The sequence below is a fragment of the Shewanella sp. 30m-14 genome (assembly GCF_052977125.1).
Genome location: NZ_JBRILW010000020.1, coordinates 1 through 57,671 on the forward strand (window position 1 = coordinate 1; position 57,671 = coordinate 57,671).

The 57,671-nt window shown below is 43.6% G+C and carries 44 protein-coding genes and 1 pseudogene (1 of these 45 running past the window's edge); 30 read left to right on the forward strand and 15 right to left on the reverse strand.

Features of this window, described 5'->3' with window-relative positions; all coding sequences use genetic code 11:
• The 3 genes and pseudogenes from ACVBIU_RS14590 to ACVBIU_RS14600 form a co-directional block, all read right to left on the reverse strand.
• Window positions 1-365 (reverse strand): annotated as a pseudogene (locus ACVBIU_RS14590) (hypothetical protein); the annotation flags it as partial.
• 113 nt (window positions 366-478) lie between these two features.
• Window positions 479-4,762: an EAL domain-containing protein gene (locus ACVBIU_RS14595; protein WP_447164155.1), complete on the reverse strand. Its 4,284-nt coding sequence runs from the start codon at window positions 4,760-4,762 to the stop codon at window positions 479-481.
• A gap of 297 nt (window positions 4,763-5,059) precedes the next feature.
• Complete coding sequence (locus tag ACVBIU_RS14600; protein ID WP_447164121.1) at window positions 5,060-7,849, reverse strand: insulinase family protein; 2,790 nt, start codon at window positions 7,847-7,849, stop codon at window positions 5,060-5,062.
• Between the two features lie 370 nt (window positions 7,850-8,219).
• On the opposite strand from ACVBIU_RS14600, the gene sixA reads away from it, so the two are divergent.
• Window positions 8,220-8,690, forward strand: a complete 471-nt coding sequence (sixA, locus tag ACVBIU_RS14605) for a phosphohistidine phosphatase SixA (RefSeq protein ID WP_447162024.1) — start codon at window positions 8,220-8,222, stop codon at window positions 8,688-8,690.
• Between the two features lie 95 nt (window positions 8,691-8,785).
• Here sixA and smrB read toward each other — a convergent pair whose 3' ends face one another.
• Window positions 8,786-9,316 carry an endonuclease SmrB gene (gene smrB / locus ACVBIU_RS14610; protein WP_447162025.1) on the reverse strand — a complete coding sequence of 177 codons (531 nt, stop codon included), beginning with the start codon at window positions 9,314-9,316 and terminating at the stop codon, window positions 8,786-8,788.
• A gap of 79 nt (window positions 9,317-9,395) precedes the next feature.
• Here smrB and prmB point away from each other — a divergent pair, with 79 nt between their 5' ends.
• The 7 genes from prmB to ACVBIU_RS14645 all read left to right on the forward strand — a co-directional run bounded on the left by prmB (window position 9,396) and on the right by ACVBIU_RS14645 (window position 16,372).
• On the forward strand, window positions 9,396-10,340 hold the full coding sequence (gene prmB, locus ACVBIU_RS14615; RefSeq protein ID WP_447162026.1) for a 50S ribosomal protein L3 N(5)-glutamine methyltransferase: 945 nt from the start codon (window positions 9,396-9,398) through the stop codon (window positions 10,338-10,340).
• Window positions 10,341-10,479: 139 nt separating this feature from the next.
• Entirely contained in the window at window positions 10,480-11,574 is a 1,095-nt protein-coding gene (aroC, locus tag ACVBIU_RS14620) for a chorismate synthase (protein WP_447164122.1), read from the forward strand.
• Window positions 11,574-12,737 (forward strand): MFS transporter, encoded by a 1,164-nt coding sequence (locus ACVBIU_RS14625; RefSeq protein WP_447164123.1) that lies wholly within the window; start codon window positions 11,574-11,576, stop codon window positions 12,735-12,737. The genes aroC and ACVBIU_RS14625 overlap by 1 nt, the downstream gene beginning before the upstream one ends.
• Before the next feature lie 120 nt (window positions 12,738-12,857).
• Window positions 12,858-13,982, forward strand: a complete 1,125-nt coding sequence (locus tag ACVBIU_RS14630) for an ATP-NAD kinase family protein (protein ID WP_447162029.1) — start codon at window positions 12,858-12,860, stop codon at window positions 13,980-13,982.
• 149 nt (window positions 13,983-14,131) lie between these two features.
• Window positions 14,132-14,401, forward strand: a complete 270-nt coding sequence (locus ACVBIU_RS14635; protein ID WP_447162030.1) for a YfcL family protein — start codon at window positions 14,132-14,134, stop codon at window positions 14,399-14,401.
• Between the two features lie 57 nt (window positions 14,402-14,458).
• Entirely contained in the window at window positions 14,459-14,983 is a 525-nt protein-coding gene (locus tag ACVBIU_RS14640; RefSeq protein ID WP_447162031.1) for an RNA methyltransferase, read from the forward strand.
• A 666-nt stretch (window positions 14,984-15,649) separates the two neighbouring features.
• Window positions 15,650-16,372 carry a DUF3313 family protein gene (locus ACVBIU_RS14645; protein WP_447162032.1) on the forward strand — a complete coding sequence of 241 codons (723 nt, stop codon included), beginning with the start codon at window positions 15,650-15,652 and terminating at the stop codon, window positions 16,370-16,372.
• A gap of 229 nt (window positions 16,373-16,601) precedes the next feature.
• Here the strand turns inward: ACVBIU_RS14645 and mnmC are convergent, their stop codons facing one another.
• Window positions 16,602-18,512 carry an FAD-dependent 5-carboxymethylaminomethyl-2-thiouridine(34) oxidoreductase MnmC gene (mnmC, locus tag ACVBIU_RS14650; protein ID WP_447164124.1) on the reverse strand — a complete coding sequence of 637 codons (1,911 nt, stop codon included), beginning with the start codon at window positions 18,510-18,512 and terminating at the stop codon, window positions 16,602-16,604.
• Window positions 18,513-18,742: 230 nt separating this feature from the next.
• Between mnmC and fabB the strand changes: the two genes are divergently transcribed.
• Window positions 18,743-19,954: a beta-ketoacyl-ACP synthase I gene (fabB, locus tag ACVBIU_RS14655; protein WP_447162034.1), complete on the forward strand. Its 1,212-nt coding sequence runs from the start codon at window positions 18,743-18,745 to the stop codon at window positions 19,952-19,954.
• 176 nt (window positions 19,955-20,130) lie between these two features.
• Here fabB and ACVBIU_RS14660 read toward each other — a convergent pair whose 3' ends face one another.
• Window positions 20,131-21,093 carry a LysR substrate-binding domain-containing protein gene (locus ACVBIU_RS14660; RefSeq protein ID WP_447164125.1) on the reverse strand — a complete coding sequence of 321 codons (963 nt, stop codon included), beginning with the start codon at window positions 21,091-21,093 and terminating at the stop codon, window positions 20,131-20,133.
• Window positions 21,094-21,239: 146 nt separating this feature from the next.
• On the opposite strand from ACVBIU_RS14660, the gene ACVBIU_RS14665 reads away from it, so the two are divergent.
• Both ACVBIU_RS14665 and ACVBIU_RS14670 read left to right on the forward strand, forming a co-directional pair.
• Window positions 21,240-22,406, forward strand: coding sequence for a DSD1 family PLP-dependent enzyme (locus ACVBIU_RS14665; protein WP_447162036.1), 1,167 nt, complete (start codon window positions 21,240-21,242; stop codon window positions 22,404-22,406).
• Between the two features lies 1 nt (window position 22,407).
• A complete protein-coding gene (locus ACVBIU_RS14670; protein ID WP_447164126.1) occupies window positions 22,408-23,337 on the forward strand; it encodes an ornithine cyclodeaminase family protein in 930 nt (309 codons plus the stop codon).
• Window positions 23,338-23,848: 511 nt separating this feature from the next.
• Here ACVBIU_RS14670 and ACVBIU_RS14675 read toward each other — a convergent pair.
• A complete protein-coding gene (locus tag ACVBIU_RS14675) occupies window positions 23,849-24,019 on the reverse strand; it encodes a hypothetical protein (RefSeq protein WP_447164127.1) in 171 nt (56 codons plus the stop codon).
• 321 nt (window positions 24,020-24,340) lie between these two features.
• On the opposite strand from ACVBIU_RS14675, the gene ACVBIU_RS14680 reads away from it, so the two are divergent.
• The 12 genes from ACVBIU_RS14680 (at window position 24,341) to ACVBIU_RS14735 (ending at window position 42,922) form a co-directional block, all read left to right on the forward strand.
• Window positions 24,341-25,471, forward strand: a complete 1,131-nt coding sequence (locus ACVBIU_RS14680) for a 4-phosphoerythronate dehydrogenase (protein WP_447164156.1) — start codon at window positions 24,341-24,343, stop codon at window positions 25,469-25,471.
• A gap of 2 nt (window positions 25,472-25,473) precedes the next feature.
• Entirely contained in the window at window positions 25,474-26,490 is a 1,017-nt protein-coding gene (locus tag ACVBIU_RS14685) for an aspartate-semialdehyde dehydrogenase (protein ID WP_447162039.1), read from the forward strand.
• A gap of 179 nt (window positions 26,491-26,669) precedes the next feature.
• Window positions 26,670-29,858 carry a FimV/HubP family polar landmark protein gene (locus ACVBIU_RS14690; RefSeq protein WP_447164128.1) on the forward strand — a complete coding sequence of 1,063 codons (3,189 nt, stop codon included), beginning with the start codon at window positions 26,670-26,672 and terminating at the stop codon, window positions 29,856-29,858.
• 164 nt (window positions 29,859-30,022) lie between these two features.
• The gene (gene truA, locus ACVBIU_RS14695) at window positions 30,023-30,808 is read left to right on the forward strand and encodes a tRNA pseudouridine(38-40) synthase TruA (RefSeq protein WP_447162041.1); all 786 of its coding nucleotides are present in this window, start codon (window positions 30,023-30,025) and stop codon (window positions 30,806-30,808) included.
• Window positions 30,809-30,883: 75 nt separating this feature from the next.
• Window positions 30,884-32,176, forward strand: a complete 1,293-nt coding sequence (folC, locus tag ACVBIU_RS14700; protein ID WP_447164129.1) for a bifunctional tetrahydrofolate synthase/dihydrofolate synthase — start codon at window positions 30,884-30,886, stop codon at window positions 32,174-32,176.
• The gene (locus ACVBIU_RS14705; RefSeq protein WP_447164130.1) at window positions 32,169-32,762 is read left to right on the forward strand and encodes an SPOR domain-containing protein; all 594 of its coding nucleotides are present in this window, start codon (window positions 32,169-32,171) and stop codon (window positions 32,760-32,762) included. The genes folC and ACVBIU_RS14705 overlap by 8 nt, the downstream gene beginning before the upstream one ends.
• 115 nt (window positions 32,763-32,877) lie before the next feature.
• Window positions 32,878-33,366, forward strand: coding sequence for a CvpA family protein (locus ACVBIU_RS14710; RefSeq protein ID WP_447162044.1), 489 nt, complete (start codon window positions 32,878-32,880; stop codon window positions 33,364-33,366).
• A 98-nt stretch (window positions 33,367-33,464) separates the two neighbouring features.
• Window positions 33,465-34,979, forward strand: a complete 1,515-nt coding sequence (gene purF, locus ACVBIU_RS14715; RefSeq protein WP_447164131.1) for an amidophosphoribosyltransferase — start codon at window positions 33,465-33,467, stop codon at window positions 34,977-34,979.
• A 349-nt stretch (window positions 34,980-35,328) separates the two neighbouring features.
• Window positions 35,329-37,359, forward strand: coding sequence for a DNA topoisomerase III (locus ACVBIU_RS14720; RefSeq protein ID WP_447164132.1), 2,031 nt, complete (start codon window positions 35,329-35,331; stop codon window positions 37,357-37,359).
• A 250-nt stretch (window positions 37,360-37,609) separates the two neighbouring features.
• Window positions 37,610-38,488 (forward strand): helix-turn-helix domain-containing protein, encoded by an 879-nt coding sequence (locus tag ACVBIU_RS14725; protein WP_447164133.1) that lies wholly within the window; start codon window positions 37,610-37,612, stop codon window positions 38,486-38,488.
• 189 nt (window positions 38,489-38,677) lie between these two features.
• Entirely contained in the window at window positions 38,678-40,762 is a 2,085-nt protein-coding gene (locus ACVBIU_RS14730; RefSeq protein ID WP_447164134.1) for a hypothetical protein, read from the forward strand.
• Window positions 40,763-40,867: 105 nt separating this feature from the next.
• Window positions 40,868-42,922 carry a glycoside hydrolase family 97 protein gene (locus tag ACVBIU_RS14735; protein WP_447164135.1) on the forward strand — a complete coding sequence of 685 codons (2,055 nt, stop codon included), beginning with the start codon at window positions 40,868-40,870 and terminating at the stop codon, window positions 42,920-42,922.
• A 95-nt stretch (window positions 42,923-43,017) separates the two neighbouring features.
• Here ACVBIU_RS14735 and ACVBIU_RS14740 read toward each other — a convergent pair whose 3' ends face one another.
• The gene (locus ACVBIU_RS14740) at window positions 43,018-44,889 is read right to left on the reverse strand and encodes a methyl-accepting chemotaxis protein (RefSeq protein ID WP_447164136.1); all 1,872 of its coding nucleotides are present in this window, start codon (window positions 44,887-44,889) and stop codon (window positions 43,018-43,020) included.
• A gap of 287 nt (window positions 44,890-45,176) precedes the next feature.
• Window positions 45,177-46,070, reverse strand: coding sequence for a LysR family transcriptional regulator (locus tag ACVBIU_RS14745; protein WP_447162051.1), 894 nt, complete (start codon window positions 46,068-46,070; stop codon window positions 45,177-45,179).
• 604 nt (window positions 46,071-46,674) lie between these two features.
• Between ACVBIU_RS14745 and ACVBIU_RS14750 the strand changes: the two genes are divergently transcribed.
• Window positions 46,675-47,733 carry a UDP-glucose--hexose-1-phosphate uridylyltransferase gene (locus ACVBIU_RS14750; RefSeq protein WP_447164137.1) on the forward strand — a complete coding sequence of 353 codons (1,059 nt, stop codon included), beginning with the start codon at window positions 46,675-46,677 and terminating at the stop codon, window positions 47,731-47,733.
• A 74-nt stretch (window positions 47,734-47,807) separates the two neighbouring features.
• Here ACVBIU_RS14750 and ACVBIU_RS14755 read toward each other — a convergent pair whose 3' ends face one another.
• Window positions 47,808-48,002 (reverse strand): DUF4250 domain-containing protein, encoded by a 195-nt coding sequence (locus tag ACVBIU_RS14755; protein ID WP_447162053.1) that lies wholly within the window; start codon window positions 48,000-48,002, stop codon window positions 47,808-47,810.
• Window positions 48,003-48,221: 219 nt separating this feature from the next.
• Window positions 48,222-49,523, reverse strand: a complete 1,302-nt coding sequence (locus tag ACVBIU_RS14760; RefSeq protein ID WP_447164138.1) for an alpha/beta fold hydrolase — start codon at window positions 49,521-49,523, stop codon at window positions 48,222-48,224.
• Window positions 49,524-49,819: 296 nt separating this feature from the next.
• Between ACVBIU_RS14760 and ACVBIU_RS14765 the strand changes: the two genes are divergently transcribed.
• The 3 genes from ACVBIU_RS14765 (at window position 49,820) to ACVBIU_RS14775 (ending at window position 52,868) form a co-directional block, all read left to right on the forward strand.
• On the forward strand, window positions 49,820-50,464 hold the full coding sequence (locus ACVBIU_RS14765; protein WP_447162055.1) for an MBL fold metallo-hydrolase: 645 nt from the start codon (window positions 49,820-49,822) through the stop codon (window positions 50,462-50,464).
• A 352-nt stretch (window positions 50,465-50,816) separates the two neighbouring features.
• On the forward strand, window positions 50,817-51,305 hold the full coding sequence (locus ACVBIU_RS14770) for a DUF1097 domain-containing protein (RefSeq protein WP_447162056.1): 489 nt from the start codon (window positions 50,817-50,819) through the stop codon (window positions 51,303-51,305).
• A 108-nt stretch (window positions 51,306-51,413) separates the two neighbouring features.
• Complete coding sequence (locus ACVBIU_RS14775) at window positions 51,414-52,868, forward strand: methyl-accepting chemotaxis protein (RefSeq protein ID WP_447164139.1); 1,455 nt, start codon at window positions 51,414-51,416, stop codon at window positions 52,866-52,868.
• A 72-nt stretch (window positions 52,869-52,940) separates the two neighbouring features.
• Here ACVBIU_RS14775 and xthA read toward each other — a convergent pair whose 3' ends face one another.
• Genes xthA through ACVBIU_RS14790 form a run of 3 tightly spaced genes read right to left on the reverse strand, consistent with a single transcriptional unit; the run spans window position 52,941 to window position 54,609 of the window.
• Window positions 52,941-53,747, reverse strand: a complete 807-nt coding sequence (xthA, locus tag ACVBIU_RS14780; RefSeq protein ID WP_447164140.1) for an exodeoxyribonuclease III — start codon at window positions 53,745-53,747, stop codon at window positions 52,941-52,943.
• Window positions 53,748-53,764: 17 nt separating this feature from the next.
• Complete coding sequence (locus ACVBIU_RS14785; protein ID WP_447162059.1) at window positions 53,765-54,064, reverse strand: YciI family protein; 300 nt, start codon at window positions 54,062-54,064, stop codon at window positions 53,765-53,767.
• Complete coding sequence (locus tag ACVBIU_RS14790) at window positions 54,064-54,609, reverse strand: septation protein A (RefSeq protein WP_447162060.1); 546 nt, start codon at window positions 54,607-54,609, stop codon at window positions 54,064-54,066. The genes ACVBIU_RS14785 and ACVBIU_RS14790 overlap by 1 nt, the downstream gene beginning before the upstream one ends.
• Window positions 54,610-54,623: 14 nt before the next feature.
• Between ACVBIU_RS14790 and ACVBIU_RS14795 the strand changes: the two genes are divergently transcribed.
• Together ACVBIU_RS14795 and ACVBIU_RS14800 are read left to right on the forward strand one after the other, a co-directional pair.
• Window positions 54,624-54,776 carry a hypothetical protein gene (locus tag ACVBIU_RS14795; RefSeq protein ID WP_447164141.1) on the forward strand — a complete coding sequence of 51 codons (153 nt, stop codon included), beginning with the start codon at window positions 54,624-54,626 and terminating at the stop codon, window positions 54,774-54,776.
• A 177-nt stretch (window positions 54,777-54,953) separates the two neighbouring features.
• A complete protein-coding gene (locus ACVBIU_RS14800) occupies window positions 54,954-55,403 on the forward strand; it encodes an energy transducer TonB (protein WP_447164142.1) in 450 nt (149 codons plus the stop codon).
• Window positions 55,404-55,475: 72 nt separating this feature from the next.
• Here the strand turns inward: ACVBIU_RS14800 and ACVBIU_RS14805 are convergent, their stop codons facing one another.
• Window positions 55,476-56,879, reverse strand: a complete 1,404-nt coding sequence (locus tag ACVBIU_RS14805) for a multiheme c-type cytochrome (RefSeq protein WP_447164143.1) — start codon at window positions 56,877-56,879, stop codon at window positions 55,476-55,478.
• A 422-nt stretch (window positions 56,880-57,301) separates the two neighbouring features.
• Here ACVBIU_RS14805 and rnm point away from each other — a divergent pair, with 422 nt between their 5' ends.
• Window positions 57,302-57,671, forward strand: the 5' portion of a protein-coding gene (rnm, locus tag ACVBIU_RS14810) for an RNase RNM (protein ID WP_447164144.1). The gene runs 509 nt beyond the window's last position; 370 of the gene's 879 nt are visible here — the first part of the coding sequence; the start codon lies at window positions 57,302-57,304; the stop codon falls past the right edge of the window.

Below are 57,671 nucleotides of genomic sequence, written 5' to 3' on the forward strand. Positions count from 1 at the left end.
ACAGGCTTAAACTTGATGTTTGGGATACCAGCAGTTTGGACAGGCTTAAACTTGATGTTTGGGATACCAGCAGTTTGGACAGGCTTAAACTTGATGTTTGGGATACCAGCAGTTTGTACAGGCTTAAACTTGATGTTTGGGATACCAGCAGTTTGTATAGGCTTAAACTTGATGTTTGGGATACCAGCAGTTTGGACAGGCCTAAACTTGATGTTTGGAATACCTGAGAGCAGATTAGATTGGATAGCCTGAGTAATAGGATTATTTTGGTAATTTGGTATGTCTACGCTATTTTGAGATGCTACAGCTGAAATTGAACATGTTAATGCTAATGAAGTAACTAAACCTTTAATAATTGTTTTCATTGTGTACCTTCTCGTAGAGTTTTAAATATAAAGTAATATTTTTTGACTTATGAGAAGGTTGTTGCAGTTGTTGTGCCAATGTTTGTTTTGTGTGTGCGCTTTGACTTACCTTGTTAACCTCTCTTTGCGTTAAGTTGTGAGATGGGGTGCTCGGTGGTGTCGTTGAGCAGTAGCTGAGTAAATTCAGGTTCTGTAACCGCTTTGCTGAAAATATACCCCTGGATCTCTTCACACTTTAACGCGCGTAATATACTGAGCTGCGAAGCATCTTCGACTCCTTCGCCAACGACTGAAAGCCCCATGTTATGGGCGATAGTGATAATTGAATCAACCATTTTTAAATCACGGTCAGATTTATCAATATCATCCACAAAAGCCTTATCTATCTTTAGCGTGTGGATAGGGAATCGTTTTAAATAAGAGAGGGAAGAGTAACCCGTACCAAAGTCATCGAGGGCTAGACTGACCCCCATTTTAGATAATTGCTGCATAACTTTAATGGCTTTTTCAGGCTCTTTAATAACGGTGCCTTCTGTTATTTCCAGTTCAAGATTAGCGGCTGGTAATTGAGTTAGACGTAAAATTGACTCAATTCGCTGTTGTAAATCAGGTAATGCGAACTGTTTTGACGATAAATTGACGGCGACTCGACCGTTAAATAAACCTTGTGAACGCCATTTTTGCGCAGCAAAGCAAGCCTTTTTCAACACAAGATCACCAATTTCGACAATTAGGCCATTCTCTTCAGCAAGTGGAATAAACTTATTAGGTGGAATGAGGCCGTGTTCTGGGTGGTTTAAGCGAACTAATGCTTCCATGCCCGCCATATGGCCAGTTTTAAGGTCGACCTTTGGTTGATAGTAGACTTCAAATAGATCATCTTTGAGCCCCTCTCTAATGAGGTTCTCAACTTCAAGCTGTCTGATTGCATTCTTATTAAGCGACTCTGAGTAGAACTGATATCGGTTACCACCAGCAGATTTTGCATGATACATGGCAATGTCTGCTTTTCTTAACAATGCTTGTTCATTTTGATCATCTTCTGGGTACAGCACAATGCCGATACTTAAACCCACGACGACTTTTTCTTTACTTAAATCAAAAGGTGCTTCGAAAGCATGAATGACATTTTTAGCTATGATTGCGCTGGTACCAATATCGGGGTTTTTATCAACTAGGATGGCAAACTCATCTCCGCCAAGGCGATATATACTAGTATGGCTAGGGACGGCGACTTGAATTCGCTCTGACACTTGAATAAGTAATTCATCACCGACCTGGTGACCTAAAGAATCATTAATTTTCTTAAAATTATCTAAATCGAGTACCATTAACGTATGGTGAGAGTCTCTTTTTACTAAGTTACCTAGGGTTACCATTAAGTTGGAACGGTTAGGGAGATTAGTTAACAGGTCATTATTGGTGAGCTTTCTCAGCTCCTCTTCTTGCTGTTTTCGACGACTGACATCAGAAAATACCCCTACATAGTGAGACAGTTCACCTTGTTCATCATATATAGCATCGATAGAGAGCTCCATTAAAAAGCTAGTACCGTTGCCACGAGTTGATTCGACTTCGTTATTCCAGCGCCCCTGCTGTTTCAAAATGGTGCGGATCTGTTCCGAGTAACTGTCTGGGTAAAGATCGAAATTAAATAGACTACCAATAAAATCGTTTTTACTTTGCATCACCAAATCACAGCATGCTTCATTAACTTCTACAAATTTGAAGTCTCGATCCAGTATGAACATACCTTCGGAAATATTCTGAATTGCTCGCTCAAATAGCCTTAATTGTTCTTCAGCCTGCTTAAAGTTACTGATATTTTTAATTGTACCCGTCATTCGTAGGGCATTATCATCTTCATCACGCTCTACGATTTTTGCTCTGTCTAAAATCCAAACCCATTCATTATTCTTACCTTTAACACGATAGGCGGCTTCAAAATGATCTGTCTCGCCGTAAAAATGTTTGTTTAATGCTTCACGAACGCGCTCTTGATCCATTGGATGAATGTTACTCTCTTCTCCCTCACTGCCAGAGCGTTGACCATCTTGAGGGAATTCCAATGATCCCCAAATATTTGAGCGATAAATCTGGCCAGTTTCAATGTCCCAGTCCCACATTTCATCGCCACTACCCCATAAAGAAAGCTTTAAACGTTCTTCGCTCTTAGCTATTTGGATTTGAATTTCTCGGCGACGTAATATTGTTTTCACAATTAATATTGAAACGAATAAGCAGCATAGAAAATAGATAAACTTGGCTGTCGTCGAGAGCCACCAAGGGGGGGTAATCTCAATATCTAACTTACGAACCTCTCCATGTTTTCCGGTAACAGGGTCGATAGCATAGATTGAAAACTGATAATCGCCAGGAGATAAATTGGTGTAGGTAGCCGAATTAGTTCCTTTTGAGTGAATATAGGTACCAGAAAGGCCTTGCATTTGATAAACGTAATCAATGTTTTTAAATGGGCTACCTGGACTGCTAAAAGTGAAAGAAAATGGGTAATCAGAATATTTTAGCTTTATTTTATTTGTATGAGATATTTTTTTTTCAAGTATGGAACCGTTAGGTTTTTGAATTATATTGAAAATAGACAGTTCAGTTAAGTTGGTTGTTGGGGGAGTATTATTCTCTAAATATGAGTTTATTTTGTCTAGAGTAACTTTGCTAACCCCAGATATTCCGCCTATATATATGTCTGTTTCATTTTTTAAAATTGACTGGAGATTGTATTCTTCTTGAACCCCTAGTTCATTAGTTAGTATTGATGTAGTAGCGTTGGTTAAATTGTGTACGATGATCTCATTTATTGATGAAGCGTATAATTTCTCATTTTCGATAACTAGTGAGAATATTGGTTTGTTATTTGAGTATAAAGTACTAAAGCTGTTCTGTGAAAGGTTGTATTTGTTAATACTTGTATTTGTTCCGAAAAACAAAGAGTTTCCAGCAACCGTTAAACTTGTTACAAACTGGTCGTCATAAATTTTTTGAACAATGTCCCCATCAAGCTTAGATAAACCTCCTTGTGTACCTATGTAAATAGAATTGTTCAATTCCATAATATCAAAAATAGGGTTGCTTAAGTCAATTTCAGTAAGTTTAGACGTTTTATTTTTAGTGTTGTATTTTAAAAGAAAACCATTGGAAGAACCCGCTACAATAGTTTTATTGTCACTTAGCTTTTTTATTAAAAAGTAAGAGCCATTGTTAATTTTAGATAATTCGCCATTTTTTTTGTTGACGGAGTGAAGGCCTTCACTGCTAGCTATAAAAATAGTGTTTCCAACTGTTGTGGCGGTTTTATTTCCTAGTATGTTTGTTTCATACTGTTCTATTATTTTAAAGTTGGAATCATAGAGTAACAATTTACTGTCTTCGGTTGTTACTAATATATTTTCGCTTTCATCCTTTGATATCGACCATACGTTACCAAGGTTGTTGGTGACATTTTTAATTAGGTTGTAACTATCGTCTATAATGATAAACCCTTCATTCTGGTTGGCGATGAAGGTTTTGCTTATTCCTCTAAATATATTAACTCTAGAAAGGTTTAGCTCTTTGTATTCAAGATGAAGCTGACCTATCAAGAGTGGCTGTTCGAGTATTGATAGGTCGTAGATAGTATTTTTTTTCAATGCGTAGTTTTTATCGCCGTAAGAGATACCGAGGAAGTTAGAGTCGTTTACTTTAGTAATAGATGATTTGTTTATTTCGAAAACACCTTCTTTAGTAAGGCTGATTAATCTATTGTTTAATACCTTTAATGCCGTTGAATCAATGTTTTCGATAGTGTAGTTTTTTGTTATTGATTTAACTTCTCCTGAATAAGTCCTTATGTATAATTCATCTTTAAAGAATAGAGCTTGTTTAACACCGCTAAAGTTGTCGCTATAAGACTTGATTAATTCAAGCCCCGATTTTATTGAACTTTCTTGAGTGACATAAACAGAGTTCTCTGTTCCTATTAATATCAAGTTTTCACTATGTGAGATAGACCAAATAGCTTGATCGTGTATGAAACTATCTGACTTCAGAGAAGCAATTCGATCCTTATCTCGATCATAAACAGCGAGGCCTTTATCTGTACCTATATACATCACACCTTGCTCACTGATAAATAGGCTGCGAATAAATGCGCTAGGTAACTCGTTTTCAGGCGAGGGGAAATAATGGCGGAACTCTTTACCGTCATATCGGTTAAGGCCATTAACTGTTCCAATCCAGATGTAGCCATCAGCATCTTCAACAATGGATGTGACATTGCTTTGGGATAAACCGTCCGGGACACCTAAAGAAACGGAGTTAAGCGTTAACGCGACAGCGGAATTCGCCATAAAAATGGTAAAGAGGAGGAAAGTCGCTATTTTTAATAGAGTTTTAGGCATATTTTTTGTTTGATTATTAGCCAGTTTTGACAGGCAACTGTTTGTTATCCCCACTTTTTCAGAAAGTGACTGCATTGTCAAAACCTTGGGTGGTAAATGTAGCTGATAATCATTCTTACCTCTCATTTCCATATGTAAGTTAAACTTTATATCGTTGCCTTGGCAGAGCAATACCTTGCTTAGGTGTCACTTTTTAGATGAAAGGCCTGTGTTAAGTTGAATTTTATGGTGTTTAAGCTAAAAGGTGTGCTTGAACATAATTGCATGTTTATTAAATATTTTTATTAAGTAAATGTTCTAATAATCAAATTGCTGTGCACCTTGCTTAAATGCTCGCAGATCAGTGATCATTTTGTCTGATTCTAAAGGTGGCTGCTCTAAATGTGAGTCACCAGTACTAAACAAGACCAAGCGATCGCAGTGTTTTGTACGCATCTTCTGCATAATAAACTTGATCAAATCAGCACGAGTGAGCTGTTTTATTTGCTCTGAAACACACTCTCTTTGATTAAATTTGTAGTCTTTATTGCCGATACTCGACCAATAACGTTGACTACGAACTTTAAGGCTCGAGTCTTTTACTAGCACTTGATTGATGAGACCGAGTTTAGTTGATTCCCACTGCTCATTGGTTATTTGCAAAACGGCATAAGCAAAGTCGGCAATAAACTCATCTATTGCTTCTAGCAATAGCTTAGGTCCAGAGGTGGGAGATTGAATATAGAAAATAATACCGGGGTAGCGGTTTAAAGGGAGATAGCCTGTACCGACCATATAGCCTAGTTGACGCTGGGTTCGCAACTCATGAAAGAAGGTCGACGACATGGTGTGGTTTAGCAGGCTAAACAGTGCCATGGTTTCAGGCGTCGCAACATCGGACTGGTAGTACACAATAATGCTACTGTCTGGATGAGAAACAGGGATCTCACGTAACAGACTGCCTTTGTTTGACAGGTCGATAAGCTCACGAGATGACTCTTTACTCGGGGTTGTTACTAGCGACAAGATTCTTTCTAATCGCTCGCCTAACACTTTGGCTTCACTCTTTAGCCAATCACCATAAACGAGTCCCTCTAAATGAATTTTCTCGTAGAAGCTTTTAACATGATCATGTAGATCATCGAGGGTGATTTCTTCGAGGATCTCAGCCATTCTTGAAGGCTCAAAACTGCGCTTTTGTAGGGTTACCGTTAGGCTGGTAAAGAGCTGTGAGATTGGCTTGGCTTGAGACTGATTATACCAAGCACGTAAAATTTGACGTTTAATTAGATCAAAACGGCTTTGGGTGAAGTTACGTTCTCTGGCTTTTGCGATAACCAGCTCAAGCAGGGCTTCTTGTTTGCCTGTGAAACCAGTTAGATGCAGGGTGATCCCTCCTTGATGAGGATAGATATTATAACTGAGGCCCGCCACTTCTGCTTGATAGGTATATTCTGTTAAATAGTCGAGTAACATTTCAACGTATAGTCGGGTCAATGCGGCATGCCTTGGAGATGCAGCAGCTTGAGCCGAGTCAAGTGACAGATACAAATGACCCTTAGGTACATTGAATTCATCGTCTTTACGGTGCCATATACGATAACCCGCTTTTTGTGCAACTACTGTGGGTACTGCCGATTGACTCTTATCGGGTCGAGCAACACACTCTTTATTGATAAAAGGGTTTTTAGGCGGTAAACAAAGCTCGTCACGGATAACAGGCTTTGACCAACGGCTAATATCTTTGCTTGGAATTGCTTTTATCTGATAAGGGGAATGATACCAAGCGGCATTTTTATTGGTATCTAGCTCTGCAGCAATTAACTGTAGTCGCATGTTAGACGGTACCATAAGTGCCAAAAGCTGTTCAGTTTCCGCTATTCTGAGGCCGTCCATACGGTAATCACCGTAAATAATATCATCAACATCATAATGATGCATATTAATACTCAAGTGGCTGGCTAAATCGAGAGAGTCAACTTGTTCCTGATATTGAAATGCAACTCTTAGTAAGGCAGCCCTTTCATCGTAGCGCCATGCTTGTAAACCTTCAGTACGGATTAACTCGATATATTCAAATGTTGATTCAATAACAGTATGTAAATCTGCAAGACCGCGGTCTGTAAGCTGAATGCTGATATTGAAGTCTTTAAAGTTGTAACCGTTAACGCCGCCACCGGCGGACAGGTTATTGGCAAGTCCTCGTTCTTTTAAATAGGACAATAAGCTTCCTTTACCTTCATAGCCTAATAAATGGCTGATAAAAGTCAGCGGCTTGTGTTGGTAAAACGGTTCTAGAGCGGGGAGGGCAAAAGTAATTGCGACACGCTTTTGTTCTTTAAGAGGCAAAATGTTGATTTGAGCTTGCAGTTGCTCTGGTAGATAAATCGATACATCTGGGTAGTTTTCGACAGGAGCGTGATCACTAATCTCATTAAAGTATTGTATAGCGAGTGACTCAAGTTCATCCAATGATTTTGGCGCAACTAAACACAGGGTCATCACGCTGGCGCAGTATTTGGCTTGATAAAAATCAAGTAGTTCCTGCCTTAACAGACTCTCTTCTCCTGCTAGTGTCTTGAGGTTACCTACTGAAAACTTTGAAAAAGGGTGCGCTGGGTTCACCGTCTCTTTTTGTACTTGGTATACTCTGCGAATATCATCTTTTAGCTTCATACTAAATTCAGATTCAATGGCATGCCGTTCTCGATCCACTAAATCGATATTAAACAGTGGCGCGATAAAGAATTGGCTAAATCTATCGAGTGAATTTTCAAACTGGTCAGCGTGAATACTGTAAAAAAAGTTAGTGTGTTCTGTACCTGTCCAGGCGTTATTGGTTCCGCCGTGCTGATTGATAAATGCAGAATACTCCCCAGAATCAGGATATTTCTCGGTACCTAAAAACAGCATGTGCTCAAGAAAGTGTGCCATACCAGGACGTGCGATAGGATCGTCAAAGTGGCCAACCGCCACTGCCATCGATGCCGCTGCTTGAGTGGCTTTTTGATCTTCAACCAGTAGTACAGATAAACCATTTTTAAGTGTTAAATGGCGATAGTGTCTGTGATCATTTGGGCTGGTTGTTATCTGTTTAGCTTTGGGCAAGGTATGACTCCAGTATCTGGAAGAGGCAAGTGGGTGACTAAGCCGCTTCCGTGCCAACATTTAGGCAAAACCAATAAACGTAACGCTTTGAGTAGTAACTGTTTGAGTAAAATATTGTTAATTCAATTTATTGAGTTAACTTGCCATCATTTTGGCGTATCTTCAAACACAACGGCTGTAAACTTAAAAATAAACTGATTTTTGGCTAAAAATTGTCACTCTCGTTCAGCTAAAGCGCTTAGCCTTTTAAAAAACATTTTAGTTGCTAGATATCTATTCGACTAATTAATAACTAAATAACGGTATGTTGGCGCATGGATTCGGACTACAATTAAAGCATAACAATAAAGAATCGGGAGTAGCCAGCAGCATGCAGCTATTTTTAATGCGTCACGGAGAAGCGGGTTATAGCGCTCATTCTGATAGAGAACGCACACTCACTGATAACGGACGTCACCACACCCAACTGATGAGTAATTGGTTAGGACTCACTATCAAGCAATTTGATTTAGTGCTAGTGAGCCCTTATTTAAGGGCGCAGCAAAGCTGGCAAGAGGTCAGCAAACACTTTCCAGAGCCTTCTAAATGGATAACCTTAGACGAATTAGTGCCTTCGGGAGATCCTGAGCAAGTCGCTCATCTCGTACTTGCCTACGCTGAGCAATATAAGGCAGAAAATGTGTTAGTGTTAGCTCACATGCCGCTATTAGGTTATTTGGTGAGTGAATTGGTTCCAGGTATCGAGCCGCCGTTGTTTGCCACTTCGGGAGTTACCTTGATTGAAAGACAAAATAACCGAAATACCTTGGTTTGGCAGCACGCGCCGCACTCAATTAGCTAACGCGAACTGAACGGGGTTAGCACTATAAAAAAGTGAGTCATTCTAATATATAGAAGACTCACTTTTTTATTGGCTGATTTTTATCCACTTATGTATTAGCGGCGATAGGGTTGGTCACCAATGTCGATAAGAATCAACAAGGCCGCATCGCCGCCCCATTCTTTGGTCGCTTGATGAAAGGCTTTTACATGGGGATGTTGTGCAAGCCACATTGGGATATTTTGCTTCAAAATACCGGTGCCATGGCCATGCATAATGCAGCAGCAATGGCTCTGCTGTTTGATGCAGGCCTGGATTAATGCGGCAAGCTCTAGTTTGGCCTCGGTTTGGCGCATACCGTGCAGATCTAATAGTAGATCGGGCATGTAGTCACCACGGCGTAGGCGTTTGACCTCATAGCTGTCCACATCATCTCTGGCCCACTTCATCGGGCCGTTTACCGGCAAAAGGGGCTGATAGGTGTCAGAGAAATAGCTATCTGCATGTAGCTGCTGTTCTTTCTCTTCAATTATTTTTCGGTCTTTAGGAGCCGTAGTGAAATGGCGCTTATTTTGCTGAAAAGGTTTCATGCCTTTTGTAAGCTCAGCAAAAAGAGCCAAATCATCATTATCTTTGCTTTTATTCATCTCTCTATTTTATTGAATCCGATGCCATATGAATAGAGTTCAGTTACAATGAATCGGAATTAAAAAGTTGGAGTGAATTTTGGATAAGATTTTTGTTGATGAAGCGGTAACAGAATTACGCACTATTGGCGATATGCTACGTTGGGGTGTCAGTCGTTTTAATGATGCAAACATTTACTATGGGCATGGTACTGACAACGCGTGGGATGAAGCCATCGCGTTAGTATTCCATGCGTTGCATTTGCCGGAAGAAATTGGTCAGCAAGTATTTCACTCAAACTTAACTAGCAGTGAAAAGCATAAAATCGTTGAGCTTATCATTCGCCGCGTAAGAGAGCGTCTGCCCGTTCCATACTTAACTAATAAAGCAAAGTTTGCTGGGTTAGAGTTTTATGTGGATGAGCGTGTACTTGTTCCTCGCTCGCCGATTGCAGAGCTAATCGCAAATCGCTTTAGTCCTTGGTTATACAACAAGCCAGTTAACCGTGTACTTGACCTTTGTACCGGCAGTGGTTGTATTGCTATTGCTTGCGCTTATGAGTTTGAAGATGCTGAAGTCGACGCATTAGACATCAGTGTTGATGCGCTAGAAGTTGCGCAAATCAATATTGAGACGCTTGAGGTGATGGACAGAGTATTCCCAATGGAATCAGATCTATTCTCTGCTATTCCAAAAGGCCCTCACTACGATTTAATTGTGTCGAACCCGCCTTATGTTGATGCTGAAGATATCGGTGATATGCCTGATGAATATCATCATGAACCAGAAATTGGTTTGGCATCAGGTCGTGATGGCTTAGATCTGACTAAGCGTATTCTTGCCAATGCTGCTGACTATCTCACCGAAGATGGCCTGCTAGTGGTTGAAGTGGGTAACTCAATGGTGCATTTGAACGAGCAGTTCCCAGATGTGCCGTTCACTTGGGTTAACTTCGAAAATGGTGGCGACGGTGTGTTTATCTTAACGCGCGACCAGCTAGTTGAAAATGAATCACTTTTCGTTATCTACAAAGATAGTGAATAATAGACTCTAGCCGCAGGCTTGCCTGCGGCTTTAATACCAATTTGTACTCCTACACCTAGATTGGTATTGAATAGGAAATTTACCGACACAGCGCGGGTAAATGATAATTAGAATAACGAGATAGAGGGCGATAAAGCGAATGTCGGGAAACAGTATTGGTCAAAACTTCGTAGTAACAACATTCGGTGAAAGCCACGGTGTCGCTATTGGTTGCATTATCGACGGCTGCCCTCCAGGGGTTGAGCTGACAGAAGCGGATATGCAGCACGACTTAGATAGACGCCGCCCAGGCACATCACGCTATACCACCGCTCGTCGCGAGCCTGATGAAGTACGCATTCTTTCAGGCGTATTTGAGGGGCAAACAACAGGCACCTCAATTGGCTTGTTGATTGAAAACACCGACCAGCGCAGCAAAGATTACTCAAATATTAAAGACTTGTTCCGTCCAGGACATGCAGATTACACCTATCAACAAAAGTATGGTCAACGCGATTATCGTGGTGGTGGGCGTTCATCTGCCCGTGAAACCGCAATGCGCGTTGCAGCAGGTGCCGTAGCTAAAAAGTATTTGAAGCAAGTTCACGGCGTTGAAATTCATGCATATCTGTCACAGCTAGGTCCAATCTCCGCCGAGACTGTCGATTTTGCACAGATAGAGCAAAATGCTTTTTTCTTCCCTGATGCATCAAAGTTAGATTCATTAGATGAGTATATGCGCGATCTTAAAAAGAGTGGTGATTCGATTGGCGCTAAAGTGTCAGTGGTTGCCATGGGCGTACCTGTAGGACTTGGCGAGCCAGTTTTTGACCGACTTGATGCCGATATCGCTCATGCCCTAATGGGGATCAACGCGGTAAAAGGCGTTGAAATTGGCGATGGCTTTGAAGTGGTTAATCAAAAAGGCTCAGAGCACCGAGACTTAATGTCACCTGAAGGCTTTGCATCAAACCATGCTGGCGGTATTTTAGGCGGCATTTCATCAGGCCAGCCAATCGTTGCCCATATTGCGATGAAACCCACTTCAAGTATCAGCGTGCCTGGTGAAAGTATGACAGCTCAAGGTGAAACTGCTGAAGTAGTGACTAAAGGTCGTCACGACCCTTGTGTCGGTATTCGAGCGGTACCGATTGCAGAAGCCATGTTAGCAATCGTATTGATGGATCACCTCTTACGTCACCGCGCGCAAAATATGGATGTGAATAGCAGTACACCTATTATCGGAATGCGTTAATGTTTCAACCTAAGAGCACAGAGCAGCAATTACGCTGGCTCTGTGCATGTTATTTCTTTTTCTTTTCTATTCTTGGCATCATGGTGCCTTATCTTGGCGTTTTTTTTGATAGTCGAGGTTTTGACGCTCAAGAAATAGGCTTCTTACTCGCAATTTTAATGGGCACGCGGATCATCGCGCCGAACTTATGGGCCATTGTTGCCGATAAAACCGGGATGCGCTCCGAGCTAATTAAAATCGGTGCCGGCGCTGCAGCATTAAGTTATCTCACCTTTTTCTATGATGGCGGTTTAGCTTATTTAGCCATTAGCTTAGCCGTGTATACTTTTTTTTGGAACGCGATATTAGCGCAGCTTGAGGTTATCACTCTTGAAACGTTAGGTGATGACGCGAATCGATACGGTGCGATTAGAAGTTGGGGCAGTGTTGGCTATATCGTGCTGGTGGTCAGTGGTGGTTTTGCTATTGGACACTGGGGACCACAGATTTTACCCTATATTGGTATGACATTATTTATCGGCATGCTAATTAGTGCTCTGCCATTACCGTCTAATCGAGCCGTTGTAGAAAAAAATCAAATCCGTAGGCCTCTGGTGTTTGATAAAGCCTTAATCTGGTTCTTAGTTTCAGCCATGTTGCTACAGATGAGTGCAGGGCCATTTTATGGCTTTTTTGTGCTTTATCTGAAACAGGCGGGATATTCAGAATCTGCTGCAGGGATCTTCGTCGCCCTTGGGGTGATGGCTGAGATCGTCATGTTCATGTACGCCCCAAGGTTATTAGGCCGCTTTGGGGTTAAAACGCTGCTGGTGGTCAGTATTGGTCTGACGGCAGTGCGTTGGCTGTTGCTGGCGTACGGCGTTGAAAATATCCTATATCTTAGTATCAGTCAGCTATTGCATGCTTTCACCTTTGGCTTAACTCATGCCGCATCTATTCAGTTTGTGCATAAACATTTTGATATTAGCCGTCGAAGCCAAGGCCAAGCGCTATATGCCAGCTTAAGTTTTGGCGTGGGCGGTGCATTAGGTACGTGGCTATGTGGCATTATCTGGGGAGATGGCTCTGGGGCCGTGTCGGCTTGGGTCTTTGCGGCGGGCTGTGCATTTTTGTCTATGTTGGCGGTGTTGTTCATTCCTAAAACGCAGGGGAAAATAGCCTAGTAAGCTATTTTTGGCCGGTTTCTGCCTAGGTTTACAGTAAAAATTACCGTCGTGTTTACAGCCAACACAAGCTGTTCGTATTGGCCGTTTAGAGTCAGCATTAAAAATGGAGTATCAATAGTGAGGAAGTTTCGTCTCGGGTTAATTATTAATCCACTTGCAGGCCTTGGCGGCAGTGTTGCCCTAAAAGGGAGTGATGGTGTGGCTTCAGAGGCGATAGCTAAAGGCGCGGTACCTAAGGCTCACCTGAGAATGCAGCAAGCCCTAGCTGTTATCGAACCCTATAAAGCACGTATTGAGGTCATAACCGCTTCAGGCGATATGGGAGAGAAGCTTGCAAAAGAGATGGGTTTTACTACACGGGTGGTTTACCAAGCGCCGAGCGAGACACAGGCTCAAGATACACAAAGAGTAGTCAGTGAGTTGTTAGCTGAAAACTTAGACTTACTGCTCTTTGCCGGTGGTGATGGTACGGCGCGAGATGTGTACGCCATTGCCGACGACAACATTCCCGTTCTAGGTGTACCCGCAGGTGTTAAAATCCATTCAGGCGTATACGGCATAACTCCACATGCGTCAGGCATTGTCGTGAAAATGTTACTAGAGGGAGACTTAGTCAGCTTGATGAGCGCCGATGTTATGGATATCGATGAAGCCGCGTTTAGAACGGGCGTGGTGCGTGCGCGCCGATATGGCGAAATGCTAGTGCCGGCAGAACCTAGGTATGTGCAAGCGGTTAAAATGGGCGGCAAAGAGACCGATGAGCTGGTGCTTGCCGACATTGCAGCCGAAGCGATTGAGCAGATGGAAGATAATCTTTGCATCATGGGCTCGGGTAGCACAGTTGCCGCAGTAATGAGCGAGTTAGGGCTTGATAACACTCTGCTAGGGGTCGATGTTATTCAACAGCAGGACGTAGTTGCTAGCGATCAGTCTGCCTCAGAGCTTCTACTGCTCACTGAAAATAAAGCGATTAAACTCTTTATTACACTCATTGGTGGCCAAGGGCATATCTTGGGGCGGGGGAATCAGCAACTCAGCCCAGAGCTTATCCGGCGTGTAGGAAAAGACAATATTATTATCCTAGCGACAAAAACTAAGCTAAAAGCACTTGAAGGCAGGCCATTAATTGTGGATAGTGGCGACCCTGAATTAGATAAAGCGCTTACGGGGTATTATAAAGTGATTACTGGTTATCACGATTACGTGATGTATCAGGTCGCAAACCCTGATTTAGCTGAATAAACAATACCCATCAGTTTGGCCGTTATCGCATCGATTAAATGATATTTGGCAACTGATGTGCAGCGACTGCTGTAAATTTTAAATGAACGTTTTGACTAGATGCCGAAAGTGTCGACAGCTAGTCTACAATAAAAAATGTGGAGCCCTCGATGATCGAGAAGTACGAGCAAACATTACAAGACTGGATTGAAAGCATTGTTGCCGAAGGTGATGATGATGCGTTATTTGCAAGTGGCTATTTACAAGGTCATTTTGCTGTTGTGTTGTCTCAGCTAGAAGCAGAGAGTGAGCAGGGAATGGACGCACTTGAAGTGAAAATGTCTGACTGTCTGGCTCTGGCAAGAGAAGAGCTAGATGACAATGATTATGCATTAGTGAGCGATGCTTGGACTCAGCTGAGTGCAAAGTTGGCAGCATAACCCTTTAGCCTTGGGTTTTACACGGTGAATATTTAGAGTGATAGAGTTTACGCTTTTATGAGTAAGATTAGTTTCGTTGCAATTGGCCTTGTGAACCCCAAAAGCCCGACCAATGTCGGTGGCATTATGCGTGCGGTTGGGTGTTACAGTGCCGATGCGGTTTTTTATACTGGTAAGCGCTATGAGCTAGCAGCCAGTAATGGTAGTGCTCAATACAATACCGACACTAAGCGTGCAAGCAGCTCAATTCCACTGAGCAAAGTTGAATCCTTACTGGATGCAATTGAATCCGATGTAAAAGTGGTGTGTGTCGATCTGGTCGAAGGTGCTATTCCATTACCTGAGTTTGAGCATCCAGAGAAAGCGATTTACATTTTTGGCCCTGAAGATGGCACCATTAGTCAGCAAGTCATCAACAACGCTGATGCTGTGGTTTACGTACCGACGGTAGGTTGCATGAATTTAGCGGCATCAGTAAACGTTCTGCTTTATGACCGCTTGTCAAAGTCTTCATCAATTGCCAGTGATGAGCTGATCAGAAGTAGCCGCGATACTAACAATCGAGTTAGGGTAAAACGTTAACTTTTGTTGCTCTTTTATACTTTGAAGCCACTTTTATAGTGGCTTTATTGTTTTTAGCCTCTGGCAACTTATACCAATCAGTATAAGACGTTGATCTACTCAGAACGTTTTTGGCAAACTAATTCAAGGCGAATAACTGAAAGAATGGTTGCTCCCTTGTGAAGTTGTTGAACGCAGAAGTAGGCAGCCAAAAACGCACCAGAATGGTGAGTTTTAGCGGCTCTGATACTGTGACTCTTATGGAACAAGAGGGAGCTTAAACGTAGAATGACTATGCGCTTCACTCGTTGCAAACCACATGGTCTTGTATGTTCCCGACATACATAAGACATTTCCTCCATCCCTGAAGGTCAGATGTGGTGAATGTCATTAATGCACGACTATATGGATATAGGAGTTAGAGTAACGCAGGAGCAGTTATCGAGGAGCATTTAATGACCTTATCTCAGTGCCGCTATACTCTCGCTGAGCGACCAAATCTTTATACTGATTGGTATTACATGCAATGCCTTTTTCATTGGGACGAAATAGGTAAATGTCTTGCTTGATTTATTGACTCCTTTAAGGTTTTTAACCATGTTCTATTGAGCGAGCAAATCGCTTTTATACTGATAGGCACAATAGCTGCTTAATCAAATGGGGATAACATTAAGGAATGAATGTAAAATGGCTACAAAGAAAATACTAACCAAGCGAAACCTAATTTTAAACGCGACTCTTTTTGTGTGTTTGCTCGGGGGAGTAGCCTGTAGCTCAGGGCCCGCAACGCTTCAACAGGGCCCAGATGCAGAAAGGACTAAAGAGGGACTTGTAAGAGTCGATCATTCAAGGTTGGCTCTCTCTTATGTTCGACCAGATGTTAACTGGGGTAAATATACCAAACTTTATTTTGAACCCGTTCAAGTCACCAATGATCATCCTGCTGATTACAAGCCACCAAGAATTGATAAAAGAGCCGAGGGCTTAAATGCGACCTATGAGCTGCCGTTAGAGGCGCTCGATAAAATGTCAGAGCAATTTCAGATCACGGTTAAAGAAGTCTTTAATAATGAGCAACCATTTGAGCTGGTAAATATTAAAGGTCCAAACACCTTAGTGATCCAAGCCGCTGTAACCGATATTCGTTTGAGTGCACCCATAGAGTCAAGTCGCCGAAGCTTTAATTCAATGGGAAGAACCTATACTGAAAACTCAGGCTCTATGATGTTATTGGCAGTGATTAAAGATGGTGAAACCGGTGAGGTGCTTGCTAAGGCTGCTGATAGAGGCGAGGGGTTTAATCAGTGGAGTCAAAATACGAAAGTGTTTAACTGGGGGGATGTCAAAACCGTTTACCGCCGTTGGGTGAATGATTTTAAGAATGCCTTATTAGAAGCGGGTGCTGAATAATCCGACTTTTCGGCATAGTGGAAGCATCTAAGCCATTACCTTTAGGTAGCCGCTTAGATGCTTTATTTGTAGGCCGGCATTTATGCCGTCAACTTTTAGTTACCAGCTCTAGTTATCTGCTTTAGTTACCAGCTTTAGGTTGATACTTTGATGATCACATCTGACGAAATCAAGCATTGTGAAATCACTATGGACTATGGGTCAAACTACTGATCTTAGTGGCTTAGTGTTAACTATCACCGCCGATGTCTAATGCTTTACCCTTAAGTAGTTTTCTCATCCACATGCGATTTGGATTTAACAGTGACACAAAATCCAAACTAAGCGGCATCGGCTCATTACAAATTTGTGCCGCTAGTGCCTCGGCAGCTAAGGGGCCTGAACTTAACCCGCGTGAGCCTAGGCCACCGAGAACATATAGGTTTTTATGAATTGGCGCTGGATGAGTTTGCCAAAACTTGCGGCTTTCTGGCGAAAGTTGATGCTGTTGATATAGCGCTAAGATAGCATCTAAATCTGGAACAGGTCCCATCATAGGGGCATGATCTCGAGTCACCATACGGACACCAACACGGGCGCTATGGGCTGATATATCTATATCATCAACCCAATCTTGGCCGATATAGCTATGCTGGATTTTTTGTAAGTTTTCAAGCTGTTCAGTCGGACAATAACTTAAATGCTGCGCATTTTTAACGTAACTGGCGCCTAAGCAATGCAAAGAATTGTTACTTGGTGTCATATAGCCGTGGGCGCAAAGTACTGCGCTGAGCTTTGACAGCTTAGTGCGAGAGGGCGCGTGGCTCACCTGTCCCCTAAAGCCAGTTGCCTGTAAATGTTGGGTTTGAGGAAACTGTGTCAGCGATTTGCCATTTGCAATGACTAGCGCGCTAAAAGGACCAAAGAGGTGTTTGTCGCTTCTAAGGTACCAAGCCTCGTCTTTAAAATGAATGTCGGTGATCTGGGTGTTAAGCTGCAGTGACGCATTGGCAATCTTTTGCGCTTGGTTAAAGGCGGCTTGAGTAAAATCTTGCGGCGACACCCAGCCACCTTGTGGGTAGAAGATCCCGCCATCATCAATCTTTACGCCTGCGATTGCAGATGCTTGCTCAGCGGTAATGCTCTTTGCTATCTGCTCGTCCCAATTATGACTGTCAATAATTTTAGCCACACGCTTACGGCTTCGCTCATCATGACCGGTATGCACCACGCCGCACAGGTCAAAATCGATTTTGTGTTCTTGGGCGGCGAGTGTTTTCAGCCTCTGTAAGCTAAACAGGTAAGCCTGCTGAAAATATTGGCTTAAGGTGTTGTTATCTGGCGTCAGTAAGGGATATAGCGCACCTTGCTTGTTACCAGAGGCGGCTTGAGCGAGTGCCGAGTCCTCACAAAACAGAGAAATTTGCTGGCCTCGCTCAGCAAGCGATAATGCCAAGCTTGCACTGGCTACGCCGCCGCCAATAATGGCGATACCATTATCGTTTTCTTGAGTCATTAAAGCGGCTGAACAGACTGGATAGGGGGCTTGTAATTGTCGGCTCTGTGAGCGCATCGCAGCGCGTTCTTGAAAAGTAATGTCATCATAGCTTAGTGGCAACTCACTATATAAACCGACTTGCTCTGCAAGGGTTTGGATCTGCTGCTGAGCTGCTGGCGCAAATGAGTTATCGAGGCAAAATAGGCTGTCATTATGGGTTAATTTTGCTATCTGCCAGAAAAGTGCCACATCCAATTGCTCTAGCGCTACATTGCCTGCCATGTACCAGCCATCAATCACCCCCGTACTGGCACTCGGCAACTGTTGTAATTGTTGAGTGTAACTTCCAAAGTGAAAATCAATATACAGCTTGCCATCATTGACAATCATTCGCTGACAGCCTTCTATAGCCACTAAACTTACGCGCAGGGTTGGGTTTGAGCTAAGCTGTTCTGCTAATCCGAGTTTAGAGATAAAAGCGTGTAAGTTTGAGTCAATATGACTAAAAATTTTCAGCGTGACTCTGCGCTTGGTTATAAGTTGAGACTGCTCAATGATGAGCTGCTTAAGGTTTACTAGAGAGCCTAAACCTAACTGCGCAATCACTATTTGCTGAGTATTTTTACTATCAATAATTTGCTGAAGAATTTTACTTACTGTCATGGTTACGTCTTTAATGTTAAATTAAGCACTCATAAATATGCTTTATAATCGGTTTTACTTGCTGAAATTGTACATTCTTATGGGCATATTTTGGCAAAGATTATACGTAAGGTCTCATAATGAGCATTATTTTTGTGTTCTTTATGGAAAGCTGACCACTTAAATGGATGAAAAGCGATACCATTGGTGCAGCAAAATTGGTACTAGATGTACAAAATGGAAAGTTAATAATGAAAAGAGTCGTGATCACCGGACTTGGCGTTGTCTCAAGTATCGGTAACAACAAGCAAGAAGTCACTGAATCATTAAAAGCGGGTCGTAGTGGTATTACCCACTCAGATCAGTTTGAAGAAATGAAGCTGCGTAGTCATGTTTGGGGCGACATTAAGATTGACCCATCAGAACATATTGACCGTAAAGCACTTCGCTTTATGGGTAATGCAGCAGCCTATGCACACATCGCAATGCAAGAAGCGATTAAAGATGCTGGTTTAGTTGAAGAGCAGTATTCAGACCCACGTGTCGGTATTATCGTAGGCACGGGCGGCGCATCTTCAGCAAACCAGGTTCAAGCAGCAGACACGTTACGTGAAAAAGGCGTTAAGCGCGTTGGCCCGTATATTGTGCCGCGTATCATGTCGAGCACTGCCAGCGCATGTTTGGCAACGCCATTTAAGATTAAAGGCATGAACTACTCAATCAGTTCTGCTTGTGCAACGAGTGCACACTGTATCGGCCACGCGGCTGAACTTATCCAAATGGGTAAGCAAGATATGGTGTTTGCTGGTGGTGCTGAAGAAGTCGATTGGACGCTAACCATGGGTTTTGATGCTATGGGCGCACTATCAACTAAATATAACGATGAGCCAACGAAAGCATCTCGTACCTATGATGCAGACCGTGATGGTTTTGTTATCTCTGGTGGCGGCGGTATCGTCGTTGTTGAAGAGCTAGAGCACGCGTTAGCACGTGGCGCAAAAATCTATGCTGAGATCATCGGTTATGGCGCGTCATCAGACGGTTATGACATGGTAGCTCCATCAGGTGAAGGTGCGGTTCGTTGTATGCAGATGGCGCTTGCCGATGTAGACACGCCAATCGATTACATCAACACTCACGGCACTTCTACTCCAGTAGGTGACATGCGTGAGCTTGAAGCACTACGTGAAACCTTTGGTGATAACTTGCCAGCTATTGCATCGACTAAGTCTCTGACAGGTCATGCACTAGGCGCTGCTGGTGCACACGAAGCGATTTACAGCTTGATCATGATGGAAAGTAGTTTCATTGCGCCAAGCATCAACATCGATAATGTCGATGAAAAAGCTGCAGGCATGCCAATTGTGACCGAAATGACTAAGAAAGAGCTCAATACCGTGATGAGCAATAGCTTTGGTTTTGGTGGTACAAACGCAACCTTGGTAATGCGTAAGTACAAGTAAACAATACTGACACATTATTCAAAGATTGAAAAAGGAAGCCTAGATAGTATCTAGACTTCCTTTTTTGTTTTCTGCTATGCAACTAATGCTCACAATCAGCACTGACAATGACTCAATCAGTGCGAGCGTAAGCTCACTTTAATCGTCAATCAGCCTTTCACTGCTCTATACAAACGTTATTCAAACTTTGAACTCAGTCCAGCATCGGGGATGATTACTTCCAGGGGGGGCGGGTTAAGTCTCTGTTTTAATAGTTGAATAAATCCTGATATGCGCGCAGAACGCTCCTTTTCTGGGCTACTTAATAGTGCAACAATATTCGCGTTGGGTAATGAATATTCCGGCAATATGCGCACCAGTTCACCGCTGTTTATCTGCGGCTGCACATCCCATTCAGAACGCATAATGATGCCAAGTCCTGCAATAGCCCAATCTTTAATGACACGCCCCTCGTTGCTTGCAAGTGTTGGGGTGATCCTAATCATTTCAACTTTGGCATTATCATGTTTGCCGTCGGCAAGTTTGGTGAAGGGCCACAAGGTGACATCTTCGTTATTCTCCCTTAGAGCGATGCTCCTATGATTGAGTAGTTCTTGAGGGACCTTCGGTGTGCCCATTTGCTGGAGGTATGTTGGAGCGGCGCAGATAAACCTCTGATTAGTTGCTAGTGTAATCATTTTTAATGAAGAATCATTGAGCGCACCTATATAGATGATGACGTCCCATTTATGGTGACTCGACCAATTCGGGTTATCGGACAACTCAAGCTCGATATCTAATTGAGGGTGTTTAACTTTATACTCCCCAAGCAATGGGGCGATATAGTCATTACCAAACCCTAGTGGGGCTAACACCTTGAGCTTGCCGCACACATGTTCCTTTAGTTCATCGAGCTGCTCTTGTAATTCATCGAGTCCGCGTAGAATTTTCAGGCCTTTATCCAGTAGAAGTTGCCCTTCTTCGGTAAGGCTCACGATTCGAGACGGCCGCTGAATAAGTTTAATCGACAGTTTTTTTTCAATATGTTGCAGTCGTAGGGTCACCGAAGGTGGGGTGATATTTAAGGCTCGCGCGGCATCTGCTAGCGTTCTGTGACTAGCAATTGCTGTAATGAACCTGAGATCTTCAGTGGTGATCATTTGGTTTGAACCTAATCTATATCTTAATAAGTATTAATGTAAAACAAAACGTACTTCTTGGATACTCTTGTTCTACTTGCTGGTTTGATGGCGCTCACGTGCATCATATCCACAAATGAATTATTTGATAGATTAGGAAAATTAGCATGTTACGTAATGAAATTCTAAATCCACAATTATTGATCAAGTATCAGACTCTCGATACGCCATTCATGCTGGTTGATAAACAGGTCGTGCTTAAAAACTTAGCGCGATTACGCGATAAGACTGAAGGTTTGGGGGCTGAATTACGGCCGCACTTTAAAACCGTTAGAGCACTTGAAGCGGTTAATGACTTATTGCCGCAAAACAGTTCAGCCATTACTGTATCAACGGTAAAGGAAGCTGAGGCACTGGCAGCTGAGGGCTATACCAATATTGTTTATGCCGTCGGTATATCTGAGGCCAAATTACCAAGGATCGCTCACCTTATTGCTAGAGGGACCGAGGTAAGAGTGCTACTCGACACAATAGAACAAGCGAAGTTTGTTAATCGCTATTGTGAGCAGCACTCGTGTGTCATTCCAGCATTAATCGAAGTTGACTGTGATGGACATAGAGGTGGCATTCACCCAGATGATCCTACGTTAATTGAAATCGCCAACCTGCTCCATCAAGGAGCTGCAAGCTTTCACGGTGTGTTAGCTCATGCGGGGGAGTCCTATCTTTGCTTCGATGAAAAGTCTCTAGCAGAAGCTGCCAGCAACGAAGTTAACATGACGCTAAAAGCGGCCAATAACCTTCGCGCCGCAGCAATTCCATGCGATATCGTTAGTATTGGTTCAACGCCTACCGCTCACAGCTATCAAGACCTAACCGGGATCACCGAAGTGAGAGCTGGCGTTTATGGTTTCTTCGATTTAGTCATGGCTGGGATCGGGGTTTGTAAATTAAACGATATTGCAGCTAGCGTGGTAACAACGGTTATTGGCCATAACAAAGAAAAGGGCTGGTTGTTCATTGATGCAGGCTGGATGGCACTGTCAGCTGATCGTGGTACAGCGGGTCAACCCAAAGATTGTGGATATGGCTTGGTCTGTGAAGTCAATGGTACATTGCTTGAAGGTCTGCAGGTTATCTCTGTTAATCAAGAACACGGCATCATTGGCACAGTAGGTAATGACCTCATTAAGCTTGAAGATTTCCCCGTCGGCTGCCGATTACATATCTTACCTAATCATGCCTGCGCCACAGCATCTATGCATCAGCACTACTATGTGTTTGATACGCGAAGCGATACATACGAAATCTGGAACCGAATTCAAGGCTGGTAACATGCAATATTTAAATGAAGCGCAAACCGCAAAATTGGTCACCCATCAACTGGCTTATTCTGCTGTAAAAGAAGCGTTTATCGCAGCGACTACAGATGAAGCAACACTGTTTCCAGTGGTTAACGCATCAGGCCCACAAACGGACTCAATGTTTTCATTAAAATCAGCTTCTACCAAATCGCTGGTGGGCTGGAAAACTGGTAGTTACTGGCCAGGTAATCAAGTTAAGAGTATGCCGTGCCATGGCACCAATGTATTTCTGTTAAGCGCTGAAACCGGTGAACTTGTTGCTGTGGTTGCAGCAACACAAGTTAATGCCTACCGCACCGCGGCGGCCGATGCAGTTGCTGTGAATTACCTAGCAAGAGAAGATGCTAGCGTGTTGACTGTCTTTGGTACTGGGCATCAAGCTGAATACGAAGTATTAGCCATCGCAGAAGTACGTGATATCACAAAGGTGTTAGTGGTTGGCCGTGATAAACATGGTTGTGAACAGTTCGTTAAACGACTTATAGACAGTGGCTTACAAGCTGATTGCGAAGTGGCAAGCGCTCAATATGCCTGTGAACATGCAGATATTATCGTAACCGCAACCACAGCCACTGCGCCGTTATTTAAGGCTCGCTGGGTTAAAACGGGCACTCATATTTCAGCCATGGGGGCTGATAAAGTCGGCAAGCAGGAGTTACCAGTGGAGCTTTATCAAGACGCAAGGTTATTTTGTGACTACCGAGCGCAGTCGCAGGTGATTGGTGAATTTCAGCACGCAGAAAATGTACCAGTGACAGAGATAGGTCACGTCATAACATGCCAATCCGTAGGGCGCTCTAATCATGATGAGATTACTATTTTTGATAGTTCAGGCATCGCTATTCAAGACTTATTTGTTGCTGCTAAACTGCTAGAACTGAATGAAGAGCTAAGTAATTAACTAGGGTTTAGTTAAGTACTAGAAGCTAGTAAAACATAAACTGTGATAAATGCGCAAAGAACCAGCAGCCCAGAACTGCTGGTTTTTTTATTGGCTATAAATGTTGAAGTTCAAATTGCTAATATGCTCTTTACAACAGCTCCAAGCAACACTCGATAGTCAAAAGTGACGGGGTATGGGGTTACTTAAACTGCATTATTTGATGATGCTTTACTTTTGACTAAGCCTTTAGATAAAAATATGACTGATAAGAGTAAAAAGACTGCAGAACCAAACAGATCCTGTTCTATCACGTTATAAATCAAACCTAAAAACATGAGGAGGGATGCCCAATAATATCTGCTAGGCGTTGATAATAAACTGGTTCTCATTGAGGATACCTTTCTGAAAAAAAAACTGGTACTTACATGTACCTTTAACACTCGACAAAGGTGGGGCGTATTAGCACGTTGTTGCCCTGTTCCCATATAGCGTAATAATTCGCGGCGCTTGTTAGAAGGCGATGGATAATTTAATGAGGGGGAACCTCATCATGCTGCAAAATCAACGTCCCAATAGCTGAGCTAATTTTAATTCCGGCGGCTAAAACTAATACTCCAATAAAGAACACCGCTAATGTCATGAGCCCTGTTTTCTCTTTTTCGGCAACATCACTCCACCGGTTTCTTAATCCATTAATCATTCAATTATTCCTTAGTTATCTAATCAGTCGTTATCTAACCAATGACTTAGCGTGCACGCCACTAATTTCACTAGTAACGTTTTCGCTTAAAAACTAGTTAGTAATTTAATATTTTTGCCATTGATTAACCTAGCATTTGTCAGCTTTGCTGAACAACTCATTAGGTACGTAGTCAATATGAAAAATATTGTACTTAAGAGTTTGCCTGTTCGTTATCTTGAGTTGGTTAAATGGCCATATTTTCAATCCGTTGTTTCTATTGGATCTGCCATCTTGTTAGAATACAGCTCATACACATTCTGCACACTTTTAGGAACCACGATGAAGATCCTTGCCGATGAAAATATGCCTTATGTTCAGCAGTTATTTGGTGATTTGGGCACGATTGAAACCTTAAACGGCAGGGAGTTAACGCCTGAGCAAGTTAACGATGCCGATGTGTTACTTGTCCGTTCAGTGACTAAGGTTAACCAAGCATTGTTAGCTCAGAATAACCAACTTAAATTTGTTGGTAGCGCCACCATAGGCACAGATCATATCGATTTGGATTACCTTGCCAGTCGCAACATTCCTTTTTCTAATGCACCGGGCTGTAATGCAACAGCAGTAGGGGAGTTCGCCTTTATCGCCATGCTTGAGTTGGCGCAGCGCTTTAATAGCCCACTAAAAGGTAAAGTGGTGGGTATTGTCGGCGCCGGTAATACTGGAACCGCGGTAGCGAAATGTCTTAATGCTTATGGGATAGAAGTGTTACTTAATGACCCATTGCTAGAGCAAAGCGGTGATCCCCGTGATTTTGTGACCTTAGATACACTCATTGAAAAGTGTGATGTGATTAGCTTGCATGTACCTATTACTCAAAATGGCGAGCACAAGACCTGGTACTTGTTCGACGCGGCACGCTTAAATAGCTTGCGTGAAAATACCTGGCTGATTAACTGTTGCCGCGGTGAAGTGATCGATAATCGTGCTTTAATCAAGTTCAAGCAACAACGTGATGACGTAAAAGTGGTGCTCGATGTATGGGAAGGGGAGCCTAACCCTATGCCTGAGCTGGTGGCCTATGTTGAATTTTGTACGCCGCATATTGCGGGTTATTCCTTAGAGGGTAAAGCGCGCGGCACTTTTATGCTGTATCAAAAGTTAGCCCAGGTGCTGCAAATTAGCGCTGATAAGCAGATGGAATCATTATTACCGCCGCTTTGGAGTGAGCAGGTTATTGTGCAGCAAATTGATGATGAAAGAGCCTTGTTACAGCTTGCGAGATTTGTATACGATTTGCGCGATGATGACCAATTATTTAGAAAACAGTTTTTAAATCAGCAAGGGTTCGATCATATGAGAAAAAATCACACCCATCGCCGTGAATTTAGTGCATTAAAGGTAGGCAATACGGGGCAAACTAATGTAAATTGGTTATCCAATTTAGGGTTTTCAGGAGTCGAGCTGTAATTATGTCGCAGGAATTTAATGTTGTCGTATTAGGTGCATCGGGCGCAGTGGGTCAAACAATGATTGAGATCCTAGAAGAGCGTAACTTTCCGGTTGCTAATTTATTTCCATTAGCCAGCAGTCGCAGCGCCGGTAATACGGTCAGCTTCCACGGTAAACAGGTCGAAATTTTAGACGTTGACACCTTTGACTGGTCACAGGCTCAGATTGGTTTCTTTTCTGCAGGTGGTGACGTTTCAGCTAAGTGGGCGCCTATCGCTGCTGAAAACGGCTGTGTTGTTATTGATAACACCTCTCACTTCAGATATGACATCGACGTGCCATTGGTGATCCCAGAAGTAAACCCTGAAGCGATTGCAGACTTTAGAAATCGTAACATCATCGCCAACCCGAACTGTTCAACGATTCAGATGTTGGTTGCACTAAAACCTATCTATGATGCATTCGGTATTTCACGTATTAACGTGGCGACCTATCAGTCTGTGTCGGGTTCAGGCAAGCAAGCTATTGAAGAGTTGGCAGGTCAGTGCGCGAAGCTGCTACAAGGTTTACCGGTTGAGCCAAAGACTTACTCGAAGCAAATTGCGTTTAACGTATTGCCACAAATTGATAAGTTTATGGACAACGGCTACACCAAAGAAGAGATGAAAATGGTGTGGGAAACGCAAAAGATATTTGGTGATGACAACATCGTTGTAAACCCAACGGCTGTTCGCGTTCCGGTATTTTACGGTCACTCTGAAGCGATTCATTTAGAAACACTACAACCTGCTGACGCCGAAGATGTTAAATCGGTATTACGTGGTGCAGAAGGTGTTGAACTATTTGATACCGATGATGAGTATCCAACAGCCATCACCGAAGGTGCTGGAACCGATCCTGTTTATGTTGGCCGAGTGAGAAAAGATATCTCTCATGAAAACGGTATAAACCTTTGGGTTGTATCAGATAACATCCGTAAAGGTGCGGCACTTAACAGTGTTCAAATCGCTGAAGTATTGATTAGAGATTATTATTAATTTTTAGATTAACGATGCTTTGCTGAATAAAAAGCCCGCACAATGCGGGCTTTTTATGTTTTAAAGATGTGAACAGTAGCAGGGCAGCGGATTCTAGTTTATAGTAATCTTAATAAATACAATTGCCTAAAGCTCGTCACCAGGGTGGTGACACCAGCGTGCTTTAAAGGGAAGGATTGATGAACTTTCGCACTTCGCATCTTGTCGGCTTAATAGCCACGGGGATAGTGGCTATTGCTGCCCCTTCGATTAATTCAGTTGCTGCTGAGCCATTAAAAATTACAGGGCCAGATGGCCAAGTAAAGCAAAGCATTCGTCAATATGGTCCAACAACCTCGCAAGATACTTTTTGGAGTATCGCTCAGGCGGTTAAGCCAGACAATAGCGTTACTGTTTACCAGGTTATGTCAGCGTTATATGACGCCAACCCTCATGCTTTTTCTAGCAAAAACTATAACAGTTTAGAGCGCGGCATGATTTTGCTGGTGCCAAATAAAGCTGTGATACAGCAAACCTCTCAAGCAGATGCTAAGGCTCGCGCCGAACGTAACGATCGAAAGTGGTCACCATCAGGGGCTAAACCTAGCATTGCGCCAAAAACGGTGGCTGCAAAGATAGAAAGCCCTCAACCGAGCGTGGTCGCTAAAACACCGGTTTCTGTGAAGCCTAATCCATTAATTGCAGATTTATCGGCCGAGGTTGAAGCCTTAACTAGGCAGATGGAAGCGATTCAAGCTAAAAATCTAGAACTAACCGATGAGTTAGCACGAGCGAGCGATGAGATTGTTGTTGGTTCGTCTGATACGGCAGCATTTCAAGATGAAATAAATCAGCTTAAAGAAGAAAACGCTTTATTAAAACAAGCGCTGCAAGACTCCAAATCTGAAAATGAAGCGCTAAATCAAGAAGTACAACTTAAACAGAAACAACTCGCAGCATTTAGTGTGCCAAAGCAAGAGCCAGCGTCAGATCTATGGCGAACCATAATGGATAATCCTCTGTTATTGGTGTTAGGTGGCGTTTTACCGGCATTGCTTGTTGTGGTGCTATTTTGGTTGTTTATTAGACGCAGAAATGACGCTAACGCTGAAGAGCAACAGAACCAAGATGTAAACGCTGCTGAAAAGCCTATAAGTGCAGCACCAGAAGGGGCGATTTTAGAAGATAAGTCTGATGATGCCGAAGGTTTAGCTGTTCATCTCGATACAGATGATGCGTCTAATATCGACCCATTAACAGGGGCCGTGGCCGCGACTACCGTGCAGGCGGCACTTGCCGAAGAGCAAGATATTATCGTTGAAGACTCCCAAGACGAAGGCCAATCATTAGATGATTTATGGGCTGAGGCGATGGGGGAGCAAGATCTAACAGACACTGATGAGTTTGATGCATTCAACAGCACTGCAACTACTAATGATTTAAATACCACTTCTTCAGATATTAGCGATTCCAAATCATCTGATGAAGACGATCTCGATTCACTGCTTGCGGGCTTTGATGTACCTGCAGAAGACAGTTTTGAACAGCCAGCCACAAACAGCAGCGATGATGATCTCGATGCTCTGCTAGCAGGTTTTGATAATGATGATAGCGAGGTGGTTCAATTAGAGTCAGGCAGTAACGCAGATACGGCTGCAGAAGATGATTTAGATGCTCTGCTAGCAGGTTTTAATAGTGATAACGCAAATGATGAAATCCAATCTTCATCTCAATCTGCAAGTGAAACAGGCACTGCAGCTGACAGCGCGGAAGATGATTTAGATGCATTACTGGCAAGCTTTGGTGAAAGTGTTGATGACAACGCACTTGATACGAAAGAAGACTTTGCTTTTGATGCCGAAGTTAATGCTAATACTGTGACCGATACTGCGGCTGAAGATGATATTGATGCATTATTGGCAGGTATTGACGAAACACCTACAGAACCTAGTTCAACAGATACTGCAGAAGATGACATTGACGCTTTGCTTGCAGGTTTTGATAGTTCAAATCTGCAGACTGAGCCCGTTTTCAATACTGATACTGAGGTAGAGGATGATCTAGATTCATTGTTAGCAGAGCTTGAAGGCGATGATGGATCTCAAGAGGATAGCAATGAGATCCCTGATATCGATGCACTTTCTGATGAGATGGCGGCAGAACTAGAGCTTGGATTTGAAATTGCTGCAGAATTAGATTTAACCGCCACAGACGATGCAGACCAAGAGAAACCTGAAAGTGAGCTTGACAGTGAACTTAATGCCTTGCTTGCAGATCTCGAAGCGCCGTCAGAGCTAGAGCAAACTGCAAATGTTAAGCTTGATTTAGATGAAGAGCTAGCATTAGCGCCTGACGTTGAACTTGAGCAGTCTGAAGAGCTGACGAAAACGGCAAAGGACTCAAATAGTCTAGATTTTGACTTAACGGGTTTTGATATTGATGGACTAAATTCAAGCGCGCAAAGCACTGTTGGGATGGGCTTGGCTGCACTTAAGTCAGATAGCGATAACCTTGATGCAGATGCTGATACCGCGGTTACTAAAGCATCTGAAAGGAAAGTATCTGAAAGCAAAGCAGACGATATGCTTGAGTTTACTTTGCCTGAAGTTGACGTTGAGCCTGACGTTATAACTGATATTAAATCCGATCTTGTATCTGAACTAGAAACCGCAGTAGTAAAGAGCGAAAAAGAAAGCGGCTTCTTCGATGATCTTAAAGGTGACAAAAAGACAGAGGCAAACACGTTAGATTGGGAAAGTATTGCTAATCAAAGCGATGCCGCTGACGAAGCCCTAGCGCTTTCAGCGTCCGCCCAACTATCTGATGATGAGCTATTGAGTCGTTTGGCCGCCGAAGGCGATTCACAAGATCAAAATCTTGATCTCACTGAAGATGATGACGCATTCTCACTTGACGACTCTAAGATGACCGTTGATGAAGCATTGGCAGCGCTCGATGCTGAGGAACTTGGCGTTAAAGAGCTAGATGATAATGAACTAGATGTTAATAAGCTAGGTGATAAAGATTTAGGCGAAAAGTCTTCAGCAAAAAGTGCCGTCGCGATGCACGACTTAACCACTTTCCAAAAAGATAATGGTTTTATCGATATTGATATGCTTCTAAGCGAGGCCGATGAAGATAGCGGTGATACCGATCTTTATAAAGAATTGGATGTCGACATGGGCGAGTTAGACTCTCTAATGGGTAACTCACCTATGGTTGATGTCGATGATGAAGAAAACTCGGTTAATGCCAAGTTAGATCTAGCCCGGGCTTACATCGAAATCGATGACAATGATAGTGCACGAGCACTGCTAAAAGAAGTTGAGCTTGATGGCAATGACCGACAACAGGCTGAAGCCATGGGGTTACTTAACGAGTTGGTGTAAACCACCGCAATAAAAAACGGCGCCTTTGGCGCCTTTTTTATACTTATCGTTTGCCTCGAGTATGTTAGAATCGCCGCCTATTAAAAGATTTCGTTTATCCGATCAGTTCGCTAAAACACAGTGGGCGGTCGAATAGCAGTTTAACCGAGTTATAGAGGTGTGGGATGCGGGTTGCGCTAGGTATAGAGTACGATGGTAGTCAATATTTCGGATGGCAACGTCAGGCCGAAGTGGATACTGTTCAAGAGCGGCTAGAAAAAGCGCTTTCAATCGTTGCTAATGAGCCTATAGCGGTGCAATGTGCTGGCCGTACTGACGCAGGGGTTCATGCCACCGGGCAAGTGGTGCACTTTGAAACCAATGCCGTGCGTAAAGATACCGCTTGGACACTTGGCGTGAATGTCAACCTACCTGACAATATTGCAGTGCGCTGGGTAAAAGTCGTTGATGATGAATTTCATGCACGTTTTACTGCAACGGCAAGACGTTACCGTTACATGATTTATAATCACCAACTTCGCCCAGGTATTTTGCGCAGTGGTGTGAGCCATTATCCTGGTAATATCGATGAAGCCAAAATGCACCAAGCGGCGCAGTATCTACTTGGCGAACAAGATTTTACCAGCTTTAGAGCCGTGCAATGTCAGTCTAACACGCCGTTTCGCTGTGTGCATGAGGTCAACGTTAGCCGTCAAGGCATGTATATCTGCGTTGATATCAAGGCGAATGCATTCCTGCATCACATGGTGCGTAACATTGTCGGCTCGCTATTAGAGGTGGGCTTAGGTAATCAACCCATGGAGTGGATTGAGCAACTGTTAGCACTTAAAGACAGAAATAAAGCGGCGGCAACAGCTAAACCTAATGGTCTGTATTTAGTCGATGTCACTTACCCTGAAAGCTATCAATTACCTAAGTTGGCACTTGGCCCATTATTTATGTTGGACTAAGCATTATTTATGGGGTTAAGGACAATCTTAACGGTGAAGGTCTGGGTCTTATACGTTTTAAATGGATAAAAGTTTGTGATTGAACAAGACACATTAAAGCCGGTGGCACCCAAGTCAGGTGCTGCGTTGAGTAACTGGTTAGACTTTTTATTAGCGATTCATCCAACCGAGATTGATATGGGCCTTGGGCGTGTGTCGCAGGTTGCCAAACGCATGGGCTTAACCGATTTAGGTGAGACCAAGGTCGTCACTGTGGCAGGCACGAATGGCAAGGGCACCACCTGCGCCATGATTGAAGCTGCATTGCAGTTGTCAGGAAAAACCGTGGGCGTATACAGCTCTCCTCATCTGCTTAATTATAATGAACGCGTGCGGATCAATGGCCTTGATGCGACAGATGCTGCGCTGGTTAATGCATTTGAAGCGATAGAAACCGCCCGCGCTGAGATCTCATTAACCTTCTTTGAGTACGCAACTCTAGCCGGTTTATACCTGTTTAAAGCTGCCAAGCTTGATGTGGTATTGCTAGAAGTTGGGCTAGGCGGTCGACTCGATGCCACCAACATTATCGATGCCGATATTGCGGTAGTGACCTCAATCGATTTAGATCATCAAGAGTACCTCGGTGATACGAGAGAGCTCGTGGGTGCAGAAAAAGCGGGTATATTCAGAGCAAACCGCCCAGCAATCGTGGGTGAACCTGACTGTCCGGCTTCTCTTATCGAAGTGGCTAATCATATCGGTGCCATAGTGTATCGGGTTAATGAGGATTTCAGTTACCAATGCAGCGACCACGATTGGCATTATCAAGGTCAGCATTTCGATTTAACCAAGTTACCACTGCCATTTTTACCTCAGCCCAATGCGGCCACGGTTATTGCGGTACTTGAGCATCTTTGCCCACCGATTTCTGCTGATATTATTGCTAAAGCAGTGGGAGAGACCCAACTTGCAGGACGATTAGAGCAGCTCAACGATTCACCACGAGTGATTGTTGATGTCGCACATAACCCCCATGCGGCACGTTATTTAAGCTCACGTTTAGCTGCCATGCCCAAGGGGCGGTTAATTGCGCTATGTGGCATGTTAAAAGACAAGGATGTGCGCTCGGTGTTACAGGAACTATCAGCAGATGTTGATCAGTGGTTCCTGTGTGATCTGTCTGTGCCGCGGGGAGCTACTGCTGCAAACTTGAAAGCCTGCCTGCCTGCACAGATACAAGTACAAGCTTCAACGTTTACCAACATGAGTCTGGCCTGGAATGCGCTTCGAGCGCAATTGCAGAGTGAAGATGTGGTAATTGTATTTGGCTCATTTTACACTGTTGCAGGTTTTAAAGATTTGTTTAAGGGAGAAAGTCTTGTCTAGTCAATTTCAAAACCGTCTTGTGGGTGTCATTGTGATTGTGGCATTAGGGGTGATATTTTTACCCGATATTTTGGACGGTAAAAAACAGCGCGAAGAAGAGCAGTTTGCTGAAATTCCCCTTAGACCCGAGATCCAAGAGAGTCACTTGCCGGAGCAGAATATCGAAACGGTCGATTTGGGTCAGAACACTCAGCAAGCAGCGCAAGATACGGGATCATCCGGCGACGCTTCTTGGCACATTGCTGAGGAGGACGAACCGGTCAAAGCGGTTGTAGCTAAGGCAACAGCACAGGTTAAAACAACGCCTAAGCTAGAGTCTAACAGTACAGAAAAGCCTAAGGCTGCTTGGACGATTCAGTTGGGCAGTTTTAACAATGCAGCTAACGTGAAAGGGCTGGTTAACCGTCTTCGCGATAAAGGGTTTACCGCCTACACGTTGCCGACTAAACCCATAGATGGCCAATTAACCAAAGTGTTCGTTGGGCCTAATATGTCAAAAGATAAGCTTAACCGTATGCAGCGTGATATCGAAAAGCTGACGCAGTTAAAAGGCCGAGTGGTTGCTTATAACCCCGTCGAGAAATAATAAATCGTGATTGTCTTTGTTTGAGAAAAAGTTATTTCGCCGTGAAAGCGTGAGAAATAACTCTGTCTCTGATAGAATCGCGCCGTCTTAAACCCTATGCTGGATTACCTCTTAAATGGTTTGGATTGATTACGCCATCATTATTGTTATCGGACTATCAACTCTGATTAGTTTGGTCCGTGGTTTTGTAAAAGAGGCCATGTCTCTTGTCGTTTGGTTTGCTGCTTTTTTTATTGCCAGCCAGTTTTACCTCAAACTCGCTACGCATCTGACTCAGATGCAAGATGAAATGGTTCGAAATGGCGTGGCGATAGCCATTCTGTTCGTATCAACGCTCATCCTTGGTGCTCTCGTTAACTACCTAATTGGCCAATTGGTTTCTAAAACCGGATTGTCAGGCACAGATAGAGTGCTCGGCTTATGTTTTGGTGCGCTAAGAGGCGCATTAATCGTGAGCGCGTTACTGTTTTTTATGGATGCTTTTACCGGAGCACCCAACACAGATTGGTGGCAAGATTCTACACTCGTGCCCGAATTTGGAGTTGTGATCCAGTGGTTCTTTGACTACGTGGAAAACACCTCAAGCTTTGTACCCAAAATATAAAATGCACTAAAGCATTACTTGGCTTTATGTGAGTATTTATACTCACATAAAGCAAAAATATTAAATAATAGAACATCTTATAATGAGGAAGCTTACCCATGTGTGGTATTGTCGGAATAGTTGGCCAGTCATCGGTTAATCAAACCATTTATGATGCACTGACTGTGCTCCAGCATCGTGGACAGGATGCTGCTGGCATTGTGACCGTCGATGGAAGTGCGTTTAGATTACGTAAAGCGAATGGTTTGGTGAAAGACGTTTTTGAACCAAAGCATATGCAGCGCCTGCAAGGTAATGCTGGCATCGGTCACGTTCGTTACCCAACGGCAGGAAGCTCGAGTGCTTCTGAAGCTCAGCCGTTTTATGTTAACTCTCCATTTGGTATTTCATTAGCGCACAATGGTAACTTGACCAATACGGTTGAGCTGCATGAGCGTTTATTGAAGCAGCGCCGTCATGTTAATACCACTTCAGACTCAGAAGTGTTACTTAACTTACTCGCCGATGAACTGCAGCAAACCACTACAGACGATCTTAACGCTGAAGAAGTGTTTAACGCTGTGACTAAGGTGCATGAGCTGACTCGTGGGGCTTATGCGGTTGTTGCCATGATTATTGGCCAAGGTTTAGTTGCATTTAGAGATCCATTTGGTATTCGTCCGTTAGTGCTAGGTAAGCATGAAACACCAACGGGTACTGAATACATGGTTGCCTCTGAAAGCGTGGCATTAGACGCAGTAGGCTTTGAGGTCATGCGTGATGTCGCACCGGGTGAAGCGGTATACATCACTCTTGATGGTGAGCTTTATACCCGGCAGTGTGCCCACTCGCCAAGCTACTCTCCTTGTATTTTCGAATTCGTTTATTTTGCTCGTCCAGACTCTACGATTGATAACATTTCTGTTTATAGCAGCCGTGTCAATATGGGAACCATGCTGGGTGAGAAGATTAACAAAGAGTGGGAAGATCATGATATCGATGTCGTGATCCCCATTCCTGAGACGTCATGCGATATCGCACTTGAAATCGCGCGTCATATGGATCTGCCTTACCGCCAAGGTTTTGTTAAGAACCGCTATATCGGCCGTACCTTTATCATGCCTGGGCAACAAGAGCGTAAGAAGTCTGTGCGCCGTAAACTTAACGCGATAAATGCCGAGTTTAAAGGCAAGAACGTATTATTAGTTGATGACTCAATTGTTCGTGGTACCACTTCAGAACAGATCATCGAGATGGCACGTGACGCCGGCGCGAAAAAGGTCTACTTCGCCTCAGCAGCACCTGAAATTCGTTTCCCTAACGTGTACGGCATCGATATGCCAACCACAAATGAATTGATTGCTCACGGTCGTGATGTTGAAGAGATCAACAATTTGATTGGTGCTGATGGGATGATCTTCCAATCATTACCAGATTTGATTGAAGCTGTACGTCAACAAAACCCTTCAATTAAGCGTTTTGAAACGTCAGTATTTGACGGTAAGTATGTGACTAACGATGTAAATCAAGAATACTTAGATTACATCACGCAGTTGCGTAACGATGATGCTAAGGCAAATCGTAGTAAAGATATTGGCACTAATTTAGAGATGCATAACGTTTGTCATCCTTAAGCTAGATGCGATATAAAAAAGCCGAGCAACCGCTCGGCTTTTTTGTTTTCAGCCTTAATTGATAACGATGATAGACGATGTCTATGCTCATGCTCATGCTCATGTCCATGTCCATGTCCATGTCTGAGAGTGTGACAGCTCCTGATGGGGATAAGCACAACGTTAACCCTTAAAATAACAATTGAAATTAAAACGCTTAATGAGAGCCGTTCTCAAAAAGTGTAACACTCTTTGAGCAAATGAATGGTTTTGAACGATTAATACACTCTGCTTTAAGAGTTTCGTTTGCACCGCTTACAGCTTCAAGGTACAGTTACTGTTAATTTATACAGTAATCCTAGTCCCGTAGATGATCTTATATATTGCCGAAAAACCCAGCCTTGGTAGAGCCATTGCCGATGTATTGCCTAAGCCTTTAAAGAAAGGTGACGGGTTTATTCGCGCCGCAAATGGGGATTGTGTCTCCTGGTGCGTGGGTCATTTGCTTGAACAAGCAGAGCCTGATGCGTATTCGCCTGAATACAAGTCATGGAAGTTTGAGCACCTGCCAATCGTACCAGATAACTGGAAGATGAAGCCTAAAGCTAAAATGCGCGGACAAATTGCCGTGCTACGTGGGCTTGTTAAAGAGGCGACTCAGTTAGTTAACGCGGGCGATCCTGATAGAGAAGGGCAGTTGCTGGTTGATGAAATTATCGCGCACTTAGGTGTTAAAGGCGCAAAGTTACAACAAGCTCAGCGTTTGTTGATAAGCGATTTAAATCCTCAAGCGGTAACAAGAGCATTAGGGCAATTGCGCTCTAACCGTGAGTTTATTCCCCTATCAACTTCAGCGCTAGCGCGTTCTCGCGCCGATTGGCTCTATGGCATGAATATGACCCGAGCCTATACAATCCAAGGCCGAAAAGTGGGTTACCAAGGTGTGCTGTCAGTGGGACGGGTACAAACGCCGGTACTTGGGCTTGTGGTACGCCGTGATGTTGAAATTGCTGAGTTTGTGTCTAAGCCCTTTTATGAAGTGTTAGCGCATTTAGCGACCGATAACCAAGATCGATTCAGTGCAAAATGGCAACCGAGTGAAGCGTGTCAGCCCTATATGGATGAAGAGGGACGGGTACTGGCAAAAGGTTTGGCGCAAAACGTTGTCGGGCGTATCAACGGCCAAAGTGCCTTGGTAGAAAAGGTGATAGCTCAAGACAAGAAGCAAAATGCTCCCTTGCCTTATAGTTTATCGGCGCTACAGATTGATGCGGCTAAACGCTTTGGTATGAGCGCAAAGTCAGTGCTCGATACCTGCCAGTCGTTATATGAAAAACATAAGCTTATCACCTATCCACGCTCTGACAGCCGCTATCTGCCTGTTGAGCAACATGGGTTAGCGCCGAGTGTTATTCGCGCAGTATTAAGTGGTGCGAGTGAGCTATTGTCTGGCTGTGATGAGCCAAATGCCAAGCTCAAATCAAAGGCGTGGAACGACAAAAAAGTTGATGCCCACCATGCGATTGTGCCAACCGAAAAAACGGCCAATCTATCTAGCCTTAACCAGGCTGAGAAACAGTTGTATTTGCAAGTTGCGCGTCAGTACTTGATGCAGTTTTATCCGGCTTATTTGTATAAAGAGACTCAAGTTGAGATCATCATTGCCGGTGGCTTATTTAAAACCAAGGCCAAACAGGAAGCTGCGCTAGGCTGGAAGCAGTTACTTAAGCAATCTGCCAATCAGAAACAAGATAGCGGAAGCTCGAGTGATAAATCGCAGACCGAAGATGGCGAACATCTTGCCAATATCCCAGCGCTTAAAGAGGGCCAAGTTCTGCTGTGCGAGCGTGGCGAGTTATTAGAAAAAAACACCCAAGCCCCAAAGCATTTTACCGATGCGACTTTACTGGGGGCAATGACGGGGATCAGCCGCTATGTCACCGATAATGAAATCCGGAAAATCTTAAAAGACACCGACGGCTTAGGCACTGAAGCGACGCGTGCTGGCATAATAGAGCTACTTTTTAAGCGCAATTATCTAACCCGCCAAGGTAAATCCATTTTGGCTACCGAGGTGGGCAAAGGCTTAATTAACAGCTTACCGCAAAGCGCGACAACGCCTGATATGACCGCGCTGTGGGAAAATAACCTCGATGCCATCAGCCGTAAAGAAGCCAAGTATCAGAATTTTATGGATCCCTTAGTGAGCTCCTTACAAGGCTTGATTGAGCAAGCGGGCTCACAGTTACCGACTTCTTTACAAGGGGTTCAGTCGCCGGATAACGGCTTTAAAAAACGTCGTTATAGCGCAAAAAAGGCTGCTACATCTAAATCATCTGCCGTTAGAAAAACGCCGACTAAAAAAACAAGTACGAGTAAGAGAGCCCCTACTAGTAAGTGATAGAGGCTTTATTGAGGGCATCGACTCTTTTGAAGCATTGTACTTAAGTATGGAGTGGCGCAAAGCTAAGCAGATTGGAATAAGGTTAAAGCAAGTTATAACTTACTTATTCCCAAGCCATATTCCTAAACTATTTGTTTAAACTGTATTCCTAAATCATCAGCTTGATATCTTGTTTAGTAACTTTCAATTGTGTAACTAAGACCTATGGGTTAGCTTGGCTTTTAACAGTGGTCATGAGGTTAGGCAGATGTTTGATTGGGTTGAAAAAATTGCTTTTAATGAGGCGAGCCCCTTAACGGTGCAGGCGCAAGATACGCAGTTTGGCTTTCACCGTAAACAGCCTGCTGTGATGGAGCACAGCCATTGGCATGGCCACATTGAAATTAATTACCTGTTTGATTGTTCTGCTGACTATTTAATTAACGGCCAAGAAATCACTGTCCCAGAGGGACGTATGATTATCTTTTGGGCGTCATTTCCCCACCAAATGACCGCTTCTCGCGGAGAAGGCGAGTTGGTTAACATCTATATCCCTTTACAATCTTTTCTCACTTGGATGCTGCCTAGCACCTTTGTTAGCCAGCTGCTGCATGGCGAGGTCATTGTGTCTGACAGTTTATATGCTTGTGACAAGCAGTTAACACAGATCTGGGAAACCGACATTAAGCGAAATGAGCCGCTGTTGACTAGCCAAGTGATTAATGAGATCCGCGGCCGCATTCGTCGCATGTCAATCGAGCAGTACAGCACCTATGATTTAGCCAATAAAGTGAGTAAACGTGAGGATAGGCCTGTATTTGGTGGCCTAAACCATATTCAAACCATGTTGCGTTATATTGCCGATAACTACGATCAAAAAATTACAATTGAAAATGTTTCAAGCTCAACGGGTTTGCATAAAAACTACGCGATGAAGTTATTTAATCGGGTGATGAAAGTGTCGATTAAGCAATACATTAATCAGCTTAGGCTACAGCACGCTCAAGCACTACTTATTGATACCCAAAGCCCTGTGCTTAATATTGCTCTGGAGGCAGGTTTTGGCTCGGTTAGCCGTTTTTACGATATTTTTCAGCGCGAATTTGCCATGTCACCGTTAGAGTTCCGTCGTAAGGTGAGTGGCTGAGGTGATTTTTTAGGAAGGCTTTACGACTTTCTCGTAAGCGAACTTGAGAGTGTTCGTGTTTCAATCAGTTTCAATCAGTTTCAATAACTTCTTTATTATTTTTAATGGTCTACAGATTTTGATTCAAAATTTTGATGGCAGTAACGAATAATAAACTGACTTGAATAACGCAAAACATACGAGAGTTTTATGAAAAAGCTATTTATCACCTCAGCCTGTGCTATTGCCATATTATCTGCCTGTTCCAATGACTCTCAAACTGCAAGTAATGCGAATGTTGAACGACAACCTGACGTATTGCCCGCAGCTGCGCAAGTACAAGACAACAAAGTGTTAAATGGCTTAGCCGCGACCTTAACGGACCGCTGGCAGTTAACTGACAATGGTTTGGTTTGGGATGTACAAGATAGCCATGAAGATCATATCGAGATGAGTGGCGAACAAACATCTGCCATTATCTATTATGGCAGCGATGTTAACGGGAACTTGAGCTTAACGCGAAAGCTGGTGTGGCCTATGCTGCGCACCATTCCAAATGATACTCATGCGAGTCTTATTCATGATTTTCCGTTATCTGTTTCGCCGTCTATTACCGTTAATGAGCAGAGTATTACGCAAGAGAAGCTTAAACAGGCTCGTATCGATGGGCGCCTGTCGCTGACAAGCCTTATTGCTGAAGGTGTTGAGTTGACTCGTATCTTGTCACCAAGTACGACTCAGCCAGTAATGGTTGAAGCCTTGACCTTTGGTAATACTAGCAATGAAAGCGTAAAACTGAGCATTGGCGAGCTCGATTATCGCGTTGAGACTCCAGCTGAAAATGGGGTATATGGTCGTTATCGTATAGAAGCGGCTAGTGACAAATCCGGAGTATTTGAATTAGCAGCGGGTGAGACATTAACGGTTTACCTAGAATTCAAAGCCACTAAAGCTGGGCAAAATCGCGAGTTTGATGCCGCAAGAGAACTTGAACTGCGTCAAGACTATGTGACGAGCTTGAATAACAACCTTCAATTAGTCACCCCCGATGAAAACATCAACAAGATGTTTGAGTTCGCCAAAATTCGTAGCGCAGAATCCATTTTTAGAACTAAGGGTGGTTTGATGCATGCGCCAGGAGGCGGTCGCTATTACGCCGCTATCTGGGCTAACGATCAGGCTGAATATATCAACCCGTTCTTTCCATTTTTAGGCAATGCAGTCGGTAATGAATCGGCAATTAATAGTTTCGAGCATTTTGCTCGCTTTATGAATGATGACGGCACAGCCATTCCATCTTCTATTATTGCCGAGGGGGATGATATCTGGAACGGCGCTGGCGATAGAGGAGACTGTGCGATGATCGCTTATGGTGCAAGTCGATTTGCACTGGCTTATGGCGATGAAGAGCAAGCTAGGGCGCTACTGCCTTTAATCGATTGGTGTATCGACTTTAGTTACGGCAAGCAAACAAGCGAGGGGGTGATTGCATCGGATAGCGACGAGCTAGAAGGGCGATTCCCAGCAGGTGATGTTAACCTAAGTACCAATATGCTGACTTACGGCGCGCTGATCTCATCGAGTTATTTAAATGAGGAGCTTGGGCGTACAGCGATTGCCACAGACTACCAGTTACGAGCCAAGAAGCTGGCACAAGATATCGAAACTTACTTCGGTGCAAATGTTCAAGGCTTCGATACTTACCAATACTATCAAGGTAACGACAAGTTAAGAGCTTGGATTGCACTGCCATTTTCATTTGGAATTTTTGACCGCAAAGATCAAACCTTAGCGGCGGTATTATCGGAGCAGCTGTGGAGTGAAGATGGGATCTACAGTGAGGCGGGCAATAAGACTTTCTGGGATAGAGCAACACTCTATGCGTTTAGAGGTATTTTTGCGGCTCAAGAGACCGATACGGCAATGCGCTACTTTAAGTATTATTCACGTAAGCGTTTGCTCGGCGAGCATGTACCTTACGCCGTAGAAGCTTGGCCTGAAGGTGATCAGCGCCATCTATCTGCTGAGAGTGCGCTCTATGCTCGAGTCGTCACTGAGGGGATTTTTGGTATTGAGCCAACAGGCTTTAAACGTTTTGACGTCGCGCCTTATTTACCTTCAGGCTGGAATAATATGTGCTTGAAGCATATTCGCGCGTTTGAGAGTAATTTCGATGTCTGTGTGAGTCGTGTTCAAGACGCAGATAAAGGCTTTAGCATCACCATTGAGCAGCAGCAAGGTGAGTTGCAGCAGATTAACTGGGACGGACAATCACCTATCAGCGTTAGCCTATAAAGACGGTAAACAGATGAGGTTAAGTCGTAATGACTTAACCTCATCACCATAAGGCTTTGCACTCCCCTTCGACTCTATTGACTCAAGCTTGCCTACGAGACCGCTATGATTATCCATCCCTATAAATTTGCAGCATTTTTTTTATTTATTGCCAGTTTTCCCCTTGTGCTATCGATTCCGGTTAATGCCGCTAATCTAGCTCATTCCGCTGAAAACACGGTGGCATACACCTTAGCCTCACCCAATGGGCAACTGCAATTACGTGTTTCTCAAGACGCTGAATCAGGAGTTAATTACTCATTAACCGTATCCGGTAAGCCCGTTTTGCAAGATGCCGTCGCCGACATAGTGATTCAAGGCATGCAGGCTAATTTATCTAAGGCAAAACTTGTTGATATGGCGCGAACGAGTGTCGATCGTCAATTACAGCCCCATGTACAGCAAAAGTCTAAATGGGTACATGAGCAATACAATCAATTGGCATTTACTTTTGATAACCAGCTTACACTCACTTTTAGGCTCTTTGATCAAGGTTTAGCCTACCGCTTTAGCACTGAACAGCGGGGAGAGCTAGTGGTGATGGCTGAAACGGTAGGGATTAATTTTGCTGCTGATCATTCGGTACTGTTTCCCGAAGAATCCAGCTTTATTAGCCATAATGAACGTTTGTACTTACCTAAAAAGTTATCTGAAATTACGCCTGAGCAGTTTGCTAGCTTGCCGCTGCTTGTTGACGCTGATGCCGGTATCAATGTCAAAGGTATTAAACTCGTTATTACCGAAACGGGCTTGAGGGATTACCCGGGGCTATGGCTTGAAGGCAGCAACGCATTAGGCTTTAACGCTCGCTTTGCCAATGTCGTGCTTGATAGTGAACTTAAACAAGACTCTGATAGAAATGAGAATATCCTCAAGCGCGCAGACTATCTTGCTAAGAGAAAGTCGATAGAGCTTGCACCTAAAGCGGGCGTTTTTCCTTGGCGAATTTTTGCCATTAGCCAAGCTGATGCTGACTTGCTCACTAACGAGTTGTCGTACTTATTAGCAGACGAGTTAGCTATTGACCCTACATGGGTGAAACCCGGGCAAGTGGCGTGGGATTGGTGGAACGCTAATAATGTGTTTGGCGTCGATTTTAAAGCCGGGATTAACACTCAGACCTATAAGTACTATATCGATTTTGCAGCCAAATATGGCATCGAGTACATAGTATTGGATGAGGGATGGCATCATTTAGACAGCGTGTTAAATGTTGTCGATGATATCGATGTTAAAGAGATTATTGCCTACGGTAAGAGTAAAAACGTCGATGTGATCCTCTGGGTGATCTGGAAGACGTTAGACAATGAACTTGAGCAGGCATTAGCACTATTCGAGCGGTGGGGCGCAGCGGGAATAAAAGTCGACTTTATGCAGCGAGACGATCAAGCCATGGTCAACTATTACTGGAAGATTGCTGAGCAGGCCGCTAAGCATAAACTCTTGGTCGATTTTCATGGCTCGTATAAGCCAGCGGGTCTACGCCGTGCTTACCCCAATGTGATCACTCGAGAAGGCGTGCGTGGTCTTGAGCATAATAAATGGGCCGATTACATCACCGCCGAGCATAACTTAACTCTGCCGTTTATCCGCCAGCTTGCGGGCCCAATGGATTACACTCCTGGTGCGATGGTGAATGCTCAACCCGATAATTTCAGGATTAATTTTAATCGTCCAATGAGTAAAACCACAAGAGTGCACCAGATGGCGATGTATGTGGTGTTTGAAAGCCCATTGCAGATGCTCGCAGATACACCGTCTCATTATTTGCGTGAACACGAAAGCACTGAGTTTATCACCCGTGTGCCAACGGTATGGGATGAAACTAAGGTATTGTCTGCCAAAATAAGTGATCACATTATTATCGCAAGGCGTTCAGGTAAACAGTGGTTTATCGGTGTAATGGGTAACTCAAGGCCACGCGAATTTACCTTGGACTTGAGTTTGCTCGGATTGAGCGAGTCACAGCAATATCAGATGAGCAGTTTCGCCGATGGCAATAACGCCGATAAATATGGCAGTGATTATCAAACTAAGACTGAAACGGTGACAGCAAAGAGTGCAATAAATATTACCCTTGCCCCCAGTGGCGGATGGGTGGCGCACTTAACGCCGCGTTAATCAGTTTATGTATTAGAAACAAAAAGGGAAGCGCTAGCTGTGTCATTCACAGATTAGGCTTCCCTTTTATCGCTCTATTTATCGCAGTTTAGCGTTTACAAGATAAAGGTTGCGACCTTTGAGTTGAGGTTGTCGGCTCTATCTTTTAGTGCTTGCGCTTGATCCAGATGTGCTAATGCTGACTCAGTAATGTCATCTGTCACATCTTTAATCGCTACCGTGTTTTGGGTGATTTCATTAGTCACCTGAGTTTGCTCCTCGGCTGCAGTTGCGATTTGGCCTGCCATATCTGAAATCACATTAACCGCTTGAGTGATCTCCTCTAGTGCATGGGCCGCGGCATTAACATCAGTAACACTGTCACTGGCAAGCCCTTGGCTACTTTCCATTAATAACACCGCTTTTTTTGTGGTGTTTTGCAAGGTTTCGATAGTGGTGTAGATCTCTTGTGTTGAGTCTTGAGTTCGACGTGACAAGACTCTCACTTCATCGGCAACCACGGCAAATCCTCGGCCTTGCTCACCCGCGCGAGCGGCTTCGATAGCTGCGTTTAATGCCAATAAGTTAGTTTGCTCAGCAATGCCTTGAATGGTTGTTAAGATGCCTGAGATAGCTTGTGCATGAAGATTTAATTCGCCAATCACATTGGTCGCTTCACCGACTTCGTTTGCTAACGAATTAATCGTGCCGCGAGTTTTGTCGACTAAGTCTTTGCCTTCTTCACTGTTGGTGGCAGATTGCTGCGCCGCAGTCGCTGTGTTTTCGGCGTTGGCTGCGATCTCATGGGTAGCACTGGCCATTTCTGTCACAGCCGTTGCAACCATAGCCACTTCTTGTTGCTGGCGTTGTAACTCGTCTACCGTGGTTTGATTGGTCACTAAGCTGTGTTGGGCATCGCTATCTAACTCATTGGCGAGTTGTCGAATATGGCTTATCAGTTGGTGTTGGCTGCTTACAAAACGGTTAAAACTTGTGGCTAACACACCGACTTCATCCTGAGTATCCACTTCAATACGCTGGGTTAAGTCGCCATTACCGTCAGCAATATGGGCTAGTGCTTGGGAGACGCGGCTCAATGGCGCGAGCAGAATGCTTAAGAACCACGAGATGGCAAGTACACTAAAAAGCAGCGCAAGTGCTGACAACCCAAGTTGGGTCAGTAGTAATTTGCTTAGCGGTGCTTCCAAGGTTTCTTTATCGAGAACAAAAATAAGCTCCCAATCAGTATTGGGGACTTCAGAGCCCCAAAGTAACTTGTCACGTCCCTCACTTTCAAAGTAAAGCGGTAACAAGCTACCCGCTTGACGACTTTTAGACGCGATTTGAGCATTAAGCTCGCGGTCAATATTTTGTATGGGTCCCATGGCTTTTGCATGGTCTTTATAAGCGATAACAGTGCCATCTTTATGCATCATGATGGCGTAGCCTTTTGCAGGCAATTTCATGTTGTTAACGCTATCTACTAGGCTAGCAATCGATAAGTCGCCACCGACTACGCCGCCTTTAGCAGGCTGCGCCATTGTCACCACTAGAATATTGTAGGCTACATCGATATAAGGTTTCGTTAAGATGGGGCGCTGTTTAGCCATGGCTTGCTTATACCAATCACGGCTACGAGGATCATAGCCTGTACGGTCGATATTCGGATCGGAATCTAGCATTAATCCCGTTTGTGAACCGAAATACGCCAGCTCGAAAGGGGCTGAAAGTTGAGCCTGCTGCAGTACATTTAAACTATCACCGTCAATTTTTGTCGCGGTAGCATTAATAATGGTTTGACGATCGGCTAGCCATTCATCAATTCGAGCCGCTTGCTGCTCGCCAAGCTGCCTGACCTGGTCAGCGCTGCTTTGCAGTAGTAGCTGCTTTTGGCTGGAAAAACTTTGCCATGATAGCAGTCCAATTACGATGGAAAAGGCTAACACAACAGAGATAAGGATCTTTTTCTTGAGCGAATAGGAGTTCATATTAAGGTCTAATTTTACACGTTAGGTGAAGTTCAGGCTGGTAGGGACACTAGCGCTCTGATGAGTCGTTAACTGAAAGTTAACTACTCGTTTTTGCTATTTTCGCATATAAGACCAAGAGTAAATAGCGTGAGGCGTCTAATAGTGTAAAAAAATTACACAATTAGACCTGTTTAACACTTTATATAAAGGAGGGGCGAAAATAAAACTTAACGGCTTGACAGCATCTTTAGCACATAAAGCATAAATTCAGACTTTAATTGCCAGTGCTATGAGTGCTATGAGTGCTATGAGTGCTTGTGGCTTGATTGTAATAGCGCTTGTACGGCGTGGTAACGTGCTGGTAGTTCACGGTTGCGTTTATAAACCAAGTAAAGGGGCTCAGTCACGGCAGAATGCGGGCGATGGACATACAGCAGTTCTTTATCTGCAAAGCTATCAAATGCGCTTTTTGGGAGTACGGTAAACCCCAGTCCTTGAGAGATTGGCACAAGGATTTGGCTTAGCTGATTGACATAGCTTGTGGTAGGTAAAGTCTCAATATTGAGCTCTGAAAACTCAGGATTTGCGCATTGGTCAAAATAACGTGATAGGTAGTGCGCAGCGTCAGGGTGCGCTACAACACCACATTGCAATAGGCATTGAGTATCAACGACTGTATTTTGATACTGTTTTGGCATGATAAGACAAAGGGGCTCATGGCCTATCGCTTCATAATGGAACTCACTTACGCTAGGGATTTGAGTGACCACGCCTATGTCGACAGCTCCTTCGGTTATATCTTTAAGTATTTTATAGTTTGGCGCCGCTTCGATATAGGTCGATAGTGCAGGGTGTTGCTGTTGTAGGGTTAGCAACTTGGGATAATATAACAGCGCTAAAGCACCTGAGCACGATAGACGGCATTGTCCTGAATAGGGATCATCAAAATCTAGGCTTTCTAGCAACTCATCTTCTTGAGCCGCCACTTTTCGCGCATATTCGTAGACCTGACGCCCTTGTTCGGTAATTTCAAACTGTTTATTAATACGTTTGATAAGGGAATGGCCACAAGCTTGCTCAAGCTTTTTGATCTGCTGACTGACACCAGGCTGAGTCATGTACAATTTCTCAGCCGTTTGAGTAAAATGGCCAATATCTATCAGTGTTTTAAATGTTTTTAACCAAATGGGATTGAGCATAAAGATCTCCGACCTTGATGTATATTTTGCGTTGAGCTTGGCTTGGTGCGCCGAACACTAATTGTCAATTGAATATAGTTGCTTGAATGTAGCTAATAGAATGCTAATCATTAACCGAGTGAATAGTAGATAGGCGACCGCTATGTTAGTTGGCTAAGTACAAACTAATGATAACGTAATATTATTAAAATTATGAAGTGTAATCATTTTAAATTTTTAACTGAGTCTTTAGCTGTATAAGAGTTTGTAGTTTGTAGCTGTAGCTGTAGCTCTAGCACTAGTTTGAATTTATTGATTGAGGCTCGGCTATAATCGCAAGCGCTGTAATGAAAGATTTCAGTGCGACACTCTAACAAGCGTGCTAGCTAGGATTAGTTTAGTTATCTAGGTAGTTATTTAGGTAGTTATCAATTTAGTTATCTGGTTAGTCGCATGCAGGTGCTGTTATTGCGTAGCGTTTCTGCCTCGATTGAGCCGATACGTTATTTGCGCTGAGATAATCATCAGAGCTGTTTTTTAGGAGCTAAATGCGCCTTTTTAGGAATGACTATTAAGCCTAACTAGCTGAGCATAGGGTATTTAAACTTTACTATTATTCTTGGTCATGACGCAAATAACCCATGTACATTTTGATCCTAGCGAGCACTCTCATCGCCGATATAACCCATTAACATCTCAGTGGGTGTTACTCGCTCCTCATCGTGCAAAGCGTCCTTGGCAAGGACAGGTTGAAGCGCCAGCTCTCTCAGCGTCCCCAAGTCATGATCCTCACTGTTTTTTATGTGCAGGTAATATTCGAGTTAACGGCGAAACCAATCCTGACTATCAATCCACTTTCGTGTTTAAAAATGACTTCTCAGCTTTAGTGCCCGATACGCCGCAAGCGAGTGTTGATGATCCGCTATTTAAATTTAGCACCGAGCGAGGCGAAAGCAGAGTTATCTGTTTTTCCCCCGATCATTCTAAAACACTAGCTTTGTTATCTGTTCCGGAAATTGAGCAGGTCATTAATACATGGCGTGAGCAAACTGCTGACCTTGGGCAAGACTATGCTTGGGTACAGGTTTTTGAAAATAAAGGTGCTGCGATGGGTTGCTCTAACCCGCATCCTCATGGACAAGTGTGGGCGCAGCAACAGCTCCCCAGTTTAATAGAGACAAAACAGCGAAATTTATTGGAGTATGAGAAGCAGTACGGCAGTAACTTATTAGCTGATTACGTCGAGAAAGAGTTAACGCGGCAAGAGCGGATTGTGGTGAGTAATGATGACTGGCTGGTGGTGGTGCCGTATTGGGCGGGTTGGCCCTTTGAAACCTTGGTATTACCTCGGTTTAATATTCAGCGTATGACAGAGCTAAACGACACTACGCAAGCCTCGTTAGCGGAGATCTTAAAGCTGTTAACAACCTGCTACGACAATCTATTTCAGTGTTCATTTCCTTACTCTATGGGGTGGCAGGGCGCACCATTTGATGGCTGTGAACATACAGAATGGCGCCTGCATGCTCACTTTTATCCGCCATTACTTAGAAGCGCTAGCGTTAAAAAGTTTATGGTTGGCTATGAGTTATTGGCTGAAACTCAGCGTGATATCACCCCAGAGCAGGCGGCAATGCGACTACGGCATGCAAGTGGGGCCCACTACACGTTGGATTGCAATTAATGCCAAGCAGCCAAGCAGCCAAGCAGCCAAATAAAGAAATAGGTAAATAGAGAAGTAAGTAAATCGATATTAAGTTAACGCGGCTTATACTGATTGCAATTTTTGTCGTACACAAAGCCACTTGCAGCCAATTTTTGCTCTAGTAGTTCACTTGCAATATCAAGATCATAAAACAGCGCCTGGCGGTCTTTGCAGTTTAAACGTAGGTGCTCATTAGCAATGCCGACTAAGATCTCGCCAGGTAGCGTATCGAGTTTATCACTGTTCATCTATTTACCTTAAGCACATATGCTCACAAGTTAAGGGGCAACAATTTAGGGTCATAGCAAAAGTATGTGCCGTTAATGGCAGATTTTCCAATACAGATATAGAGTGAGGGGTCTTCGACAAAATGAGGCAAAAAAAAGCAAGCCTTAATAAGGCTTGCGAAAGTGATACAGGTGAGGAACAGATTACATAATGTTCCATCAAGCTTAAGTGTTTATTAATTAACGTAGCGTTTCCCCACGATTAATTGTGATTAATCTATCGAGGATGTGCTCACCATCCATTCGAATCCCATTGTGTTCATATTCTGAAGTCAGCCAATACTTAAGGTTACCGATTTTCACAGCGGTTTCTAGGCTGTACTGCATCTCTACAAACATATCTTCACTATAAATAGCAGCGGTAACGGGGACTTGATTATTTGCAAGTGTGTCGGCTTGGTAAATGGTTGGCCAATCCTGTTTTTGTGCCAGAAGCTTCGATGCTTGTTGCAGGGGTTTTAGGTTATTAAACTGCTCAAACATCCATGGGTAGATCATCTCGCCAGTAAATAAGAAAGGCTTTTCGCTGCTGTAGTTGAACTCAGGGTACTCAGCTCTCACTCGGTGAGCGGCCCAGTTAGACGCAGTTTGTTGGCAATAGATAGACTCATGTAGCAGTGCAAATATTGGATTGGTGTTGTAATCAAGCAACTGACAAAAATGCGCGAGGAACAGCGGATTAACTTGTGTACCCGATGCCGTTTCTATCAACGCCTGCTCTAGCAGGTAATAGATGCTCTCAGGGCCTTGCTCCATGCCAATATTGATCCCGAGCAGCTGCAACATCTCGACAGTAAGGCGCTCGCCAGTGGCTAAGGTTACTGGGTTTGCTTGGATATGACTGGCTAGGTTTTTAATCAAGTCTTGTGCATCGCTAAAGCGCTTAAAAAAGTCTTGGTTTTTTGCAAGTACCCGTTTGTAGGTCGCTTGATAAACCTCATCTGGACTGCGAGTCAGTGACGGAATGCCACCCGTGATATAGGCTTCAGTTAAGCCTTCAGGGGCATCATTTAAGTACTTAAGTACACAAAAACCACCAAAGCTTTGTCCTAGAATGGTCCACTTCTCATTATCGGTGAGCCGTTTACGGATAGACTCAGCATCGCGAATGATATTATCGGCTCTAAAGTGGGTCAGGTATTCGGCTTGTTCGCTGGCAGACAGATGCGCCAAACTGGCATAGCTTACTGGCGTTGAAAGGCCTGTACCTCGTTGGTCGAGAAGCAACACGCGGTACTCTTTAAGAGCCCGCTTGATCCAGCCACCATTCGCCGCGGGGCGCACGGCGCCAAACCCAGGTCCGCCTTGAAAGAAAACAATAAAAGGTAAGGCTTTACCCTGATTGTCTGGACTTGAGAGCTCACGGGCAAATATTGAAATTTGCTCGCCATCAGGTTCTTGATAGTTAAGTGGTAAACGAAATTGATGTTTACGGGCAATCATGCCTGCAAAAGTGAGTTGGGCTGAACATTCAGAAGTCATCGAGTCGACCTTTTATAAAGAGTTCTTGTTAGGTTATAACTTAGGATTGCTATGTCAGTTTTGCACTGAACTGACAGCGAACGAGTGTTGACGATTGTATACCAAAAAATATGACCAATGCAGTGTTTATCCCGCAGGAAAGATAAAGCGACAAACGGAGTTAGGATGGGGCAAAAATTTAATGCAGATTTTGTGAGCGTTAGAGCAAAATATCCTAATAATAGATAGTCGAAAAGCCCAACATGGCGTAATCTTTATTCATTCACAGCGAAACATAGAGCCTTAGGTGATTATCGATGAAGTATCAGTTAATACCCGTCACCCCATTTCAGCAAAATTGTAGTTTAATCTGGTGCGAGCAAACCATGAAAGCGGCTGTGGTCGATCCCGGTGGTAATATTGAACGTATTCTAGAGGAAGCTGCTAAAAACAAAGTGGTGGTGGAAAAAGTATTACTGACTCATGGTCATATTGATCATGTTGGTGCGGCAAAATTATTAGCGGATCAACTGAATGTGCCTATTATTGGCCCTCATAAGGCTGACGACTACTGGCTCGACAGTTTGCCGAAACAAAGTCAGCACTTTGGGTTTGTACATTGTGACGCCTTTGCACCGACACAATATCTTGAAGAAGGTGACCAGGTTAGCGTGGGTCAGCAAGTACTCAATGTGATCCATTGCCCGGGTCATACTCCAGGACATGTGGTGTTTTTTGCTAAAGACAGTAAAACAGCTTGGGTCGGTGACGTTTTGTTTAGAGGCTCTATCGGCAGAACCGATTTTCCATTATCAAACCATCAAGATTTAATTGAGTCGATAACGACAAAGCTTTGGCCTTTGGGTAATGATGTGCAGTTTATTCCTGGCCATGGTCCATTATCGACGTTTGGGGATGAACGAGTACAAAACCCATTTGTTGCCGATCAATTATTTGACTAACGGTAGCATCAATTTGTTGTTTGCGTGAGTCAGTTCTACTTTGCAATCGGTCTAATATCACCGAGTTGAAAAGCGCCTTTAGGCGCTTTTTTATTGGCTATTTCATCCAGACTACAACCAAGGCCTAAGGCATAAGCCATATTTTGAATATTTTATATTGGTCTGTTTGTTTACCTTGTTGCAGCGTTAAATTAGTTTTTTTACTACAAAACTGGGCTTTTTGTGCACTTTATCGGCAATTAAGCCGGATAATTGGCGCTAGATCGTGTTTTTTTACATATAAAAAAGGTAATTTAGATCACCTGATAGTAACTCACTTGCTGTAAGTGGGTTAACGGTAAAGAGGTAAGCTATGGAAAATCGTTGGCAGATTGCTATTTCAGCAGGATTACTTGCAGCTATTTGGGCCGGTGTGGCAGATGTACTACATCTTGTTACCTGGATAGGTTTTCTAAGCTGTAGCACCTTCTTTGCCCAGACTCATGCCGGCGTAAAAGGCATGTTGATGGCCATGGCTACCAATCTTTCTGGGGTTTTCTGGGGCTGGTTAATTATTTCAGGGAGCAGCTTCTTTGTCTCGCCATTACTGGGTTACACCTTAACGGGGATCGCAACGGCAGCAATGTGCTTGCAGGCTAGCCATCAAAAACTGGCATTTATCCCCGGCGCATTTATTGGCTGTTGTATCACTTTTGCCATGGGTGCCGATATTGCTGCCATCATTCCGCCATTACTATTGGGCGCGGTACTCGGTTACTGCATGAGTTTACTTACTGGCCAATTGATCAGTTTAACCAAGAAAATGCAGGGTAGTGTCACAGCTGAGGCCAATGAGTCTTAACAAACAGTCTGCTTTACGGTACATCAATAAATATAATAATAGTAACCTCTATGGTTCGGTGAAGAGCCGGACCGTACTTGAGGGTGGCTTTGGCCAAGGGAAGATAGAATGAAACAGATTAATTTCCGTAAGATTGACGCTCTGTTGATCAAATTAAGTCTAAATGGCAAATTTTGGCTACTTTGTACTATGGTGACACTGCTCAGTGCCACCGTCGCATTAACAAACTATCATCACAGTAAGCAGTTTATCGAATCCACCTCATTGGCACGCGCACAATCAAGCATTGATGCTTATGCCAATATCGCTAATGCAGAACAACTTACAGGCAGTTCGCTGAGCAAATTTGCACAAAAAGCGGGAATTGAAGTTAGCAATGCGCTATCGACTTCACGCCATGGTGATATGCTTTTAGTCAGTGCACAAGTGGGTAGCAGCGCGCTAAGTCAACAAGTGCATGTAGGGAGCTGGGAGAAGCAGGCACTTTCACAAGCTAATCTAATGCTACTTCTGGCCTTTGTTGGGCTACTGCCCTTGTATCTTTTGAGTTATTGGGTGTCGACATCATTAGGTGGCGGGCTATGGGATATGTACATGGCGATTAAGCGACTTGCTGATGGTGACTTAACCCATAGACTTCACTTTTTCGGTAAAGATGATTTCAGCCTTATCGCCCGTGAAATTGATAGAAGTGCCGATAACATGAGTGAAATGGTGCAGGCGATTTCAAGCAATGTTCAAACCCTGAATAATGCAGCTGACGAGTTTACCCAGCAAGCGAGTCGCAGTGAAGAGTTGACGCATTTTCAGCATCAGTTTTTAGATACTGTAGCTGTAGCCATGTCGCAGATGACGGCTGCGGTGGAGGAGGTGTCTCATAGTGCATCTAATACCTCTGAGCAAACTCAGCAAAATGCGGCGCAAGCGGCTAATAGTCAAACTCAAATCGCTGAAGCGGTAACCCGTATAGGCGTGCTGACGAGCAAAATTTCTGAAGCATCGGCGTCAGTAGAGGACTTAAACCATGCAGCAACAGAAATTGGTGCAATGGTGACTACGATTAACGGCATTTCTGAGCAAACTAACTTACTGGCGTTAAATGCAGCCATTGAAGCTGCTCGTGCAGGTGAGCAAGGTAGAGGTTTTGCCGTTGTTGCAGATGAAGTTCGCACGTTAGCGAGCCGCACACAGCAAGCAACGGTTGAGATCCAGTCTATGATTGAGGGCTTGCAAATGGGCACGGGTAAGCTGTCAGACATTACAAATGAGATCGTCTCACAAGCTGACAAAGGTCGTGTAGCTATCGAATCAGTAGGCCATGACGTTGACAGTATGGCCAGTTCAATCAGTATTGTGTTTGATATGAGTTCACAAATTGCAGCATCGTCAGAAGAGCAAAGTGCAGCCTCTCGTGAGATCTCAACACAACTGAATGATATTCGCGGTCAAGCGGAAATAATTAAAGAAACCGCGCAAAGCTCGGTGAGTTCGGCCAGCAGCTTAGCGAGTTCATCAAAAGGACTTGAACAGATTTTAGGTCAATATACTTTGGTAAAAAATTAAGCTAACTCCTTTATTTTAATCATAAAAAAGCCAGCAGATTGCTGGCTTTTTTGTGAGGTACCAATTTGGTTTTTAACTAAAGGTGCTCCAGATTGGCGCGTGATCTGACGGTTTTTCGATACCGCGTAGATCATAATCCACATCTGATTCAGTTAGGCGTTGAGCCAAAGATTTCGTTGCCAAGACCACATCGATACGTAGGCCGCGATTATCGACAAAGCCTTTACTGCGATAATCGAACCAAGAGTAACGTTCAGTGCGAGCAGGATGAAGTTCACGGAAAGTATCGACTAGACCCCAATCCATCAGTGTTTTTAGCCACTCACGTTCCTCTGGCTGGAAACTACATTTCCCCGTTTTTAACCAGCGTTTAGCATTCGGCTCACCAATACCAATATCGAGATCGACAGGAGAGATGTTGATATCGCCAATAATAGCAATGTCTTCATCTGCATTGTGATACTCATTAAGGTACAGCATTAAATCTTTGTAGAACTTACGCTTAGCTGGGTACTTAGTCTCATGGCTGATGTTATCGCCTTGAGGAAAGTAGCCGTTGAGCACTGTGAGTGGACGACCATTTTCCTGCACAAAGGTACCCATTATCATACGACGCTGGGCGTCTTCTTCATCAGTAGGGAAACCTTTTTGAACCTTTGTTGGCTCTGCTTTTGATAGCATAGCTACACCATAATGGGCTTTGCCGCCATGGTAATGGACGTGATAGTCCATAGCCTCTACATCGGCCAAAGGAAACGCTTCATCGTGCACTTTTGTCTCTTGCAGGCCGATAATGTCGGGCTGATGAGTGTCGATGAGTGCTTGAAGTTGGTGTAATCTAGCTCGCAATCCATTGATATTAAATGAAACAATCTTCACTTGTCAGTCCTTTTTATTTACGGCAATACAAGTTTGTATGGCTTAACGATAACGCTTTCATACACACCTGCAGCAATATATGGGTCAGCATCGGCCCAGCACTGTGCATCTTCAAGTGAAGCAAAGTCAGCGACAACCAGCGAACCTGTGAAGCCTGCTTCACCCGGATTCTCACTGTCAATGGCTGGGTGTGGACCGGCAATCAACAGACGACCTTCGTCAGCAAGAAGCTGCAGGCGAGCTAAATGGTCTGCACGGACAGATAAACGTTTTTCTAGACTATTTTCAATATCTTGCGATGAAATCATGTACCACATTATTTGAGTTCCTTACGATCTTCTTCAGACATGTTTTTAAACAGATAGAGGACGGTTAACACAGTATTGATAAGTGTTAGCGCAGTCAAACCGAATACCTTGAAGTTAACCCAGGTTTCTTGTGACAGACTAAAAGCAACATAGATGTTAACCAGGCCACAAATGACAAAAAAGCTAACCCAATACCAGGTTACATGCGCCCATATTTTATCTTCTACAACCAATTCTTTTCCGAGCATACTCTTTAAAATTGGCTTATTCATTACCTGGCTTACACCCAGTGCGATGGCAAACAAGGCATAGACTATAGTGACTTTCCATTTGATAAATGAATCATCGTGCAAAATAAGTGTTAGCGAGCCAAATACCGTTACCATGACAAAAGTAATAAGATGCATTTTTTCAAGCTTCTTATATAGCATGTAACTGATGATAAGTTGTAGCGCAGTTGCCGCGATTAACGCGCCACTGGCAACGTAGATGTCGAAAAATTTATAAACAGCAAAAAAGATAATAAGAGGTAAGAAGTCGAGCAACTGTTTCATAGGGGCGTGTCAGTTTGAAAATTAATAAAAGTGAGGCTGAGTGTAGCATGCAAGCTTGCGAGGAAAAAGTGATAGCCGATAGCTTAAGTAAGCTTGAGCAACCGGGTTATAAGCTCTGTGAAGTGGTTAATATTAAGATTAATCTTGTCAACAGCTATTTACAATAATGCTAAGGTTATTTCGAGTTGAAGTTACCGCTGAAAATTTTGAATAATTCTATTGGCAATCTATTAGATCAAGGTTAAAGCTGTATCGGAACTTTATTTTAGGAAGAATGCTTTTTGCTCTTGAGTAATGTAGCCTAGATTGTCACCTTAAGCTCAAAGTTACACAAAGGAATGTATATGAAATTAATTGGATGCACGGTGCTATTACTGTTATTTCCGCAAATGAGTTACGCCAAAATGGGCAACGAGAATCGCATTTATGGGGAAGTTTTGCAGACTGAGATTTCCATGGATACGCCGAAAACCTGGCATCGAGAAGAAGTTAATGCACCGAACTATCCAATAGAATTTGCTCGAGCTAGAGTTCAAGGTTGCACCGTTTTGTCATTTGATATTACTGAAAATGGAACGACTGAAAATGTTGAAGTAGTAAGCTCAATTCCGAATAAGCACTTGGGTAAGTATTCTAAAAAACTGATTAAACGTTGGCGTTGGCAACAGATAGAACCGCAGCAAACGGCGATAGCTGAAAAGCGGGTGTTAAGATTCGATTATTGTCTTGGGGTTGAATCGGCTGAGGACTCTGCAGCGCAGTGTCAGCGTCAAGTGAAATTGAATTGTGGCTAAACTTACCCTATGCCGCAATAAACGTCACCCTAACTCAAGGTTAGGGTGACGGCATATTAACAAATTAAGCGATTATTTACGCATTAAGCCTTGATAGGTTTGACTTAAGCTAACCATTTCAACCGAAGGCACAATCACTTTATCTTCTAGTAGTAGATCTGCAACACTTTGATCGAACGAGCGATAATGTAGCTTGGTTTCAACACTATATTCCGCCACGCCAGTAGGCAGAGTAAACGGGTAGTTAACTGTTTTCGAGCCTTTGGCTGGAATCGTATTTTGTACTGAGAAGTTGGCGACCCTCCAAGGTTTATGTTCAGGCTTACCGTGAACATCTACAGAGGTGTCTTGAAAAACCACTGTACCTTCCGGTAATGCATTGTCTGCCGTTAATGAACCAGAACGCATGATCTCCTTACCGTTTACATCACGCACAATCACTTCTAGCCAGATCTGGCGAATAAAGGTGAGACTAGTCGGTAAGTCATGGCCTGCACGGCGATTGTGCACCGTCACTTCAAGTACTGGGGAAGTCACGGTTCCTGTGACTTTAGCATCTAAAGCTGCGGCTGTTTTTAAACGCTTAATTGCTTCATTTGCGTGAGCCTGGCCATTTTCAACACCCAGTAATGGAGCCAGCACAGCGTTACCACCAACAAAACCATGGTCGTGCACTAAGCTTCTAATCGGCCCACCAGATGCGGCTTTACCACCTAAACGGTGATCCACAAGCTTGTTTGCAGGCAGCATTTCATCAGCCACGCGCATGGCGGTTTCCACTGGCACCATATGGCAATCCTGACATTGGATGTCGGCAGCAGCGTAGGCTGACTTTTTCCATTCATCATAAGTATGTTCTAGCGCAAAGTTATCGTGAACAGGGTTGAACACATTATGACAATTGGCACAAAACTCTGATTTAGTATGCAGCTCAGAATACTCGGCTTTGTGGCCACGAGGCTTAGCGTCGTCAAATGGACCGCGTTTAACTTTGTCATTGGCGATAGCTAATGACGCATTACCGTGCTCACCCATGGCTGTGTGGGACATGTTGGTATCAACGACGCTATGACAGACTTCACAAGATACGCCTTGATTAGCAATTGCTTGGGTCGTGAAACCGCCAAACTTACCGGATTCAGATTTAAACTCAACGGTTTGGGTTACGGTACCTAGCACTGTGTGGCAACCACCGCATAGATTTTTGGCTGCCCCATTAGTTTCTTTTTCCCCCATCGCCCATTCAGCTTGAAACACAGGGTCGATAAAGGCAATGGAGTGCATAGAGCCTTGCCAGCCTTTCCACTGCCGAGGGTGGCAGCCTTTGCAGCTTTTAGCGTCGCGCCATTGTTTTAACTCCGGCTTTTTATCACCTTCAACACTCAGATATGAAGGTGCAAATTCCATCTCTTTTTCGGCATGAGCTAGCAAGGGCATAGTACTCAGTAGCACTAATGCTAGGTATGTCTTTTTCATTTTTATATTTACTCTATAACAAGGGTAATGATTTGATGGCTCAACCTCGCTTAACTGATGAGGACGTTGAACCTGGTAAGAACCATTAATGGCGTAACAATAATAAGTGATTTATAGCGCTGGAACTGTCGATGTGAACATGTAAAGTGGTTGAAATAGCTGGTATTTGTTGAGTGTGTTCAAAAAAATGTATAAATGGGTTTACTTAATTAGTCGAATCGTTTTTTTGATTTTATAAGGAGTAAAAGGCCTATTTAATATGCGTGTAAATGGTTGCGGCTAAATGAAGCGGATAACCGATGTTTCTCTGTTAATGTTTAATATAAAAGTGTGGGTTTTTAAGTCGGTTTAGGCGCTTGAGTTGGAGTAAATGACTAAAAACCGGATTAAAGTCACCTTTACTGGATAAACTCAAGTATCATATGCCCATGAAAGATGAAAATACCACAGACATTAAATTGGTTGACTTGCACAGCCACACGACCGCATCCGATGGTCAATTAACCCCATCAGAATTAATAGCACGCGCGATAAGTAAAGGCGTGCATATGTTTGCCATTACCGATCACGATACGACAGAGGGCTTGAAAGAAGCCCATGACTTTAATCAGTCTCATGAAACCCCATTAGAGCTGATTAACGGTGTTGAGATCTCAACCCGTTGGAATAATTTTGATATTCATATCGTTGCACTCAATGTAGATATCGATAATGTCGAGTTGGCCGCATTTTTATTTAACCAACGTGAGTTACGATCAACACGGGCCCAAGAGATTGGTGAGCGTTTAGCCA

What these genes read in the sequence shown, in the direction of transcription:
- ACVBIU_RS14770 (WP_447162056.1), top strand. Translation starts at nt 50,817, where the DNA reads ATGGAAAATCGTTGGCAGATTGCTATTTCAGCAGGATTACTTGCAGCT.
- truA (WP_447162041.1), top strand. Translation starts at nt 30,023, where the DNA reads ATGCGGGTTGCGCTAGGTATAGAGTACGATGGTAGTCAATATTTCGGA.
- ACVBIU_RS14750 (WP_447164137.1), top strand. Translation starts at nt 46,675, where the DNA reads ATGACGCAAATAACCCATGTACATTTTGATCCTAGCGAGCACTCTCAT.
- ACVBIU_RS14720 (WP_447164132.1), top strand. Translation starts at nt 35,329, where the DNA reads ATGATCTTATATATTGCCGAAAAACCCAGCCTTGGTAGAGCCATTGCC.
- ACVBIU_RS14765 (WP_447162055.1), top strand. Translation starts at nt 49,820, where the DNA reads ATGAAGTATCAGTTAATACCCGTCACCCCATTTCAGCAAAATTGTAGT.
- ACVBIU_RS14645 (WP_447162032.1), top strand. Translation starts at nt 15,650, where the DNA reads ATGGCTACAAAGAAAATACTAACCAAGCGAAACCTAATTTTAAACGCG.
- ACVBIU_RS14680 (WP_447164156.1), top strand. Translation starts at nt 24,341, where the DNA reads ATGAAGATCCTTGCCGATGAAAATATGCCTTATGTTCAGCAGTTATTT.
- fabB (WP_447162034.1), top strand. Translation starts at nt 18,743, where the DNA reads ATGAAAAGAGTCGTGATCACCGGACTTGGCGTTGTCTCAAGTATCGGT.
- ACVBIU_RS14760 (WP_447164138.1), bottom strand. Translation starts at nt 49,523, where the DNA reads ATGACTTCTGAATGTTCAGCCCAACTCACTTTTGCAGGCATGATTGCC.
- ACVBIU_RS14660 (WP_447164125.1), bottom strand. Translation starts at nt 21,093, where the DNA reads ATGATCACCACTGAAGATCTCAGGTTCATTACAGCAATTGCTAGTCAC.
- mnmC (WP_447164124.1), bottom strand. Translation starts at nt 18,512, where the DNA reads ATGACAGTAAGTAAAATTCTTCAGCAAATTATTGATAGTAAAAATACT.
- ACVBIU_RS14740 (WP_447164136.1), bottom strand. Translation starts at nt 44,889, where the DNA reads ATGAACTCCTATTCGCTCAAGAAAAAGATCCTTATCTCTGTTGTGTTA.
- ACVBIU_RS14690 (WP_447164128.1), top strand. Translation starts at nt 26,670, where the DNA reads ATGAACTTTCGCACTTCGCATCTTGTCGGCTTAATAGCCACGGGGATA.
- ACVBIU_RS14805 (WP_447164143.1), bottom strand. Translation starts at nt 56,879, where the DNA reads ATGAAAAAGACATACCTAGCATTAGTGCTACTGAGTACTATGCCCTTG.
- ACVBIU_RS14665 (WP_447162036.1), top strand. Translation starts at nt 21,240, where the DNA reads ATGTTACGTAATGAAATTCTAAATCCACAATTATTGATCAAGTATCAG.
- ACVBIU_RS14735 (WP_447164135.1), top strand. Translation starts at nt 40,868, where the DNA reads ATGATTATCCATCCCTATAAATTTGCAGCATTTTTTTTATTTATTGCC.
- ACVBIU_RS14640 (WP_447162031.1), top strand. Translation starts at nt 14,459, where the DNA reads ATGAGTAAGATTAGTTTCGTTGCAATTGGCCTTGTGAACCCCAAAAGC.
- aroC (WP_447164122.1), top strand. Translation starts at nt 10,480, where the DNA reads ATGTCGGGAAACAGTATTGGTCAAAACTTCGTAGTAACAACATTCGGT.
- ACVBIU_RS14635 (WP_447162030.1), top strand. Translation starts at nt 14,132, where the DNA reads ATGATCGAGAAGTACGAGCAAACATTACAAGACTGGATTGAAAGCATT.
- ACVBIU_RS14625 (WP_447164123.1), top strand. Translation starts at nt 11,574, where the DNA reads ATGTTTCAACCTAAGAGCACAGAGCAGCAATTACGCTGGCTCTGTGCA.
- ACVBIU_RS14800 (WP_447164142.1), top strand. Translation starts at nt 54,954, where the DNA reads ATGAAATTAATTGGATGCACGGTGCTATTACTGTTATTTCCGCAAATG.
- ACVBIU_RS14790 (WP_447162060.1), bottom strand. Translation starts at nt 54,609, where the DNA reads ATGAAACAGTTGCTCGACTTCTTACCTCTTATTATCTTTTTTGCTGTT.
- smrB (WP_447162025.1), bottom strand. Translation starts at nt 9,316, where the DNA reads ATGAATAAAAGCAAAGATAATGATGATTTGGCTCTTTTTGCTGAGCTT.
- purF (WP_447164131.1), top strand. Translation starts at nt 33,465, where the DNA reads ATGTGTGGTATTGTCGGAATAGTTGGCCAGTCATCGGTTAATCAAACC.
- ACVBIU_RS14595 (WP_447164155.1), bottom strand. Translation starts at nt 4,762, where the DNA reads ATGCCTAAAACTCTATTAAAAATAGCGACTTTCCTCCTCTTTACCATT.
- ACVBIU_RS14730 (WP_447164134.1), top strand. Translation starts at nt 38,678, where the DNA reads ATGAAAAAGCTATTTATCACCTCAGCCTGTGCTATTGCCATATTATCT.
- ACVBIU_RS14710 (WP_447162044.1), top strand. Translation starts at nt 32,878, where the DNA reads ATGGTTTGGATTGATTACGCCATCATTATTGTTATCGGACTATCAACT.
- sixA (WP_447162024.1), top strand. Translation starts at nt 8,220, where the DNA reads ATGCAGCTATTTTTAATGCGTCACGGAGAAGCGGGTTATAGCGCTCAT.
- ACVBIU_RS14785 (WP_447162059.1), bottom strand. Translation starts at nt 54,064, where the DNA reads ATGTGGTACATGATTTCATCGCAAGATATTGAAAATAGTCTAGAAAAA.
- ACVBIU_RS14685 (WP_447162039.1), top strand. Translation starts at nt 25,474, where the DNA reads ATGTCGCAGGAATTTAATGTTGTCGTATTAGGTGCATCGGGCGCAGTG.
- ACVBIU_RS14775 (WP_447164139.1), top strand. Translation starts at nt 51,414, where the DNA reads ATGAAACAGATTAATTTCCGTAAGATTGACGCTCTGTTGATCAAATTA.
- ACVBIU_RS14755 (WP_447162053.1), bottom strand. Translation starts at nt 48,002, where the DNA reads ATGAACAGTGATAAACTCGATACGCTACCTGGCGAGATCTTAGTCGGC.
- ACVBIU_RS14670 (WP_447164126.1), top strand. Translation starts at nt 22,408, where the DNA reads ATGCAATATTTAAATGAAGCGCAAACCGCAAAATTGGTCACCCATCAA.
- ACVBIU_RS14675 (WP_447164127.1), bottom strand. Translation starts at nt 24,019, where the DNA reads ATGATTAATGGATTAAGAAACCGGTGGAGTGATGTTGCCGAAAAAGAG.
- ACVBIU_RS14725 (WP_447164133.1), top strand. Translation starts at nt 37,610, where the DNA reads ATGTTTGATTGGGTTGAAAAAATTGCTTTTAATGAGGCGAGCCCCTTA.
- ACVBIU_RS14745 (WP_447162051.1), bottom strand. Translation starts at nt 46,070, where the DNA reads ATGCTCAATCCCATTTGGTTAAAAACATTTAAAACACTGATAGATATT.